This window comes from Pseudomonas sp. F01002 (genome assembly GCF_004402115.1).
GTDB lineage: Bacteria > Pseudomonadota > Gammaproteobacteria > Pseudomonadales > Pseudomonadaceae > Aquipseudomonas > Aquipseudomonas frigoris.
Genome location: NZ_SOPU01000027.1, coordinates 146239 through 203909 on the forward strand (window position 1 = coordinate 146239; position 57671 = coordinate 203909).

A 57671-nucleotide genomic window follows, 5' to 3' on the forward strand; every position below is an offset into this window, starting at 1 on the left:
AGTTCCCAGCATGTCGATCAACGTCGAAGACTATTTCGCGCGCGATACCTTCAACAAGATGAAGGCCTTCGCCGACAAACAAGAAACCCCGTTCGTGGTGATCGACACCGCGATGATCAGCCAGGCCTATGACGACCTGCGCGCCGGTTTCGAATTCGCCAAGGTCTACTACGCGGTCAAGGCCAACCCGGCCGTCGAAATCATCGACCTGCTCAAAGAGAAAGGCTCGAACTTCGACATCGCTTCGATCTACGAGCTCGACAAAGTGATGAACCAGGGCGTCGGCCCGGATCGCATCAGCTACGGCAACACCATCAAGAAATCCAAAGACATTCGCTACTTCTACGAGAAGGGCGTGCGTCTGTATGCCACCGACTCCGAAGCCGACCTGCGCAACATCGCCAAGGCAGCACCGGGTTCGAAAGTCTACGTGCGCATCCTCACCGAAGGCTCGACCACCGCTGACTGGCCTTTGTCGCGTAAATTCGGCTGCCAGACCGACATGGCCATGGACCTGCTGATCCTCGCTCGCGACCTGGGCCTGGTGCCGTACGGCATCTCGTTCCACGTCGGCTCGCAACAGCGCGACATCAGCGTCTGGGACGCGGCGATCGCCAAGGTCAAAGTGATCTTCGAACGCCTGAAAGAAGAAGACGGCATTCACCTGAAGCTGATCAACATGGGCGGCGGCTTCCCGGCCAACTACATCACCCGCACCAACAGCCTGGAAACCTACGCTGAAGAAATCATCCGTTTCCTCAAGGAAGACTTCGGTGACGAACTGCCGGAAATCATCCTGGAACCGGGTCGTTCGCTAATCGCCAACGCCGGCATCCTGGTCAGTGAAGTGGTGCTGGTCGCCCGTAAATCCCGTACCGCTGTAGAGCGATGGGTGTACACGGATGTGGGCAAGTTCTCCGGCCTGATCGAAACCATGGACGAAGCCATCAAGTTCCCGATCTGGACCGAGAAGAAAGGCGAGATGGAAGAAGTGGTCATCGCCGGCCCGACCTGCGACAGCGCCGACATCATGTACGAAAACTACAAGTACGGTTTGCCGCTGAACCTGGCGATTGGTGATCGTTTGTACTGGTTGTCGACCGGTGCTTACACCACCAGCTATAGCGCGGTTGAGTTCAATGGCTTCCCGCCGCTGAAGTCGTTTTACGTGTAAGCGATATCACAAGATAGAAGGTCCATGAAAACATGGACCTTTTTTTATTTCCGCAGCCATGACTCAACGTGGTCCATCATCGCCATACATTCATTAGCGCCCTCAATAGTCGCGCCCAATTTGAAATTCAACTCCCCTAGTCTGGACACACTCTTTGCCCGCAACAGCTCGTTGATCGCGCCCTCTATACGTTGATACATTTCCTCGATGAACAGCCCCATCTGCGAGTTAACAGAAGCGAACCCATCAAATAACACTGCAATATCGGCCTTATATTCTGCTGCCCTGACCACAGCGTCCCTGGAAGAATAAGCGAAGTCCCAGACAGGTGCAGTGTTATTCTCGCGAAACAACTCTTCCGCAACAGTCGGTTGTGGATGGCAATTACAGGATCGATGGTCCATCGCCCGCGTGAATACTGATTTCAGTCCAAACGACTCACCATACAGCTCCGTAATCGTATATTTCAGTTGTCGTATCTCATTTTTTAGCTCATCAAATCGAAGAAACAACTCGTGAACCAAGTCTCGTACATCCTTTGGCGGAAATAACTTCCAGGTCGGGGACCTGGACAAACTGTACAACCTGAAATCCACTTGACCAACGGGTTCGTTCCTGGAAGTTTGCTTGGTAATTTCTAAAGATTCGCGGGCAAACGTTACGAGATCTTCAATATAAGTTCTGCATAAACGCTTGACTTCTTCAGTGCGCCCCCAAAGCGCTTGTAGAGATCGCGTATTAAACGGTGCATTGTTCAAGCGCGAATCCTTGGCCAGAACCGCCAGTTGATGGCCGCTGTTTCTACGGCGCTCAAATGCAACCGGTATACTGTTGAATGTCGGCTGCAGGGAACCAAGGAAATTGGTGTAACGATCTAATACACGCCGCTGCGCCGCGGTAAATTCATTGGCAAGTCTACTCATCTTTCATTTTAGAAGGGGTGGGCGTACGGCCCACCCCCTCGACTCCTTATGACTGCTGAATAGTCTTCATGTATTTAACAACGTCTGAGATCCAGGCAATTGCGGTATCCGCTCGCAACTCGACGGGCAGCGACTTATCTTGCTTGAATTCGCGAGAGAACTTTTCAACGTCGGCAACCAGATTCGAAAATTCATTCACGTATTCCCAGCGCCCATCGTCCAGCTTGTCCAGCGTCTGTACCAATTCAATCTTCCCATCAATCTGGGCGATATCTTTAGTGTGTTTTTGCGACTGCACTCTCAGATCGCCCGCTTTATCCTTGAGCCTGTTGTACGCCGCCAGCATGTTGAGATACGAAATGGCCTCGCCAATACCAGAGATCAATTTTTTGATCGTATCAACGGCCAACAATGCGACTTGAATCTGTGGCGGCGCCATACCCAGTGCTTTTAGATTTTCCAGTGATAGCTGCGCCTCTTTACCAATTTTTTCGACTCCTGCTTTCCCGATCAAGTCAATCGCCTCGGACACGGACTTCATCTGCGCTGTCAGCTCCGCCAATTTTTCTTCGGATTTGGTTTTTAGCTCTTCAGCGAATGCCCGATCCTGCTGCAGCGAAACAACCCATTTTTCCGAGGCAGTTCTGTCATAAGGAGAGCTGATACTTGCATGAAAACTTTTTAAATCTTCAGTTTGTGCGGACATTGCATTGAATACAATTTTGAGTTCCGCCTCCATATCCTCACGAACCTCGTCCACATCGTCCGGATACTCAAGCTCTGCCTGATAGGCTTTCAGTTTTTTCTCCGCACGTTCCAATTTGATACTGTTTGTCTGCGCCTGTCTGCGCAGATCAGACGTTGTCTTATTGATAGTCATCGCCAGACTATTCATTGTTCTGACAGTACCAGGCAAGTAATCGTATTGTTCGACGAGCATTTGTGCAGTGGTGTTCGTTCCTTGCACCGCGGCGTCATGGCCACGCAAGTTCGCCATATTGAAAACTGAATTATCCGAATTATTAAATAGCGAAAACATCTGCACCCTACTCCTGAAAGTCAAACGATTATTCTCATATTCCTTATCTGCCTCTGCGAACACAGCCAGCAATTGATCAGAACTTACTTTTATCTGCTCCCAAGGATCAATGATACTGAGTATCTGATTTTTAAATCGCCGCAAAGAAGTTGCCTCCTCCAGCTTATCGACCTCTTGGACAGATGCATTGATATAAGTAGCCAACGCATTCCATACCAGCATAAGATTTTGAGTCGCGACTTCAGCCTCGATCGCAACGTAGCTCAGATTCTGAAGGTCATCCCGCACCTTGTTCAAGGAGTTCAGTGTCTGGCTTTTACTGGCCATTTTTTGATTAGCGGCTTGTTGCCCTTCCTTCAGTTTATTTCGTTCACTGCGTATCTTTTCAGCCTTGACACCCTGATAGATGCCGAGAATCAACCCGCCAATATTGAGGGTCGCTGCCGACTTGATCGCTTCCTGTACCAGTTGGTCATATTGCTTATTGAGCTCATCAATCTCTTTCGAGCGTTGGTCAATTTCAGCTTGCAGGACCTGAATATCAGCCTGATACGTATTTTTGGAAACAAACTCTAATCGCAACTTTATTTCCGGCAACACTTCCGCGCGCATATCAGTGCCAAAGCTATCCAGTTCGGCTCTAACCCTCTCGGCCTTGTCATGACATAACTTGACCTTCGCCAGCATGTCATTGAGGTATGCCTTGATGTCTGGAACATCACCCTCAGGCAAGCCAAGATCGGGAAGATTCGGAATCTTGGCTTTAAGTTTCTGATACTCCTCCGGCGTGTTGATATTGTGCTCTTCCAGATATTTCGATGCTTTGAGATCCTCATAGACCTCTACAATTCCTTTGCCAATCCTGATAATGCTACCACCGAAAACTTTAAGGTCGGTGCCTGTCAGCATTATCTTCTCGCGCAATGGCGACCAGCGTTTAGCATGATCATATGTCATTGTGAATGTGCGTAGAAAATCCCTGGACTTAAGTCCCACACGCCCTTCATCACCTGCGCCATAATTTAAATACGCAATAACATCTTGCAGCCGAACAGGAAGAGACAACCCTAAAGTTTCATACTTCCTCAGACTGACAATCTGCTGTGCGGTCAGCTGCATTCCGGGCTCCCGGCTATATACCTCACCATCGCCAGTTGACGCTTCCACAAATACTTTGGGCGCTTTCGCCGCTGCTTGGACGATCTTATCGTCCACCTTGAATTCCATTAGAGACTCCTTGTCTTCTTCGGATGTATATAAAATTTATGTTTCCATCGATACTGACGAGTGTTTACTCCACTCAATTACAGATATCGCGCAAAAAGACTTTAATACAGCACCACAGTTACCCACCAGAGTTCAAATATATAAAATTAAGACAAACCACAAGAGAAACATCGCCTTCACCCGACTTGACGTCATGACTTAAAGATAAACCCCACAAACTTACTGGCCGAATCACTCACTTAAACAACAACGGCAAAATCCCGACGGATACTTTATCGCCAGACCTTTATGTCATAGGAACCAAGATAATAAGCCTTGTTGTGCGGTGCTCTTTATTGCGCAACCCTGCGTATCAAGGCAACTTCGCTATTAAGAAGATAGAAGTAACGATAAACCGTTACAGGCCGGCCAGCTGGGAAAATCGCTGCCGGTAAGCATCAGCCATCTCACGAATTTGCGGATGATGTGCGTCTAGTAATGACTCACTGCTCACCCGCAAGAAATTCACATTCCCCCCGACCAGCGCCTTGCGCAACCAGCCAAGTGCTTCATAGACTCGCCCCTCATCGGCCAGCACCGCCGCGTAACTGAACTGCCCCCGAAAATCCCCACCTTCGGCAGATCGCTGATACCACTGCCGTGCCGCGAGTGGATCAGCGAGGCAAACCTTGCCATCTTCCAGATAACGCCCCAGGAGGTTCATCGACTTCGCATGCCCCAGCTCAGCCGCCTGGCGATACAGGTTCAGCGCTTGCAACTGATCCTCGATCACCCCGCGCCCGGTGGCCAGCAGGTTGGCGTAGTTGTACATCGCCCAATCCAGTCCGGCGTCGGCGGCCTGGCGGTAATGAACAACGGCAACGGCGGCGTCGGCAACGCATCCCCAGCCATGCTCATGACAACGACCGAGCATGTTGCGCGCCATCAAGTGCCCGCCCTGGGCGGCGATCTCGAACCAACGCAAGGCCAGCGGCTGATCCTGCTCGATACCCTGCCCGTCCAGCAGAATCTGCCCGAGCAAGGCCTGAGCATCGAGCACGCCTTCGCGGGCAGCGATCAGAATCGCCTGTGCCGCGCGCGCCGGGCTTTCGTCGAGCATGGATTTGAGACGATCACCGTCGAGGACTTCCTCGCGGCGCAGTCGATAACTCATACCTCGACCCAGCGACGCAACAGGTTGTGATAAGTACCGGTGAGGCGAATCAGCGAAGGGTGATCGGGCATGTCCTGGGTCAGCTGCTGGATCGCCCCGTCCATCTCGAACAGCAAGGCGCGCTGACTGTCTTCGCGGACCAGGCTTTGGGTCCAGAAGAACGAGGCGTAGCGAGTGCCGTGCGTCACGGCGTTGACCTTGTGCAGGCTGGTGCCGGGGTACAGAACCATGTCGCCGGCCGGCAACTTCACCCGTTGGGTGCCGAAAGTGTCCTGGATTTCCAGTTCACCGCCGTCGTAGTCGTCCGGCTCGCTGAAAAACAGAGTGGCCGACAAATCGGTGCGCACTCGCTCGAGGCTGCCTTTGGGCTGGCGCACGGCGTTGTCGATGTGAAAGTCGAAACTGCCGCCGGCCGTGTAACAGTTCAGTAACGGAGGAAAGACCTTGTGCGGCAACGCGGCCGACATGAACAGCGGATTTTTCCACAGCCGTTCCAGCATCGCCGCGCCGACTTCCTTGGCCAGCGGATGACCTTCAGGCAGCTGCAGATTGTGCTTGGCCTTGGCCGACTGATAACCGGCGGTGATTTTGCCGTCGGCCCAATCTGCCTGCTCCAGAGCCTCACGGATGCGCTGCACTTCTTCTTTCGCGAACACGCCGGGAATGTGCAGCAGCATGGGATGACACCTGAAGACAAAGAGGCGGCAATGGTATTGATTCTTATTGACTCTGTAAAACCCCTGTGACGAACGAGACAGCAAAAACCGTAAGGGTAAATTGTAAAGAATGTAAATTCCTCGCGAATAGTAACGTTTCGCAATTGATACAAATACCTGTTTACCCTATATTCCGCGGCCTCAAATCCTTGGGGAGGGGAATTCTCATGTCACGCCAACAACCACAATTACCGGTCAGTTCACCGCGTTTGCTCGCGTCTGCAATTGGCGTGGCGATCACTGCCAGCTCTGCGGGCCACATGGCTTTCGCGGCTGAAAAGACCGACGAAAAAGCACCGAGCAACGTGATTTCCCTGGGCGCTACCGCTATCACCGGCGAGACCCAGGACGAGACTTCCTACAACGTCGAAAAAGCCTCCTCGCCCAAGTACACCGCACCGCTTGTGGACACGCCGCGTTCGATCACCGTCATCCCGCAACAAGTGCTCAAGGACACTGGCGCCCTCAACATGCAGGACGCCCTGCGCACTGTTCCAGGCATCACCTTCGGTGCCGGTGAAGGCGGCAACCCGCAAGGCGACCGCCCATTCATCCGCGGCTTCGATGCCCAGGGCGATACATATCTGGACGGCGTGCGCGATACCGGCTCCCAGAGTCGTGAGATCTTTGCCGTAGAATCGATCGAAGTCAGCAAGGGCCCGAACTCGGCAATCGGCGGCCGTGGCGCTGCTGGTGGCAGCATCAACCTGGTGAGCAAAAAGGCGCACCTTGGCAATTCGCTCGATGGCGGTTTTACCTGGGGTTCCGACCAGACCCAGCGTTACACCATGGATGGCAACTATCAGTTCACCGACACCGCCGCTGGCCGTCTGAACCTGATGAGTCACGAAAGCAACGTCGCCGGCCGTGACACTGTCGATTACGATCGCTGGGGTATCGCACCGTCGCTGGCCTTCGGCCTGGGCACCGACACTCGCGTCAACCTCGACTACTACCACCTGGAAAGCAACGACACGCCAGATTCCGGCATTCCATACAGCATTCCGGTCGCAAGCTCGACGGCTCGCACCAAGTCCAACCCGGACAAGCCTGACGATGGCGGCGACAGCAGCAACTTCTACGGCCTCGACGGCCGCGACTTCCGCAAGGGTCGCACCGACACCGCAACCATCGCCATCGAGCACGATCTGAGCGACGCGCTGACCGTCAAGAACACCCTGCGCCACGGCACCAGCATGCAGGACTACATCCTGACCCAGCCGGACGACAGCAAGGGCAACGTCAACAACGGCAGCGTCTGGCGTCGGGCCAACACCCGGGTCAGCAACACCGAAACCACCACCAACCAGACCGATCTGTTTGGCGACGTCTACATCGCCGGATTCAAAAACAGCTTCTCTACCGGTATCGAGTTGAGCCGCGAGGAAAGCGAAAAGTCCTCGTATAACGTCAACACCGACACCACCCCGAGAACAGCTGCCGCGACCACCAACTGCTCGCCGGCGTTGATTGGTGCGCCGAGCGGCTACAACTGCACCTCGCTGTCCAACCCGAACCCGAACGACCCATGGAACGGTGCAATCTCGCGTAACTACGCTGGCACCGACACCAAAGCCAACACCTATGCGCTGTATGTGTTCGACACGCTGGAGTTGTCCGAGCAATGGCTGGTGAACATGGGTCTGCGTTATGACCATTTCGACACCCAGTACCGCACCTTTGACAGCGCAGGGGCGACTGTCCTAAACAAAGGCGTACCTGCAAAAGGCAAAGACACCAGCGAATTAGTCACCGGTCAATTCGGTGTGGTCTACAAGCCGGCCGAAAACGGTAGCATTTATGCGTCCTACGCGACTTCTGCCACTCCACCTGGCGCCACCCTCGGCGAAGGCATGGACGGCAACCCGCTGGGTGGCACGGTTGATCGCAACAAAGATGTGCTCAAAAGCGACATGGAGCCGGAAACCACCAAGAACTACGAAATCGGTACCAAGTGGGACCTGCTGAACGATCGCCTGTCGTTGACCGCCGACATCTTCCGTACCGAGAAAGAAAACGCTCGCGTTCAAGTCGACACAACCGCCTATGAAAACGCCGGAAAAACCCGCGTTCAAGGTATCGAACTGTCGGCCAGCGGCAAGATCACCGACAAATGGCAAGTGTTCGCCGGTTACGCATACATGGACAGCGAGCAGGTCGATGGCGGCCCGCTGAACCGCGCCACCGAAGGCAACGAGCTGCCTAACACACCGAAAAACAGTGCCAGCTTGTGGACGACTTATCAGGTCACGCCGAAGCTGACCATCGGTGGCGGTGCGTTTTATGTCGATGATGTGTTCGGCAGCGTGGCCAACACCACCATGGTTGATTCCTACGTTCGTTACGACGCAATGGCCGCGTACAAGCTGAGCAAAAACGTCGACCTGCAACTGAACGTACAGAACCTGACCGATGAAACCTACTACGACAAAGCTTTCGCGACCCACTTCGCCAACCAGGCGGCGGGCCGTACGGCATTGCTGAGCACCAACTTTCACTTCTGATAGAAGCGTGAAGACCAGGGCCCCGTTCATCCAGGTGAACGGGGCTTTTGTGCGTAAAAAAGAATGTTTCTCGACAACCCACGGCATAATGCGCGCCGTGATCATTATTTTCGAACGAACAAGGCGAGCGACGTGTTGAAGAAAACCCTGTTCCAGTTGCACTGGTTTTTCGGCATCAGCGCCGGACTGGTCCTGGCCCTGATGGGCATCACCGGGGCGACGGTGTCGTTTCAGGATGAAATCCTGCGCGCGCTGAACCCTTCTGTGCTGCAGGTCGAGAAGCAGGTCGCCGGCGTCCTGCCGCCCGCCGAACTGGTGGAGAAAATCGAGGGTGCATCCGGCAAAAAAGTCGCGATGCTCTGGGTCGAGACCGACAGCGGCAACGCCGCGCGGGTGTCCTTTACCCCGCCACCGGGCGAGCGCCGTGGGCAGATGCGCTACTTCGACCCGTACACCGCCGAGTTCATGGGCGACGCCACTGGCCAGGATTTCTTCGGCCTGATGCTGCAACTGCACCGCTTCCTCTCCATGGGCGATAGCGGTCGGCAGATCACCGGTGCCTGTACGCTGATACTGGTGTTCTTCTGCCTGTCCGGCCTTTACCTTCGCTGGCCGCGTCAGTGGAAAAGCTGGCGTGCCTGGCTGACCCTCGACTGGAAGAAAAAGGGCCGCAGCTTCAACTGGGATTTGCACTCCGTGGCCGGTACCTGGTGCCTGGTGTTTTACCTCCTGGCAGCGCTCACCGGGTTGTCCTGGTCCTATGAGTGGTACAACAAGGGCCTGACCCGATTGCTTTCCGACTCACCGCAGAACGAGCGCGTTCGCGGCGGTCGCGGCCCGGCGCCAAGCGGCCCGGCCCCCACCGCCGACTACGCCGCGATGTGGAGCAGCATCTACAGCGCCGCCGGTCCGGCACTGAGTGCCTACAACATCCGCATGCCACCCGTGGCCGGACAATCGGCCACCGTGTTCTACCTGTTGAACACCTCACCCCACGACCGTGCGCTGAACCAGATCACGCTGGACCCGGCGACCGGCATCGTCGCGCGGCATGATCGCTACAGCGACAAGAGCCTCAAGGCGCAACTGCTGACAAGCATTTACGCGCTGCACGTCGGCAGCTATTTCGGAATCCTCGGGCGGATCATCCTGACGATTAGCGCACTGACGATGCCACTGTTTTTTGTTACTGGCTGGTTGTTGTACCTCGATCGTCGACGCAAGAAAAAACAGATCAAGGAGGCCCGCAAAGACCTCGCACAACCGGACAATGCCGCACCGGCGTGGCTGATCGGCTTCGCCAGCCAGAGCGGCTTTGCCGAGCAACTGGCGTGGCAGACCGCCGGGCAATTGCAGGCTGCGGGCCTGCCGGTGAAGGTTCAGCCGCTGGCGGATGTCAGCGAGCAGGATCTGCGTGATTCCGGCAATGCGCTGTTCGTGGTCAGCACCTTCGGCGACGGTGAAGCGCCGGACAGCGCCCGGGGGTTTGAGCGCAAAGTGCTGGCCCGGACGTTGAGCCTGGAAAGCCTGAACTACGCCGTGCTGGGCCTCGGTGATCGGCAGTATCAACATTTCTGCGGTTTCGCTCGACGCTTGCACACATGGCTGGGCGAGCACGGCGGCAAGACCCTGTTCGCCCCGGTGGAGGTCGACAGCGGCGACCCTTACGCCTTGCGTCACTGGCAGCAGCAACTGGGTCTGCTGACCGGACAGGCGCCCGTGGACACCTGGCAAGCACCAAGCTACGACAACTGGACCCTGACCCGCCGCGAACTGCTCAACCCTGACAGCACGGGTTCTGGTGTGTACTTGCTGGGCCTCACCGCCCCCACCACCAGCAGTTGGCTGGCCGGTGACCTGGTGGAAGTGTTGCCGCGCAATTGTCCGTGGACGATCGAACATTTCCTCGATGGCCTGGGCATTGACGGTCGCGCCACGGTTGCGCTCGGTGGCCTGTCACAACCGCTGGAGCAAGCCCTCGCCAGTCGACAACTGCCGGAAAACAGAGCTCACCTGGTCGGCCTGCATGCCCAGGCGCTGGTGGATGCGCTGGTGCCCTTGGCCATGCGCGAATACTCCATCGCCTCGATCGCCGCCGATGGCGTACTTGAACTGATCGTACGTCAGGAACTGCATCCCGACGGCAGCCTGGGCGTCGGCTCCGGCTGGCTGACCGAACACGCCCCGGTGGGCGGCACCATCAGCCTGCGCGTACGGCGCAACAGCGGTTTCCACCTGCCGGTCGAGCCAGTGCCGATGATCCTGCTGGGCAACGGCACCGGCCTGGCCGGGCTGCGCAGTTTGCTCAAGGCACGGATTGCCGATGGGCAGCAGCGTCATTGGCTGTTGTTCGGCGAACGCAATCGCGAGCATGACTATCTGTGTCGCGATGAGCTGGAAGAATGGTTGATTTCGGGCGATCTGGAGCGGCTGGACCTGGCGTTCTCGCGGGATCAGGCCGAGAAGATCTACGTACAGGATCGACTGCGCGAGTCGGCTGGGGAGTTGAAGAAGTGGCTGGCTGAGGGTGCGGTTATTTACATCTGCGGCAGCTTGCAAGGGATGGCTTCAGGCGTGGATCACGTGCTCAACGAAATACTCGGAATTGCAGAGGTTGACCGCCTGATCGAGCAAGGCCGCTACCGCCGCGACGTCTACTGACCCTCCTGTGTCTGATCGCTCCCACGCAGAGCGTGGGAACGATCAGCGCTGGCAAACCGTGCACCTACAAAACCGGCTGCAACTTCTGCTCAAACACCCCAACCCCATCCAAATCCCGCAACACCACACTCATCTCCCCCGTCTGCCCATCAATATTCACCTCACCAAAAAACTGAAACCCGGCAAACGGTGAGGTGTTCTGTGCCGGTGGTGCTTTCTCGAACACCACTTCCGGGCCAAAGGTCTTATCCAGCAAATCAGGCCCGAAACTCCCAGCATTCAAAGGCCCGGCGACAAACTCCCAGAACGGTTCGAAATCCTGAAACGCCGCACGGTCCGGATGGTAATGGTGCGCGGCGCAGTAATGTACATCCGCCGTCAACCAGACAAAATTGCGCACCTGCTGCGCCCGCAGAAAACCCAACAATTCGGCGATTTCCAGTTCACGCCCCTGGGCCGGACCCGGATCGCCATTGGCCACGGCTTCCCAGCGCGCCACACCGGGGCTGACCTCACCATCCGGTACGCCGAGGCCAATCGGCATATCAGCAGCGATGACTTTCCACTGGGCATTGGAGGCCTTCAACTCACGCTTGAGCCAGTCCAGCTGTTCACGTCCGAGGAACGCTTTAGCGGCCCCCAGGTTGGCGTCATTCGCCCCGCGATAGCTGCGCATATCGAGCACGAACACATCGAGCAACGGACCGTAACCGAGCTTGCGATAAATCCGCCCGCCGCCATCGGCGCTCTGCAACCGCATCGGTGCGTATTCGAGCCAGGCCTGACGCGCGCGATCGACCAGGCTGTGGATATCTTTGCTCTTGTAGCGATCATCCAACTGCTTGCCCGGCGACCAGTTGTTCACCACTTCATGGTCGTCCCATTGCCAGATCTGCGGGACCTCGGCGTTGAAGCGGCGGATGTTTTCGTCCATCAGGTTGTAGCGGTAATTGCCGCGATAGTCGTCGAGGGTTTCGGCGACTTTGCTCTTGGCTTCAGTGGTGATGTTGCGCCACACGCGGCCGCTCTCTGTGGTGAGCTGCGCAGGTATGGGACCGTCGGCGTAGATGGTGTCGCCGCTGTGGATAAAGAAGTCCGGCAGGCGCAAACGCATGGCTTCGTAGATGCGCATGCCGCCGATGTCCGGGTTGATGCCGAAGCCCTGGCCGGCAGTGTCGCCACTCCAGACGAAACGGATGTCGCGACGGGTTTGCGGCACGCTGCGCAGATGGCCGAACCAGGGTTCGCTGGCGACGCCGCTCTGGGCGTCTTCGAAGTGCACGCGGTAGAAAATCGCCTGGTCGGCGGGCAGGCCAGTGAGTTCGACGCGGGCAGTGAAATCGGTATTGGAGACGGCCAATGGCGAGACAAAACGACGGGGGTTGCTGAACAGGCTGCGGGTGTCCCACTCCACCACCATTCGCGCCGGACGATCACATCGGCTCCAGATCATCGCCCGATCGCCCAGCACGTCGCCAGACTGCACGCCATCGGTGAGTTGCGGACGATCCTTGACCGAGGCAATCACCGCCGGCGCCAGGCCTGGCAACAACAGCCCGGCACCGACGGCTTGTATGACACGACGGCGACCGAGGTCGAATTCGCTCATGGTGCTCTCCCTGAAAAAGGAAAACTAAAACACGGCTGGATGACTCAGACATGACACAGAAATCTGCCAATGCAGCAGATCCCTTGTGGGAGCGAGCCTGCTCGCGAAAGCGGTCTAACAGCCAACATATTTGTTGAATGTCAGTCCGTCTTCGCGAGCAAGCTCGCTCCCACAGTATCCGGCGGCTAGGCGGGCGGATCCAGATTATCCAGCACCCGATTCACCGCCAGTTCTCCCAACATGATCGACTGCTGAATCCCCAACATCGTGTTGCATTGCGATCCTTGCAGATACCTCGCGAAGTCACTTGCCATGACGTTCGCTGATGCCAGCGATTCACAGGCGTATTCCAGCAACGTCCGGTTGTCGGTTTCGGGGGCAATGAAGAAGATTTTGCTGGGTGTGCGCTGGGTCTGGTTGATGGTTGCAGTGTTGGGATCGGATGGAGCGGCCGGATCGGTATCCGGCGGGTTTGGCGTAGGTTTGAACATTATTTGGGGTCCTATACGTGAGAGCTACCACCGCCTCTCTACTAATAAGAAGAGGTGGGAGCTGTGCGCAGGTTAGTAGACCGGGGACCCAGGAAGCCGGCGCGCCCGAGGGCGCCCTACGCACAGCCACCATAAAGTACAGGGATGGGATACCTGACTGTCTGATGCGCTATACGCCATGGGAAACCACGGGCTACTAAACCCGATCACTGATGGGCAGTGACGAGAATCAAGTTACCGACGACCCTCAAGGCGCACAAGCCGGCGGATTCTGGCGCAGTTGTAGGCAACGACGCAACGTCGTGTAGCCCCAGGACGACGGCATTTTGATGCAAAACATCGCGGCTCCCGGCCCTATCAAGAAATAGGAAATTTCAGCGCCAAATTTGGGAAGCGTCCTAACGCCAGCCCTGAGCGAGTCAAGTAGGTTCAAGGCTTCCCAGCCACACTCAGAACAGGACGCCTATGGCTCGCAACAAGGACATCCCCCAAGTCTGGGAGCATGGCGGTGGTGGCGGCGGATCGGGCATCGGATACCGTTACCTGAGAGACATGACCCCAACCGAGCTCGCCGAGCGTGAGGCGAGGCGAGGCAAAAGGCCTACGACGACATGCTCGCCCGGCAACAGGCTTATGAAGATCGCATCTTCAAAGAAGTCGAACAGAGCAAACCGTTCGCCACACGAGGCTGCGTATTCGCCAAAAGCTGCAACCTCCCCGACGGCGTCATCAATCACGACAACCCCGCCGGTTTTGTCCCCGTCGAGAAACTGGCTGACTACGGGTTGTGGGCCGTGCTTGGCACCGGCGCAGCAATCACCGCCGAAGGGAGTCCCTTGAAACTGGTGGGGGCTCAGCAACAGGCGGTGCCATTGCCCAACGTCTCGGCGGTTCTCTTGCACTGCGTCTACTAACAGGATCAGCCGTTGTGGCGACTGGTGCAGCGGTCGGGACAGTTGCGCTATTAATGCCGGACACCAGCCTTTCACCCGACAGCGCCTTCTACAAAAACGAGCAATACGCGGCGCTGGAGGCGGGGCGAACCCGTGTGCGCATCAACGTGAAGACATTGCCGGATAGCTCAGTCAACGCTTACGGCTTTTACACAGGCGGGAAAAAAGACTGGGAGTTTGTCCCGGTTATCAAGGCCACTCAAGAAGGCGAGAAGTTTGTTGCTGACATCGGTAACGGGATTGGCCTGACTTGGACGCCAGCAGCGAATCCAGACGTTGTACTAGGAATTCCTGCATTGGAAGCGCCCAGCAACTACCGTCTGTATGGGTGTACCCGCCCACCGAGCAAGCCAATAAAGCACTAGTGAACCCCGAGCATCCGCCCGAGTATCAGGATGCGATCATCTGGTTCCCTGCAGATGCTGGACTTGAGCCGATCTATATTGTTCTGAGTGTGCCTGGAGACTACAAATACCGCCCTGCTCCTACGACACTCCCGGCTTTTCCAGATATAAAACCTGCTCCGTTAAAAACTTCAGTGCGTGGTGGTGGTAAAAAACGTCGGCGATGGAAAGATCCCTCAGGAAGGATTTATGAGTGGGACTCGCAACATGGCACCGTTGAGATGTACACCAAGCAAGGAAAACACCTTGGGGAGTACGACCCGCAAACAGGGGAGCAAACCAAGCCAGCTGACCCGTCTAGGAAAGTAGAAAAATGAAACACGTAATAGAGGTCTTCGACAGACACAGTGAGGAACTTCTCCTGAGTGTGGAAATACCCAAAAGCCGTCACGAAGAGCTAGCAAAACTAATGGATTGGCAAACACCAGAGGATGAGTTTGATGGCTACGACCTTTCTCCAGAACAAGTGCAAACACTTGAAACCTGGACTGGCAAGATCCTGGGAGACGCAAACCACATCGTGCAGTTGGTGTGCGTTGATTGATTTACTCCACCGCCATGAAATACGAACTGAAGTTTCAGATTTACGGAATACCTGAAAACGATGACTTGGCTGTATTCGAGATGGATTTGTCCCGGTCCATTACAACGGATGCCCTGAAGCCAATAATGGCTTGGCATGAAGAAGAGGATGCCATGGCAAGCCATCGACTATCCGCCAAGCAGGTTACAGCCATTGAGAATCTCGCAATGATTGAACTCCCCAAGGAACTAATGCTGTATCTCAGCAGCTGCGAGTGAGCCTTGAATGGCGCGCAACTCAGGGCCTGGATTTAAAAAAAAATGCAGCATGGCGACGTTACCGGGACATGACACAGAAATCTGCCAACACAGCAGACCCTTGTGGGAGCGGCGGTGCGGCGATCCGACTTGCTCGCGAAAGCGGTCTAACAGCCAACATAATTGCTGAATGTCAGTCCGTCATCGCGAGCAAGCCCGCTCCCACAGGGTTGGGTGTCAGGCCTTGGCTGGCTCCAGCGCCAGCTCAACGACTTCCGGCCGCTTGAGCACCGCATACGCCACCGCCGTCAGCAAACTCCCGGCCACAATCGCCAGCAAATACAACAGCGCATGGTTGATCGCATTCGGGATCGCCAGTACGAACAACCCGCCGTGCGGCGCCATCAGTTTGCAGCCGAAATACATCGACAACGCCCCCGTCAGCGCACCACCGGCAATGCTCGCCGGGATCACCCGCAGTGGGTCTTTCGCGGCAAACGGAATCGCGCCTTCGGAGATGAAGCACAACCCCAAAACCAACGCGGCCTTACCGGCCTCGCGTTCAGCCTGGGCGAACTTGCGTCGGGCAATAAACGTGGCGATGCCGAGCCCAATCGGCGGCACCATGCCGGCCGCCATGGTCGCGGCCATCGGTGCATAACTTTGCGACGCCAGCAGCCCCACCGAGAACGCATACGCGGCTTTGTTGATCGGCCCGCCAAGGTCGACGCACATCATCCCGCCCAGCAATACACCGAGCAGAATCGCGTTGGTGGTGCCCATGCTGTCGAGGAAGTGCGTGAGCCCTGCGAGCATCCCCGCCACCGGTTTACCGACCACGTAGATCATCACCAGACCGGTGAACAGACTCGCCAGCAACGGGATGATCAGAATCGGTTTCAGCGCCTCAAGACTTTGCGGCAAGCGCGCATAACGATTGATCGCCTGCGCCGCGTAACCGGCGATGAAACCGGCAATGATCCCGCCGATAAAACCGGCGCCCAGGGTGCTTGCCAGCAGACCGCCAATCATCCCCGGCGCCAGGCCCGGACGGTCGGCGATCGAGTAGGCGATGTAACCCGCCAGCAGCGGCACCATCAGCTTGAACGCGGTCTCGCCGCCAATCTGCATCAATGCCGCCGCGAGCGTGCCCGGCTCCTTGAACGCCGTAATGCCGAACACGAACGACAAGGCGATCATCAGACCGCCCGCCACCACCATCGGCAGCATGAACGACACGCCCGTCAGCAGGTGTTTGTAGACGCCACTTTTCTCTTGCTTGGCCGGGCCTTTGGCACCGCTCGAAGCGGTTTCCTGCGTGCCTTCGGCCAACGCTTTGTTCAGCGTCGCCTCGGCCTGTTTGAGGGCGATGCCAGTGCCGCAACGGTAAATCTTCTTACCGGCAAAACGCTCGGTGGCGACTTCGATATCGCAGGCCAGCAGCACTACGTCCGCATCGGCAATCGCCGCTGCACTCAGCGGATTGCGCGCACCGACCGAGCCCTGGGTTTCCACTTGCAGGTCGTAGCCCAAACGCTTGGCCGCTTGCTGCAAAGCCTCGGCAGCCATGAACGTGTGAGCGACGCCGGTCGGACACGCGGTAATCGCGACCAGGCGCGGGGCGTTTTTTACGGGGGCGGCAGGCTCGACCACAGCTTCGGGGGCAACGTAAACCTGAGCCTCTTCAGCACCGCGACGCAGCACCGCTTCAACCTCTTGCAGGGCTTGCGCCGGGGTACTTTGGAACACCCGCTTGCCGACGAATCGCGACATATCCACCGGCGCACTGGTCACCAGCAACACCCACTCGGCCGCCTCGATCGTGGCCGCCGACAATTGGCGTTCAGGGTGCGCGGCATCGTTGACTTCGACACTGGTGCTCCAGCCCTGACGCTGGGCCGCCGCATCAAGCAAACGGGCACACAGCACACTGGTGACCATACCGTTCGGGCAGGCCGTAACAATGGCTAACTTCATGACAAACCCTCTTATTGTTCTGTCAGGGTGCGTATGCGCACGCCCTGTTCGAGCCGCGCCAACTGCGTGGCGTCGCCAATACCGAAACCGATCTGGGTGACCGCCATCGCGGCAATCGCCGTGGCGGTGCGCAAGGTCTGTTCCGGCGTGTCGGCGCTGAGCAAACCGTGGAGCATGCCGGCCAGCAACGAATCGCCTGCGCCCACTGTGCTGACGACACTGACCTTGGGCGGCGTGGCATGCATCGCCGAGCCGACACTGAACCAGTTCACGCCATCGGCGCCGTCGGAGATCACCACGTGCTCGATGCCTTGAGCGTGCAAGCGGCTCGCGGCGTGCGCTTGCGCCGCCACCGAAACCACCTCGCAGCCGAGCGCGTCGGCCAGCTCTTCGGTATTGGGTTTGATCAGCCACGGACCAGCCTTGAGCGCCGCCCGCAAGGCTTCACCACTGGTGTCCAGCGCCACGTTCAAACCGAGATTTTTCAAACGCACAATCAACGCCTGCAACCACTGAGGACTGATGCCTTGGGGCAAGCTGCCGGCAACGACGACCGCGTCATGATCGGGTGCAATCTGATCAAGTCGATCAAGCAATGCCTGTTGCGCGGCTTCACTCACCAAGGGTCCGGGACCGTTGATGTCGGTGATGCGCCCATCGCTTTCCGCCAGTTTGATGTTGCTGCGCGTCTCACCGGGAACACGGATGAACGCGTCGACAAACCCGCGTTTGGCGAACAGGGTTTCGAACGCCTGGAGGTTGTCCTCCCCGAGGAAACCGCTGACCGTGAGCTGATGCCCGAGGTCCGCCAGCACTTGTGCCACGTTCACGCCCTTACCGGCGGCATGCGTGTGCATCTCGTCGCTACGGTTGACTTGGCCGGGGGCAAGTAGCGGCAACTGGACGGTGAGGTCCAGCGCCGGGTTGAGGGTCAGGGTCAGGATCTTGGCCATTACAGGGCCTCCACTAATGCGCGCACTTCATTGGCGCTGCCCACGGCCAAGGCCTGCTGGGCAAGGATTTGGGTCTGGGCCAGGCTGAGTTCGCGAACCCGCGCCTTGACCTCGGCAATGCTGCGACCCGACACACTGAGCTCGTCCACACCCAGTCCGACCAGCACCGGCACCGCCAGCGGATCAGCCGCCAACTCGCCGCACACGCCGACCCACTTGCCGTGGGCATGCGCCGCGCGCACGGTGATGTCGATCAGTTGCAGCACCGCCGGGTGCAAGCCGTCAGCCTGGGCCGACAAGGTCGGATGACCACGGTCGATGGCCAGGGTGTATTGGGTCAGGTCATTGGTGCCGACGCTGAAGAAGTCGACCTCTTTGGCCAGCACCGGCGCCAGCAATGCAGCCGACGGCACTTCAATCATGATCCCCAGTTGCAGGTCTGCAACCGGAATTTCCAGACGCAGCCGTTCGGTCATGTCCCGAGCCTGGCGCCATTCATCGACGCTGCCGACCATGGGAAACATAATCCGCAGCGGACGGTTGTCCGCCGCACGCAGCAACGCGTGCAATTGCGCTTCCATGATGTGCGGACGTTGCAGAGTCAGGCGAATGCCACGCACGCCGAGGAACGGGTTTTCTTCTTTGGCGATCGGCCAATACGGCAGCGGTTTATCGCCACCCACATCGAGAGTACGAACCACCAGCGGCCGACCGGCCAGGCCATCGAGTACACGACGGTATTCAACCTCTTGGGTCGCTTCGTCCGGCGCTTGCGAGTGGGCCATGAAAATCAGTTCGGTGCGCAGCAGGCCAATGCCTTCGGCGCCCTGCTCCACCGCGCTGGTCACGCCGGCGCTTTCGCCGATGTTGGCGAACACTTCGACTGCATGGCCGTCGGTGGTCAGTGCCGGCTGATGACGTTGTTCGGCAGCCGCTTTCAGACGCAGCTCGCGGGTGTCGCGCTCTTCGGTGGCGCGCTGCAAGGTCGCCGCGTCGGCGTCCACGTGCAGGCGGCCGCGTTGGCCATCAATCAGCAATGGCGTGCCCGGCGCCAGCAGCAACACGGCCGGGCCGGCGCCGACCAGCGCTGGAATACCAAGCGCTCGGGCGACAATCGCACTGTGCGCGGTAGCACCGCCACGGGCGGTGAGGATGCCGGCGACGCGGGCGGGGTCAAGACGGGCGACATCGGATGGACCGACTTCATCCATAACCAGAATGTACGGTTGCTCAGGCTCGCTCGGGGTTTCGACGCCACTCAGTTGCGCCAGCACTCGACGGCCGATGTCGCGTAAGTCGGCGGCGCGCTCGGCGAGCAAGGCGTCCTGCAGCGATTCCTGTTGTTTGGCCGCCGCTTCAATCACCGCCATCCACGCCGCTTCGGCGCTTTCGCCCTGCTTGAGACGGGTGTCGACGTCATCGGTCAATTCCGGGTCGTCGAGCATTTCCTGGTGGGTGATGAAGATCTCGCGAATGGCCTTGGACTTGCTGCGTTCAATCAGGCCTTCGATGTCGCGACGCACGTCCGCCAACGCCTGTTGGAGACGCGCGCGCTCGATGGCGGCAGACTCACCGCGCAGCGGGTACTCAATGGTTTGCAGCACTTGAATGTGCGCCGGGCCGATGGCGATGCCCGGTGCAGCGGCGATAGCCTGAACCAGGCTGCCGGAGGCTGGCGCGAGGACCACTTCGGCCACATCGGCAATCACTTCGCGCTGCTGGCTCACGGCTGGCAGCGGCTCGACTTCTTCACCGAGGCCTTCTTGGATGGCGGCCAGCAAGGCTGGCAAGGCATCGGCGGCGATGCTCGGTTCGGCGACAAATTCCAACACCTGACCGCGACGAGCACCGAGGCTGAGCAGTTTGCTCAAGCTCTTCACCGACACGGCGCTGTCCTGGCCATCGACGATGCGAACGCGGATTTCGCCTTCAAAACTTTTCGCCAGTTGCGCGAGGATCTTCGCCGGGCGCGCGTGCAAGCCGTGGGCGTTGGCCAAGGCGATGCGAGCGCTCGGCCAATCCGCCGGCAGCTCACCGCCCAGAACTTCGAGGACTTTACGGCTGCTGGTGGCGCGGCCCAATTCGTGGCCGCGACCTTCAATCAGCAACGCACAAAGACGCTCGAGCAAGGCCTGATGGGCTTCACCGAGGCTGGCCAGGCAAAACAGACCGCTGAGCGGCTGGCCGAGGTAACGCATGGGTTTGTCCGGCGTGACGAAGGCCAGGCCCGGACGCTTGACCGTTTGCTCGCTGTGCAACCACCACAGGCCATCGCCCAGTGGCAACGCATCGACCTGCTGCAACACGGCGGAGAAACCATTGCTCACACAATCGGCCTGACGCAGCAAACGTGCACCGCGCCAGACCAGCTCTTCGAAGTCATCGGCGGATACACCGAGGCCGATCATCTGTGCATCCAGCGCCAGTTCCTGCGGCGCGCCTTGCAACAGTTTCAACAAAGCTTCGGCGGAACTGGCGCGGCGCAGCGCCTGGCCCAGGTCGGTTTCGCCGAGGGCGCGGGTCAGCAGTTGCAATAGACGCAGGTGTTCGTCGGATTTGGCTGCAATACCAATCGCCAGGTAGACGATCTGACCGTCGCCCCAGTCCACGCCCTCAGGGAATTGCATCAGCCGCACGCCGGTGGAAAACACCTGATCGCGGGTTTCCGGCGTACCGTGGGGGATGGCAATACCTTGACCGAGAAAGGTCGAGCCCTGGGCTTCGCGCGCCTGCAACCCGGCGAGATAACCCTCGGCCACCAGGCCATCGGTGACCAGATGCTGCGCCAGCAGGTGCAACGCTGCGGACTTATCCACAGCCGATTGGCCCATGGATATCTGCTCTATGGTGAGCTCGAGCATGCTTTCTCCTTTTTGGCGCCTTGTGACGCCAGGTATTGTTTTGAATGATTCAGCTTAGGCGCTTAGGCACACCTTTTCAGGGGCAGTTTTGGCGGTTTCGCGGCAGAACCGGCAAAGGAGCCTATAACGTAGAAAATACGCTTGCTGAAACGTTTAATCTAGAATGATTGGCACGTTACTCGATAATGTCTCATCCTTGAAGCCCAATTGTCGGATGCGTCGCGACGATGGTCGTCTGCCTTTATCGGGTAGGATTGGCGAAAATGTCGAGGCTAGCTCGAAAAAACAAGGAAAACCCGGGTTGAAACTCAGTGATATCGCCCAGTTGGCCGGTGTGTCCGTTACCACCGCCAGCTATGTCATCAATGGCAAGGCAGAACAACAACGTATCAGCAGTGCCACCGTCGAGCGCGTGCGCGCGGTCGTCGAGCAACATGGCTTTACGCCCAACCCCCAGGCTGCCGGGCTGCGCAGTCGGCATACCCGAACCCTGGGTTTCATTCTGCCGGACCTGGAAAACCCCAGTTACGCGCGAATCGCCAAACTGCTGGAACAAGGCGCCCGGGCTCGTGGCTATCAGCTGCTGATCGCCAGTTCCGACGATGCACCGGACAGCGAACGGCAATTGCTCAAACTGTTCCGGGCCCGGCGCTGCGATGCATTGATCGTTGCCAGTTGCCTGCCGGCCGGCGATGACAGCTATCGCCAATTGCAGGCCAAGGGCATTCCGATCATCGCGATCGACCGGGTCATGGAGTCTGAGCATTTCTGTTCGGTGATCAGTGATGACCGCGAGGCCAGCCTGCAACTGACCCGCAGTCTACTGGACCCGCTGCCCAAGCAGATCGCACTGATCGGCGCACGCCCCGAATTGAGCATCAGCCAGGAGCGTGCGGGCGGTTTCAAAGAAGCGTTGGCCGGGTTCAAAGGCGAAGTGCTGATCGAACACGGCGAATCATTCAGCCGTGAGTGCGGCAAACAGTTGATGGAAGAACTGCTACAGCGTCTAGGTCATTTGCCGGATGCGCTGGTGACCACGTCCTACGTGCTGCTTCAGGGCGTATTCGATGCCTTGCACGACTTCCCGCTCAAAACCCGCCCGCTGCGGCTCGGCACCTTCGGCGACACGCAGCTGCTGGATTTCCTGCCGCTGCCGGTCAACGCCATGGCCCAGCAGCATCAACTCATCGTCGACAAGGCCCTCGAACTGGCCCTGGCCGCCATCGAGCAATCGGATTACCGACCCGGCGTGCAGGCCATCGCGCGGACCTTCAAGCAGCGTATTCGCCAGGACTGAACCGTGGAGCTGATCGACAGCCACACTCATCTGGATTTTCCGGACTTCGACGAGGATCGCACGGCGTTGTTGGCCGAGAGCCGCGCCCTCGGAGTGCGGCGGATGGTGGTGCTGGGGGTTTACAACGCCAACTGGCAGCGCGTCTGGGATCTGGTGCAAAGCGACCCCGATCTGTATGCGGCGTTCGGTTTGCATCCGGTGTATCTGGATGATCATCGTCCCGAAGACCTGACGGCACTCGGCGACTGGCTGAGCCGTCTAGCGGGCCATCGACAGTTGTGCGCGGTGGGCGAGATCGGTCTGGATTACTTTATCGAAACCCTGGACCGTGAACGTCAACAGGTACTGTTCGATGCGCAACTACAACTGGCGGCGGACTTCAATCTTCCCGCGCTGATTCATGTGCGACGCAGCCACGCGGCGGTGATTGCCACGCTTAAACGGTTTCGCTTGAAACGCGCGGGGATCATTCATGCCTTCGCCGGCAGCAAAGAAGAAGCCCGCGAATACATCAAGCTCGGTTTCAAACTGGGCCTGGGCGGAGCCGCGACCTGGCCTCAGGCGTTACGCATGCATCGTGTGCTTGCCGAATTGCCGCTTGAATCGGTGGTACTGGAAACCGATTCTCCGGACATGGCGCCCGCCATGTTCCCCGGACAACGCAACAGCCCGGCGCATCTGCCGGCGATCTGCTCGGCATTGGCCGGGATCATGGCGATCAGCCCTGAACAATTGGCCGATGCCAGCACTGCCAATGCCTGTGAGCTGTTCAACTGGTAATCAGTCGGCGTAGGCCTTGGCGGCTTCCAGCGTCAGCGTCATGTGTAGCCGGTGCCGGGCAAACCGCATGACGGCGAAATAGACGAGAATCGCCAACAGCGAAAAATTCAGCTGCTCCACGACGCTGAACATCCCGATCCACTCCAACACCAACGCCACCAGCAACGCGGTGCAAACCATGACCAACGTGCTCGCCCGCAGTAATGCCAGGGAGTCGAGGGACTTGAAGCGCTTGATCTGTTTCGGATCGTTCAGTTGCAAGGCTTTCTGGCAGTGGGAACATGCGAACGCTTCGTTGATCGCAATGGCGTTGAGTTGCCAGGGTTTGAGCAGGAGTGTGCTCGCGCAATGAGCGCAATGACCCTGGATTCCAATCGTTGCAGCAGACATAACCGAGCCTCCTCAGGGCGGGTCCAAGTGATTGATCTTCCTACATTGAAGACCAAAAACCAGACGGCGGAGGAAAACCGGACATTGCCTACCTGAGGAGGGAACAAATACTACAGACAGAGCACACATACCTGTGGGAGCGGGCTTGCTCGCGAAGGCTGATCAACATTCAACATAGATGTCGCCTGTCAGGCCGCTTTCGCGAGCAAGCCCGCTCCCACATTTTTTTTGCGCCGCAGAGTTCTTTAAACCCGGAACGCGCTGATCAGCTGCTTCAACTCCACCACCTGGGCCGACAACGCACGACTGGCGTCTTCGGTCTGGTGTGCACCTTCGGCGGTACGCTCACCGGCGCGGTTGATCTCGACAATATTCTGGTCGATGTCATGGGCCACGGCGGTCTGCTGCTCTACCGCAGCGGCAATTTGCTGATTCTGATCGACGATCATGCCGACGGCACCGAGGATGTTTTCCAGCGCTTGCTGAACCTTTTCCGACTGCCCCACCGTGCCGTTGGCCATCTGATGACTGGTACCCATCGCCTTCACCGCAGCGCCGACACCACTGTGCAGCTTGGCGATCATCTGCTCGATTTCCTCGGTCGATTGCTGGGTGCGCTTGGCTAGTGTCCGGACCTCGTCCGCCACCACCGCAAAACCACGGCCCTGCTCACCGGCCCGAGCGGCTTCGATGGCCGCGTTGAGGGCCAAGAGGTTCGTCTGTTCGGCGATGCTCTTGATCACCTCCAGCACACGGCTGATGGACTGGCTGTCGCTGGCCAGCTGATTGATCACCAGCACCGACTGATCGATCTCACTGGCCAGTGCAGCGATGCTGCCCTGCTGGGATTCCACCAGCCCGCGACCGCTGATGGTCTCGTCATTGACGCTATGAGCGCTGCTGACCGCTGCCGCGGCACTGCGTGCAACCTCAAGGGACGTGGCGGACATCTGGTTCATGGCCGTGGCGACCTGCTCGATCTGCGTGCGCTGCCCCGCCACCGCCTGGTTACTCTGGGCGGAAACGTTCTCCACCTGCCCGGCCTGGCGCTCGACCTCAGTGACGGTCTGGCCGACCCGCTCGATCAGGTCATGGATTTTCTTCACGGTGCCGTTGAACACCTCGCCCAACTCGCCCAGTTCATCGCGGCTGTTGGCGCTGAAGGTTACCGTCATGTCGCCGGCCGCGACCTTGTCCATCACCGCGCCAAGACGCTTGAGGGTGGTGCGGGTCGAGGCGTAGAAGCCGCCGTAGAGGTAAAAAATCAACACAAACACCACCGACAGCGCCACGGCCTGCAAGACCATGTGGGTGCGGTTCTGCTCCAGTCGCTGTTGTAACTGGGCGCCGAGAAACTTCAGGGTGGCTTCGTTGAGTTGGTAGGTCTGGTCCATCAGGCCCGTGACCTGATCGTAAAAGCCCTGCCACGGCGCATCGAGCGTGTCGGCCATTACCACCTGTTCTTCGAACAGTTCACTGGCCTTTTTCAACGATGCCTTGCTGTTATCGGCCTGAGTGGCCAGGGTTTCCCGTGCCGCTTTGCTGGAGCCCAGCGCGTCCTGCAACTTCAGGGCATATTCGGCGTGCAGTTTTTCGATCTGCGCCAGCAACTCATCAAAACGGGTACTTGATGCCGAATTGAGAAAGCCCTGCCCCAACGAAAAAGAGCCCATCGCCCGGCCTTCGCCCAGAAGCTGGGTCACGGGCGGGGTGACATTGGTAATGAGTTCGCTCAGCTGGCGCATGTCGCTCTGGGTGTCGCGGCTCAGGCCGGCCTGACTGGCGATGATCTGGCTGAAAATTTGTGCGTTGCCGAGCAACTTGCCGATCATCGCGCTTTTGCTTTGCAGGGAGTTTTCCGTTTGCTGGGCCTTGAACGCGGCGATCATTTCATCGCGTTTGCCATCGAAAACCATGATTTGCTCAGCGTCCGCGGTCATCGCCGTCAGCCCTTGCAAACGGGTCAGCACACTTTGCCCCAGGGTACTGATCTGTGACTCGACATTGCCGGCCTTGCCGGACTGACCAAGGGTGACGTTGATCTGCACAAGGTTGTTCAGGGTTTCCAGATCGCGCCGTAACGTCAGGCTGCTGCCCAGCAGGTCGAGGCTTTGCAGTTCGACCCGGGTGCCCTGGAATTCTCGATAAGAATCGCGCACCAGATAGAAGTTGGTCACCAGCATCGGCACAAGGAACAGCACGCTGATCAGGCTGAACTTCATGCCAAAGCTCAGGCGGTTCATCAGCGCGACGGCGGGATAGAGCAAGCTCTTCACTGGAAGTCTCCCTTTGATTTCTTATTTTTATTGGCAGGCGCGGGTCGAGAGCAGATAGCCACTATTCGGCGCTGTCTCTGTATAGCTCAAATCGGCGGGAGGTTTTGTAACTTAAGGTTAACGACGGGGGGACGCGGTCTTGTAGCAGCTGGCGAAGCCTGCGTTCGGCTGCGCAGCAGTCGTAAATCCTGATCACGCGGTGAGTCAGATAAAACGCAGTGACTGAGTTGGCGACTGCTGCGCAGCCGGACGCAGGCTGCGCCAGCTGCTACAGAGGCCAGTGTGCTTACGGAAGGACGGTCCATAGCGCGAAACCGGCGTACCAGAGCACCGCCGCGCGCAGCAGCAGTTCCCAGATCCGGTCGAGGCTGTTGATGCCGTCAGGCCCGACCACCGGGGCCGGGATTTCACCGGCCACCAGCCCGACCTTCTCGATCAATTGGGCGGCGCTGATGTTCCAGTTCAGCAGCTCGTGCAGCATCACCCGGCTGACCGCGACAAAGTTGCCGACCAACGCAAAGCTCGCCGCCAGCAGACGCACCGGCACCCAGTCGAACGCATGACGCAGTTTTGCCGCGCGCTCGACCACGGCCGGGCTCTGCCCGTGCTCTTCGGCCAGGGCCAGCAGTCGATAGCTCAGGGCCGCGACCGGCCCCAGCAGGAAGTACCAGAAAATCACCGCGAAAAAGCTCTGATAAGCCTCCCACAGCAGATGCCCTTCGACCCGTTCCAGCAGTTGTTCACCGCTATCGGCGCAGATACCCACATCGCGGTCCGCTACATGAGCGGCCGCTTGCAGGTCTTCCCGGCGCCAGGCATCGCGAAACGGCCCGAGACCGGCCAGCAGATCACCGCGGCCGAGACTGTAAATCACCACCAGCAGATGCACCGGCAACGCCAGCAGACCGTAAGCCACCGGGTCCAATACCAGTAGCAGCAAACCCAGCAGTGCCGCTGGCAACAACACCAGTATCAGCAAAATCAACCACGGACTTTTCGCCAGACGCGGACTGACCTCAAGCTTGTTCAGCTCGCGAACCCATCCACCATCGCGCTGAACCCGATGGCGCAGGGCCGAGAACTTCTCGATCCAGACCGCCAACAGCAACACCAGAAAACTCATTGTTGTTCCTCTTTTGCCAGGGCCGCCCGATAGCGTGCCCAGTCGAACGCAGCCCCCGGATCGGTTTTACGCCCGGGTGCAATGTCGCTATGCCCGCAAATGCGCTGTGCGGTGATGGCCGTGAACGCGCTTTGCAGCTGCCGGGTCAGGGTCGTCAACGCTTGATACTGAGCGTCGGTGAACGGCAGATCATCCGTGCCTTCAAGTTCGATGCCCAAGGAAAAATCGTTACAGGTTTCCCGCCCTTCGAAACTCGAGACGCCGGCATGCCAGGCACGCTCAAGACAAGAGACAAACTGAGTGACGGTGCCGTCACGTTCGATCAGAAAGTGCGCAGACACTCGCAGGTCGGCGATCCCTTCAAAGTAAGGGTGCTCCGTGACATCCAGACGATTCTGGAAAAATTCCAGCACCTTGCCGGTAGCGAACTGCGCTGGTGGCAGACTGATGTTGTGGATCACCAGCAGGGAAATTTCGCCCGAGGGGCGCGCATTGAAGTTGGGCGAGGGGCAAATATCTACGCCCTGACACCAACCGCTCGCGGGGTCCAACTGCATACAGGTTCCTTCAACGACGACTGTGTAGGCGCCCAGTATGCCGCGATAGACCCTCGGGGCGCGATCACTTGCCGCGATTGAGGCGACGCAGATTGCCGATCACCGACTCCAGCGCCCGGTCGAACAGCAAGGTGTCGTCCAGCGCGCGCACCGCGCCACGACGCAATTCCAGCGCCAGACCGGTGCGGCTGCGCTCCAGCACTTTCATCCCGGTGCGATTGACGAAAATGTACTTGCCGGTGGCTTCAATGATCGCCGCCAGCTTGCAGCGAAGGGTGTTGTCCTCGTCTTCCTGAAACTCGACCCAGCACCCCAACCGCAGTTGATCGACCTGAAGCAAACCGGCATCGTCCTCCGGTAAACGAACTGACGCCGTTTCGGCCGGCCCTTCGTCCGCGGTTCGCAGGACGATTTCCTGCAGCACTTGGACCATTACCGGAGTATCGAGAGACTGTTCAAGCTTTTGCCCTGGACGTTCGAACAGTTGAACGTGCAAGGCTTCCAGCTCACTGAAAAATTCGCTGGTGGCGAACGGATCGAAGGCCGAACTGTTCAGCCCGTCGCGCAACGACTTGAGCAATCCAGGCACCAGCGCCAACAAGCGCAGACTCGCATCAGCCTCATCATGACGCTGCACGCTCCAGATCAGTTGCTCCATGGACTGCACATTGGCGTGCAACTCGGCCGACTGATCGCCGTGCTTGAGACAGGTCAGCAGCAGCACCTGGCTCCAGGCTTCCTGGACAAACACCACCACCCGTTGCGGCAATACTTTGCCTAACAAGGCCTGATTCAGCACCTGCTCGACGCGCTGGCGGGCCAGTTCAGTCCTGGCGCGGCCTTCTTCGGCGTCACGGGTACGTTGCTCCAGCAGCTCACTGCGACGGCGCTCATCGCTGGTGAAGGCGAGAAAATCCGCCAACAATTCGGAAAAGACCGCCGGATCATCGACAAAATCGTTCAGCAACCGTTGCACCACTTGCTCGATGCGCAGATACAGACTGTCGCGCTCATGGTCATCGAACTCACCCCAGCCCATGGCTGCGGTGGCGATTTCATTGAGCAGGCGTCGGGCCGGGTGACTGCTGCGGCTGAAGAAGCTCTTGTCGAGCACCGCCACTTTCAGCATCGGGATCTGCAGGCGGCCGATCAACGCCTTGAGCGAGTCCGGCAGGTTGCGGTCATCGAGGATGCATTCGAAGAGCATGGCGATCAGGTTGATCACGTCTTCGTCAGCCACCCCGACCACGCGTGACTTGCCACTTTTGACGCTGACCCGGGTCAGCAGTTGTTCGAGCTGGTTTCGCAGATCGAAGTCGTCCTGGGCTGCCGGCGCCGGCACGTATTGCTGCAAGTGCGAGAGCAGCCGCATTAGGTCACGGGTGGAAATCGGCTGTGACTGGGCACTGGCTTCCAGGGTTGGCGCGACACTGCCACGCACGTGAAACAGCAACTCCTGCAACGCCGCGAAGACTTCCTGCACGCTGTCGTCGATCGGCGGGCCACCGACGCGAGTGTTGGCCTGTGCGGGTTCAGTACCAACGCTGGCAGTCGCACGATCCGTGACCCGACGCGCAGGGGCGGGCTTAAGGTCAGGCAGAACACCGGTGGCGATCAGCAACTGATTGGCTTCGGCGTAGAGCTGATTGGCATCCCTGAGCACATAGCGCTCGAACAGTTTGAGGATGATCAGCTTAACCTTGATCTCCACCCCCAGGTTGCGCCCGGCCTGCAAAAAGTACTCGCAGAGCATCGCCGGCCCCATGGGATTGTGCTGATCGAGCAGTTCCCTGCCCAGCAGTGCGCTGAGTCGGGCGGTCAGTTGGTCCAGGGCGAATCCGTCGCGGTTCAGCACTTTGCTGACCATCGCCTCCACCGCCACGCTACGTTCCATGTCGTCATCGGGCAGCGCCACCGAATCGTCGAAGACCAACACCATGGGCAAGGCAGACTGAGTGATGTCGTACTGGGTGAGGCTGACAAAAGCCGCGAAGAATTGTTCGAGAAAGCCGCGTTCGATGTTTTTGCGCTTGAGGCGCAAGTCGCGCATGGCTTCGAAGAAGAGGTTCTGTTCGACGTCAATGCGGGCCCGGTCGGCCATTTCGAACAGCGTGTCGTCGGCGTTATCGAACAGTTCCTGCAAACCATGCCTGAGCTGTTGAGCGGCCTTGTCGCGAACCTGAAGCAGAATCACAGGCAGGCGGGCGAGCGGCGAGTGAGTCGCCTGGTCGGTAGCAACCTTGTGCAAAGGCACTACATTCCCGTCGTTGTGCATTCAGGCCTCCTGAAACGGTGAGTCTTCGAAGTCGTCAATCCAAATCCACGTCAAAGCCATGACGTCAAAAGCAAGGCGGATTATCTTGCAAAAGATGCCCCCTCTACCAGCAGACTCTGCGTTTCCCATTGAAATAGACGCTTATGGCAGACGCTGACTTAGTGCCGATTGCTCAGGCGAATCGACCAAATGCAGGTTTCATAGCGATGGGAACGCCTCTGATGCCTTGGGTTGCCCAGCGCCATGGCCCTATAATCGGGCCACTTTGTTTGTGGAGTCCGTTATGCCGAATCTACGTCTCGCCGATTTGACCGCCGAAATCGAAGCCAACGTGCGCCGTGCGTTGCTCGAAGACATCGGCAGCGGCGACATCACCGCACAGTTGATCCCCGCCGAACGCCTGGCCAAAGCCACCATCATTACCCGCGACGCTGCCGTCATCTGCGGCACAGCCTGGGTTGATGCAGTGTTTCGGCAACTGGATCCACGTGTTGCGGTGCACTGGCAGGTGCGCGATGGCGAGCGTGTGAAACCCAATCAGGTGCTGTTCCACCTCGAAGGCCCGGCGCGCTCACTACTGACGGGCGAACGCAGTGCACTGAACTTCCTGCAGTTGCTTTCTGGCGTGGCCACGCGCGCGCAGTACCTGGCGGATTACGTTGCCGAGACTCAGGTGAAGTTGCTCGACACCCGTAAAACCTTGCCGGGACTGCGTCTGGCGCAGAAATACGCCGTGACCTGCGGCGGGTGCCATAACCACCGCATCGGCCTGTACGACGCCTTCCTGATCAAGGAAAACCATATTGCCGCCTGCGGTGGCATCCCGGAGGCCATCAAAGCCGCGCACAAGATTGCCCCGGGCAAACCGGTGGAGATCGAAGTGGAAAGCCTGGAGGAGCTGAAGGAAGCCCTGGCGGCCGGTGCCGACATCATTATGCTCGATGAGTTGAGCCTGGATGACATGCGCGAAGCCGTGCGCCTGAACGGCGGCAAGGCGAAACTGGAGGCCAGCGGCGGTATCAACGAAAGCACGCTGCTACCGATCGCCGAGACCGGGGTGGATTACATCTCGATTGGTGCGATGACCAAGGATGTGAAGGCTGTCGATCTGTCGATGCGACTGAGCCTTTGATCGAGAAAACGTCCGTACCAAATGTGGGAGCGAGCCTGCTCGCGAAAGGGGTGAGTCAGGCGCCAATTACGTCGACTGACACGCCCTCTTCGCGAGCAAGCTCGCTCCCACAGTTCAGACCACCAGATTATTCATCTCGCAGTACTCTTCCCACTCGACGCCCAACACCTCGGCAGCCTCCTTGTGCAGAACAAGGCGCGCAACCTCGAACTCTTCAGGGGTTGAGGTGTACTTGAGCGTCAGTTCCCACGGCTGCAAGCCCTGAGACTCTGCCTCATCCTCGAATGCCCACTGGATCTGGTCTTTCTGATCGTCGGCGGGCAAGTCCTTGATCTCTTCGGCTAGCTGGGGCGATTCCAGCAAGTACTTCTTCAGCGCTTCTGCGTGTCTGGCTTCTTGGGTCAATTCTTTAACGGTCATGGCGTTCTCTTTGATCTGGGGAATGGAAGATGGATCTGGATCATCAAGGATCTCTCTGACGCAAAAAACCGTTTGAAGCCCGGTTTATCTGGCCTTCAGAACCATTCGGGATCATCTGAAAACAACGTGTCGCTCGTGCCCGAGACAGGAATCGAACCTGCGACCTTCGCGTTACGAGTGCGCTGCTCTACCAACTGAGCTACACGGGCAGTGGGCTAAACCTAGCACTGACTTTGGGGTCAGGCAACTTCATGACTCGTCTCATTTTTTTGCAGACAAAAAAATGCCCCGCAGCTTTCACTGCGGGGCATTTTTTATAACGTTGAAGCGGTCAGGCGTGGGGAGTGATTAAACGCCCGAAGCCTTGGCTGCTGCTACGTCTTTGATGGACAGCTTGATACGGCCGCGGTTGTCCACGTCCAGTACCAGTACTTCCACTTCCTGGCCTTCTTTCAGGATGTCGGTCACTTTCTCTACGCGAGCGTCGCTCAACATCGAGATGTGGACCAGACCGTCCTTGCCCGGCAGGATGTTGACGAATGCGCCGAAGTCGACGATGCGCTCAACCTTACCAACGTAGATCTTGCCGATTTCGGCTTCAGCGGTGATACCCAGAACGCGCTGACGTGCTGCTTCAGCCGCTTCCTTGGTTTCGCCGAAGATCTTGATCGAGCCGTCGTCTTCGATGTCGATCGAAGCCTTGGTCTCTTCACAGATCGCACGAATGGTCGCGCCGCCTTTACCGATGACATCACGGATTTTGTCGGTGTCGATTTTCATCGCGATCATGGTCGGAGCGTTTTCCGACAATTCGGTACGCGACTGGCCAATGATCTGGTTCATCTGACCGAGGATGTTCAGGCGCGCTTCCAGGGCTTGGCCCAGAGCGATCTCCATGATTTCTTCGGTGATGCCTTTGATCTTGATGTCCATCTGCAGCGCGGTCACACCTTTGGCGGTACCCGCTACTTTGAAGTCCATGTCGCCCAAGTGATCTTCGTCACCCAGGATGTCGGTCAGGATGGCGAACTTCTCGCCTTCTTTAACCAGACCCATGGCGATACCGGCAACCGGTGCCTTCATCGGAACGCCGGCATCCATCAGAGCCAGGGAAGCGCCGCAGACCGAAGCCATGGAGCTCGAACCGTTGGACTCGGTGATTTCCGACACAACACGAATGGTGTACGGGAACACGTCGGCAGCAGGCAGCATGGCTGCAATCGAACGACGGGCCAGACGGCCGTGACCGATTTCGCGACGACCAGCGCCACCCATGCGGCCACACTCACCTACCGAGAACGGAGGGAAGTTGTAGTGCAGCATGAACGGGTCTTTTCTCTCGCCTTCCAGGGTGTCCAGCAGTTGTGCGTCACGGGCGGTGCCCAGTGTTGCAACGACCAGAGCCTGGGTTTCGCCACGGGTGAACAGTGCCGAACCGTGGGTCTTAGGCAGAACACCGACTTCGATGTTCAAAGGACGTACGGTCTTGGTGTCGCGGCCGTCGATACGTGGCTTGCCGTTAACGATGTTTTCGCGAACGGTGCGGTATTCGATTTCGCCGAAAGCAGCTTTGACTTCGCTGGAAGAAGGCTGGCCTTCTTCACCGGACAGTTTGGCAACAACCTGGTCCTTCAACTCACCCAGGCGAGCGTAACGGTCGGCCTTGATGGTGATGGTGTAAGCCTGGGAGATCGCGTCGCCGAACTCGGCACGGATAGCGCCCAGCAGAGCGGTCGCTTCTGGTTGTGGAGCCCAGGTCCAGGTTGGCTTGGCCGCTTCGGCAGCCAGTTCTTTAACAGCGTTGATCACAACCTGGAACTCGTCGTGAGCAAACAGTACCGCGCCCAGCATCTGGTCTTCGGTCAGCTCTTTGGCTTCCGATTCAACCATCAACACGGCTTCCGAAGTACCGGCAACGACCATGTCCAGGCTCGAAGCTTTCTGTTGTTCGTAAGTCGGGTTCAGCAGGTAGCCGGTGCTTTCGTGGAACGCAACGCGGGCAGCGCCGATCGGGCCATCGAAAGGAATGCCGGAGATAGCCAGGGCAGCCGAGGTACCGATCATCGCAGCGATGTCCGGATCGGTTTTCTTGCTGGTGGAAACGACGGTGCAGACAACCTGCACTTCGTTCATGAAGCCTTCTGGGAACAGCGGACGGATCGGACGGTCGATCAGTCGGGAAGTCAGGGTTTCTTTCTCGGAAGGACGGCCTTCGCGCTTGAAGAAACCGCCAGGGATCTTACCGGCAGCGTAAGTCTTTTCCTGGTAGTGAACGGACAGAGGGAAGAAGCCCTTGCCTGGATCGGCTTGTTTGGCACCGACTACGGTCACCAATACGCTGACGTCGTCGTCAACGGTGACCAATACTGCGCCGGAGGCCTGACGGGCGATACGGCCAGTCTCGAGGGTAACGGTCGACTGACCGAACTGGAATTTTTTGATTACCGGGTTCACGGTGTCCTACCTTCTTTTGTGGCTCTTGGGGAACTTGTCTTCTTGCGAAATTCTTGGGCAACGCCGGGAATCGGCCCGACTGTCATTGTCCAGGTAAAGCAGGTATCCAGATAAAACTTGAGGCTGGGAGCCTGCCATGCGCCAGCGGGAAACCCACTGACGTACGACAGACAACCAACCTCTAGCGCAATCGCTTATTAGCGACGCAGACCCAGGCGACCGATCAGAGCCTGGTAACGACCCAGATCCTTGCCTTTCAGGTAGTCCAGCAGCTTACGACGCTGGTTTACCATGCGGATCAGACCACGACGGGAGTGGTGATCTTTACCGTTGGCCTTGAAGTGACCTTGCAGCTTGTTGATGTTGTGGGTCAGCAGTGCAACTTGCACTTCTGGCGAACCAGTGTCACCAACAGCTTGCTGGTAGTCAGCTACGATTTGAGCTTTTTCTTGAACGTCGAGAGCCATGAGGCAATCCTTTTATCAGGAAACTGTTTCAAAGAAACAGCTTCAACAGGCCAGGGACAAATCCCTGTATCTAAAAATGAGTAGTGACCGTGCCTGTTAACAGCCACCCTCGTCCCAGTTTGTGCAAAAGCTACTGCGCTCGGTAATCCTGCGTCAAAAACAGGCTCGGAATGCTCATTGACAGCAGTCAACTCCGCTTCCTCGCCTGTTTTTTCCTTGTCTTCCCTTCGCTCGTTACGCTTTTACACCAAACTGGTTCCGGTCATTCTGACCGAATCAGTCGACGTGGCGCGATGCGCCCGTCTTCGCTCACTTCACCGATACCGATGAAGCGACCATTGTGATCCTGTACCCGTACCATGCCGAACTTCGGTGCATCCGGGGCTCGTACCGGTTGGCCGTTAAGCCAGTAGAACGAGCTGTGCTCCGAGAACTGCAACAGTGGCCAATCCAGCAGGCCGCTGTCCGATGGCATCAGGAAGCGGTCGACCGCTTCGTTGCCGCCTTCGGCATGTACCGCTTCCAACTCTTCAAGCGTGACCGTCTGGGCCAGCGTGAAAGGCCCGGCCTGGGTACGTCGCAGTTCAGCAACGTAAGCGCCACAACCGAGTTGCTCACCGATATCCTCCACCAGGGTGCGGATATAGGTACCTTTGGTGCAATCCACTGCAAGCCGCGCAGTATCACCTTCAAAGGCCAGTAATTCCAAGCGCGCAATAGTAACAGAACGCGGTTCGCGCTCCACTACTTCACCTGCCCGGGCCAGCTTGTACAACGGCTGGCCATCACGTTTGAGCGCCGAGTACATGGGCGGTATCTGACTGATTTGCCCACGAAATTTCGGCAGCACCGCTTCAACATCGGCGCGACCAACGGTCACCGGGCGCTCCAGCAAAACGTCACCCTCGGCATCCGCCGTGGTGGTGGTCTTGCCCAGTTGCGCCAGGGTTTCATAAGCCTTGTCGGAATCGAGCAGGTATTGCGAAAACTTGGTGGCCTCACCGAAGCACAACGGCAACACGCCGGTGGCCAGCGGATCGAGACTGCCGGTGTGCCCGGCCTTCTCGGCGTTCAGCAGCCAGCGGACCTTCTGCAACGCCGCATTGGAGGTGAACCCCAGTGGCTTGTCGAGCAGGATGATACCGCTGACGTTACGACGGATACGTTTGACCTGAGCCACCGATTACTCCTTGGTGTCTTCGGCTTCTGCCGCAACCGGATGCTGATTGTCTTCAGCTACTGCACGTTCGATCAATGCCGACAGATGAGCACCACGCACGACGCTTTCGTCGTAGTGGAAGTGCAACTGCGGAACGCTGCGCAACTTCATTTCGCGAGCCAACTGCATGCGCAGGAAACCGGCGGCGGAGTTGAGCACCTTGATGCTTTGCGCGATGTCTTCAGCGTTGTCCTGACCCATCACGGTGATGAAGATCTTGGCGTGACCGACGTCACGGCTGACTTCAACAGCGGTAATGGTGACCAGGCCGACGCGCGGGTCTTTGACTTCACGACGGATCAGCTGTGCCAGCTCACGCTGCATCTGATCGCCGATACGTTGGGTACGGCTGTATTCTTTTGCCATGTCTTGTTACCTGTTACTGCCCCACGGTGAAACCCGAAGGGTCTGAAAGCGGCAAACGCCCGGCCTGACAAAAGCCAGACCGGGCGTTGCATTTAGAGTCCTGACGCTGCGCCGCGCATCTGCATGCGACGGCTCATCGTGGCCCTTGAAGTGCGCGAGTTAGAGGCTGCGAGCAACCTGAACCTTCTCGTAGACTTCGATCTTGTCGCCTGCTTTGACGTCGTTGTAGCTCTTGACGCCAATACCGCATTCCATGCCGGCACGTACTTCGGAAGCGTCATCCTTGAAGCGGCGCAGGGATTCCAGCTCGCCTTCGAAGATAACGATGTCTTCACGCAGTACACGGATTGGACGGTTACGGTGAACAACACCTTCGATAACCATGCAACCGGCGATCGCGCCAAACTTCGGCGAACGGAACACGTCACGCACTTCAGCGGTACCCAGGATGTTCTCGCGAACATCGCTGCCCAGCATACCGGTGAGGGCTTTCTTGACGTCTTCGATGATGTCGTAGATCACGTTGTAGTAACGCATATCCAGACCTTCCTGCTCGACGATCTTGCGAGCGCCAGCATCGGCACGCACGTTGAAGCCAAACAGTACAGCGTTGGAGGCCAGTGCCAGGTTGGCGTCGGATTCGGTGATACCACCGACACCGCCACCGACAACACGCACTTGCACTTCGTCGTTACCCAGGCCGTTCAAGGCACCGTTCAACGCTTCCAGCGAACCACGGACGTCGGATTTGAGGACGATGTTGAGCGTCTTCTTCTCTGCCTGACCCATGTTTTCGAAGATGTTTTCCAGCTTGCCGGCGTGAGCGCGAGCCAGTTTGACTTCGCGGAACTTGCCTTGACGGAACAGAGCCACTTCACGGGCTTTCTTCTCGTCCGACAGCACGCTCATCTCGTCGCCAGCGTCCGGGGTACCGTCCAGGCCGAGGATCTCGACAGGGATGGAAGGACCGGCTTCCTTGATTGGCTTGCCGTTCTCGTCGAGCATGGCACGTACACGGCCATAGTTCGAACCGACCAGCACCATGTCGCCTTGGCGCAGGGTACCGTCTTGAACCAGAACGGTTGCAACCGGGCCACGACCTTTGTCGAGACGCGATTCAACCACGACGCCACGGCCAGGAGCCGAAGGAGTCGCTTTCAGCTCCAGAACTTCAGCTTGCAGCAGAACAGCTTCGAGCAACTCGTCCACGCCAGTACCGACTTTCGCCGAAACCGATACGAACGGGGTGTCGCCGCCCCACTCTTCCGAAGTCACGCCGTGAACCGACAGTTCGCTACGGATGCGATCGAGATCAGCGCCCGGCTTGTCGATTTTGTTCACAGCAACCACCAGTGGAACACCGGCAGCCTTGGCGTGCTGGACCGCTTCAATGGTCTGCGGCATAACGCCGTCGTCCGCTGCAACGACCAGGATCACGATGTCAGTCGCCTTGGCACCACGAGCACGCATTGCGGTAAACGCAGCGTGACCCGGGGTGTCGAGGAACGTGACCATGCCGCGATCAGTTTCAACGTGGTACGCACCGATGTGCTGGGTGATACCGCCGGCTTCGCCAGCAGCTACCTTGGCACGACGGATATAGTCGAGCAGCGACGTCTTACCGTGGTCAACGTGGCCCATTACGGTCACGACTGGCGCACGGGAGAACGTCTCACCTTCAAACTTCAGGGACTCGGCCAGGGAATCTTCCAGGGCGGTGTCGCTGACCAGGGTCACTTTGTGGCCCAGTTCTTCGGCTACCAGTTGAGCAGTTTCCTGATCAAGCACCTGGTTGATGGTCGCTGGAGTACCCAGTTTGAACATGAACTTGATGATTTCAGCAGCCTTGACCGACATCTGATTGGCGAGATCGCCAACAGTGATGGTCTCGCCGATCTGCACATCACGCACGACAGGGCCTGTTGGGCTCTGGAAACCGTGTGCGTTGCGTTTTTTCAGCTTGGCCTTGCCGCGACCACCACGACGGAAGCCATCGCTTTCTTCGTCGGTAGTACGTGGGGCAACGCGTGGTGCAGGCGCTTTCTCTTTGACCGAGGCACGATGCGGAGCGTTTTTACGCTCGCCGTCGCCACCACCGCTGCGACGATTGTTATCGTCGGCACGTGGTTTATCCGGACGGCGCTGTTCGTTCTGCTTGTTGCGAACGTCAGCAGACGGTGCTGGAGCAGCGGCTACAACCGGTGCGCTTTCGCGTACTGGCTCGGCAACTGCAGCAGGCGCTGCAACGGCGTCGTTAGTAGCGGTTTGCGCAGCAGCAGGCTGGCGACGCGCTTCTTCTTCGGCGCGACGCTTGGCTTCTTCTTCAGCCTTCTGACGTGCAGCATTGTCTACTGCGCGACGTTCTTCCAGTTCGCGTTTGCGCTCGGCTTCGATTTCTTCCGGGCTGCGCTGTACGAAGACTTTCTTCTTGCGTACTTCAACGCTGATGCTTTTGCTGCCAGCAACACGCAGTGTACTGGTGGTTTTGCGCTGCAATGTAATCTTGCGCGGTTCTTCCACTTTCGCCTTGTGGCTGCTCTTCAAGTGAGTCAGCAAAGACTGCTTCTCACTATCGCTCACACCTTCATCGGCGGCGGTGTGCGGCAGACCTGCCTCACGCATCTGCTGCAACAGGCGCTCTACCGGTGTTTTGACCTCATCGGCCAGTTGTTTCACCGTGACTTGCGTCATGCACTTCTCTCCTCAGGCCGCGCCTAATTACTCGAACCAGTGGGCTCGGGCGGCCATGATCAACTTGCCGGCACGATCATCGTCAATGCCGTCGATGTCGAGCAGATCGTCAATAGACTGCTCGGCCAGGTCTTCGCGGGTAATTACGCCGCGCACCGCCAGTTCCATCGCCAAATCCTTGTCCATACCCTCAAGCGAGAGCAGGTCTTCGGCCGGATGGGCGTCTGCCAGCTTTTCCTCAGTAGCGATGGCTTTGGTCAACAAACGATCCTTGGCGCGAGCGCGAAGCTCGTTGACGGTTTCTTCGTCAAAGCCGTCGATGTTGAGCATTTCTTCCAACGGTACGTAGGCAATCTCTTCCAGGCTGGTAAAGCCTTCATCTACCAGCACCTGTGCCAGGTCTTCGTCGACTTCCAGCTCGTCGATGAAGTTGCGCAGGATGTCGCCGGTTTCTGCTTGCTGCTTAGCCTGGATGTCCGATTCGGTCATCACGTTCAGGGTCCAGCCAGTCAACTGGCTAGCCAGACGCACGTTCTGACCACCGCGACCGATGGCCTGAGCGAGATTGTCTGCGCCAACGGCGATGTCCATTGCATGGGCATCTTCGTCAACGATAATTGCCGCCACTTCAGCCGGCGACATTGCATTGATCACGAACTGAGCCGGGTTGTCGTCCCACAGGACGATGTCCACACGCTCACCGCCCAACTCACCCGACACTGCCTGGACGCGCGAACCGCGCATACCGATGCAAGCGCCTTGCGGGTCGATGCGTTTGTCCTTGGAGCGGACCGCGATCTTGGCGCGCGAACCCGGGTCACGGGATGCTGCCATTACTTCGATCAGGCCTTCAGCGATTTCCGGCACTTCGATGCGGAACAACTCGATCAGCATTTCCGGCGCGGTACGCGACAGGATCAGCTGCGGGCCGCGGTTCTCGGTGCGGATTTCCTTGAGCAGCGCACGCAGACGCACGCCAACCCGGAAGGTTTCGCGAGAGATGATATCTTCACGAGCCAGCAACGCTTCGGCGTTGTTGCCCAGATCGACGATCACGTTGTCGCGGGTCACTTTCTTCACGGTGCCGGAGATGATTTCTCCCAGGCGCTCGCGATAGGCATCAACGACTTGAGCGCGCTCGGCTTCGCGAACTTTCTGCACGATGACTTGCTTGGCAGTCTGTGCAGCGATACGGCCGAACTCGATGGATTCGATCTTTTCTTCGACTACATCACCAACCTGAGCACCAGGATGCGTTTCTGCAACCTTGCTCGGCCAGGTTTCGATGGCCGGATCGTCCAGGTCTGCTTCTTCGACGACCGTCCAGCGACGGAATGTCTCGTAAGCACCGGTGTGGCGATTGATTTCCACACGCAGATCAACTTCGTCCTCGAAACGTTTTTTGGTAGCAGTGGCCAGAGCCAGCTCCAGCGCTTCAAAAATTACGTTTGCCGGTACGCCCTTTTCATTGGATACCGACTCAACAACCAGCAGTACTTCTTTGCTCATCGTACGCCTCGCCTTTCGCAAGCCATTGGATCCGCGGGATCCGCGTCTCAGTCAAAACTGGGAATAATGTTGGCCTTGTCGATCATATCGATCGGCAACAGGAACTCATGGTCTTCTACCTGCACCACGACGTCCTGCTCTTCTACACCGCGCAGAAGGCCCTGAAAGTTGCGTCGGCCGTCAAAAGGCGAGCGCAGCTTGATCTTCACTTGTTCACCGGCAAATTTTGCAAACTGCTCAATAGTGAACAGCGGGCGTTCCATGCCAGGCGAGGAAACTTCAAGGGTGTATTCAACGGCGATTGGATCTTCAACATCCAGAACACCGCTGATCTGACGGCTGACAATGGCACAATCGTCCACCAGCACACCGCCCTCTTTATCGATATAAACGCGCAACATTGAGTGGCGACCTTGAGCCGAAAACTCAATACCCCAGCATTCATAGCCTAGGGCCACGACCACCGGGGCCAGCAAGGCCTGCAACTCTTCTAGCTTGCTCGACACCTGAAACCCCCTCGTGCATGTATGTGCATGCTGTGCAAAATAAAAAAATGGGCGAAACGCCCATCCTTGAAACGCCGTCGAACAGCGGCGTTGAAAGTGTCCAGCTAACAAAAAGCCCCTTAAAAGGGGCTCCTTAAACTGGTTGCGGGGGCCGGATTTGAACCGACGACCTTCGGGTTATGAGCCCGACGAGCTACCAGACTGCTCCACCCCGCGACAAAGCTGGGGCGGAAGTATACGACCGATCCCTGACAGGGTCAATGTAACCTTCCACCTACAAGAAAGCCCGCAACAGCGGGCTCTCCTGATAATTGGTACCGAGAAGGGGACTCGAACCCCTACACCCTATGGGCACAACCACCTCAAGGTTGCGTGTCTACCAATTCCACCACCTCGGCAATACTACGTTTGAAACCCTTCTTACTTTTGCTCTTGAGCTGGAGGCACGTCAGTCGCTGGAGTAGCCGACTTTTGCTCTTGAAGCACCGGTACATCATCAGAAGCCGGTTGTTGCTTTGGAACTTCCAACACTGCTGGATTTGGCAAACCTACTTGAGTCAGCTGGTGAGCCTTCTCTTTAGCAAAGTAACCTAACCCTAAGCTGGTTATGAAGAAACCGGCGGCAAGTATAGCAGTAAACTTACTAAGAAAGGTAGAGGAACCTTGGCTTCCGAACACAGTATTTGAAGCACCTGCTCCGAAAGACGCGCCAGCATCCGCACCTTTACCCTGCTGCAGCAATACCAGAGCAACTACGCCCAATGCACCCAGCAGATGAAAAACGACTACGACTGTTTCCAGCATTTTTTCAGTTTCCCGCGGCGCGACAAATCGCACCGAACTCATCTGCATTCAGGGAAGCTCCACCAATGAGCCCCCCATCGATATCCGGCATGCCGAACAGTTCGACCGCATTGGCCGCCTTCACGCTGCCGCCGTATAGAAGCCGCACACCTTGTGCGACCTCAGAATTCTCTGCCGCCAACTGAGCGCGAATGGCTGCATGCACATCCTGCGCCTGTTGCGGCGAAGCAGTCAGCCCGGTACCAATGGCCCAGACCGGCTCGTAAGCGATTACTGCCTTTGCAAACGCACCAACACCCAGCTCCTCTATGATACTGCCTAGCTGACGCCCGACAACCTCAAGAGTTTTTCCAGCCTCGCGCTCTTCAAGGGTCTCCCCTACGCACAACACCGGAATCAAGCCACTTGCCTGTGCCGCTGCGAACTTGCGAATCAGCATTCCGTCCTGCTCGCCCATTATCTGGCGGCGCTCGGAGTGCCCGACAAGTACAAAAGAACAGCCTGCATCCACCAACTGACTCGGCGCAACTTCACCGGTCAACGCACCTTGCATGGATTCCACCGCAGAGTTCTGCGCGCCGACCGAAATCGACTTTTCCTTCAAGCCATCAATCACTTGATTGATATGCAAGCAAGGCGGGAATACCGCTACATCAACATCGCTCGGCAAGGCCAGATGACGAAGGCCATTGATCAGCTCAGCGACGCTGGCGCGGGTACCGTGCATCTTCCAGTTACCAGCTACCATAGGGCGACGCATGCTGTACCTCGTCGGTCAAAGTGGGCGCAGATGTTACCCAACACAATCATGGCTGGCAAGCCGAAATCAGGCAGAAACTTCAGTAACCAGTTTTGCCAGCTCTTCGGCGTAGCCGCGAACCTGTGTTTCGTCCTCGCCTTCGACCATGACCCGCACCAGCGGCTCCGTCCCGGACTTGCGCAACAGCACGCGCCCACGACCAGCCATAGCCTTGGTAACGCGCTCACTTGCCTCCTTGACGGATGGATGATCAAGAGGGCTCGCACCGCCGCCGAATCGTACATTGATCAGCACCTGAGGGCACTTGCGCAGCGCCTGACGCGATTGCGCCAGCCCCTCGGAGCGGGTCTTCAGCGCCATCAATACCTGCAATGCGGCAATGATCGCGTCACCGGTGGTGGTGTGGTTGAAGCAGACAATGTGCCCCGAATTTTCACCACCCACCAGCCAATCACGCTCCAGCAACTCGGAGATTACGTAACGGTCGCCAACATTGGCCCGCACAAAAGGAATTGCCAGATCCGCCAGGGCCAACTCCAACCCCAGATTACTCATCAACGTACCGACCACACCACCCTGCAACTTGCCCTGCTCATGCAGGTCACGAGCAATGATGAACAGCAACTCATCACCGTCGACAACAGTACCGGTATGATCAACCATCTGAACGCGGTCACCATCACCGTCAAAGGCGATACCCAAATCAGCATGCTCGGCCAATACAGCAGCTTGCAGCGGCCCCATATGGGTCGAACCGCAATTTTCATTGATGTTCAGGCCGTTAGGATGAGCAGAAAGTACAACGACATCGGCCCCCAGCTCACGGAATACACTAGGCGCCACCTTGTAGGTCGCGCCGTGGGCGCAGTCGATCACGATCTTCAGGCCCGCGAAGCTGGTGCCGGTCGGGACGCTGCTTTTGCAGAATTCGATATAGCGGCCCGAAGCATCGTTGATGCGCGATACCTTGCCGATCTTGCTCGATTCAACCACAGTCATCGGGGTGTCGAGCAACTCTTCGATCATATGCTCGACTTCATCAGGAAGCTTGGTGCCCTTCCCGGAGAAAAACTTGATGCCATTGTCATCGTGAGGGTTGTGCGAGGCACTGATCACGATGCCCGCTTCAGCTTGGAAGGTACGCGTCAGGTAGGCGATGGCCGGTGTCGGCATCGGACCCAGGAGCATGACATCGGCACCTGCCGAAGTAAGTCCGGCCTCGAGCGCAGATTCGAACATATAGCCAGAGATCCGAGTGTCCTTGCCCACCAACACCTTGCAGGCGCCCATTTTGCGGAACGCCATACCAGCAGCCCAGCCAAGCTTGAGCATGAAGTCAGGAGTAATCGGATATTCGCCAACCCGACCACGAATGCCGTCGGTGCCAAAGTATTTCTTAGTCATAAGTGCTCCATCATTCTTATTCGGCTGATTCCACTGCAGCGATCATCCGCACCACATCGACGGTTTCAGCCACATCATGGACGCGCAATATACGCGCTCCCTTGATCGAAGCCAGCGCTGCGAGCGCCAGACCACCATGCAGACGCCCTCCAACCGGACGATTCAAGGCCTGACCTATCATGCTCTTTCGCGAAACCCCGACCAGCAGGGGCCGCCCCAAGGCATGCAGGGCCTCCATATGCTTGAACAAGCTTAGATTGTGCTGCAAGGTTTTTGCGAAGCCAAAGCCCGGATCAAGGATGATCCGGTCCGCCGTAATTCCTACCGACGCACACTGAGCCATGCGCTCGGCGAGAAACTCGCCCACCTCTTTCGTGACGTCCTGATACTGCGGATTGTCCTGCATGTCGCCCGGCTCACCGAGCATATGCATCAGACAGACCGGCAGGCCAGTGGCCGCGGCCGCATCCAGAGCGCCATCGCGCCGTAGCGAGCGCACGTCATTGATCAACCCCGCACCAAGTCGTGCGGCTTCGCGCATGACAGCTGGCGTGGAAGTGTCGACCGAGATAATTACATCCAGCTCGCAGTGTATTCGCTCGACGACCGGAGCTACGCGCTCAAGCTCTTCCAGCGGTGAAACCACCCTGGCACCCGGCCGGGTCGATTCGCCACCGATATCAATCAACGTCGCGCCGGCCGCCACCATAGCCTCAGCGTGGCGCAAGGCCGCATCGAGCTGGCTATATTGGCCGCCATCAGAGAAGGAATCGGGAGTGACATTGAGAATACCCATGACGTGCGTCAGGGCTAAATCAAGAACCCGATTGCCGCAAGGCAACCGGGTCGAGGACTGAACAGAAGTCATTTCAAACCTTAAACGTCAGCAGCCGGACCGCCGATCGGTGTTTCCGGACGCGGATCCTGTGCCACCGGAGGAGTTCCGGAGGTCCCGGCGCCGCCTGACCAGTCGCGAGGCTCACGAGGCGTACGACCCGCCATGATGTCGTCGATCTGATCGGCGTCGATCGTTTCGTACTTCATCAAGGCATCAGCCATGGCGTCGAGCTTGTCCCGGTTATCGGTCAGAATCTGCTTGGCCGTGCCGTAGCACTGATCAATGATGCTGCGCACTTCGGAGTCGATCAACTTGGCTGTCTCACCGGAGAAGCTTGCACCCTGACCGCCACCGCCGCGACCGAGGAACACTTCGCCCTCTTCTTCTGCGTACATCAACGGGCCGAGTTTTTCCGACAAGCCCCACTTGGTTACCATGTTCCGCGCAATCTGGCTGGCACGCATGATGTCGTTTGACGCACCGGTGGTGACGCCGTCGAAGCCCAAGGTCATTTCTTCAGCAATACGACCGCCGTACAACGAGCAGATCTGACTGATCAACGCACGCTTGGACAGGCTGTAGCGATCTTCTTCCGGCAGAAACATGGTCACACCCAGCGCACGACCGCGCGGGATGATCGACACCTTGTAGACCGGGTCATGCTCAGGCACGACGCGCCCAACAATAGCGTGACCTGCCTCGTGGTAAGCGGTGTTCTGCTTCTCTTTCTCGGACATGACCATGGATTTGCGCTCGGCGCCCATCATGATCTTGTCTTTGGCCAATTCGAACTCTTTCATTTCGACGATGCGCTTGCCGGCACGGGCCGCGAACAACGACGCTTCGTTCACCAGGTTAGCCAGGTCGGCACCAGAGAAACCAGGGGTACCACGAGCGATCACGGCCGGAGCGACATCGTCACCCATTGGCACTTTTCGCATGTGAACCTTGAGAATCTGCTCGCGACCACGGATATCCGGCAGACCGACGACAACCTGACGGTCGAAACGGCCAGGACGCAGCAACGCAGGGTCCAGTACGTCCGGACGGTTGGTTGCAGCGATAACGATAATGCCGTCGTTCATTTCGAAGCCGTCCATCTCTACCAGCAACTGGTTGAGAGTCTGCTCCCGCTCATCGTGACCACCACCCATCCCGGCGCCACGATGACGACCGACGGCGTCGATTTCATCGATGAAGATGATGCATGGCGCGTGCTTCTTGGCCTGCTCGAACATGTCACGAACACGGCTGGCACCGACACCCACAAACATTTCGACAAAATCGGAACCAGAAATAGTGAAGAAAGGTACTTTTGCTTCGCCTGCAATCGCTTTGGCGATCAAGGTTTTACCGGTCCCCGGAGGACCCACCATCAGCACGCCGCGAGGAATGCGACCACCCAGACGCTGAAACTTGCCCGGATCACGCAAGAACTCGACCAACTCACCGACTTCTTCCTTGGCTTCGTCACAACCGGCAACGTCACCCAAGGTGGTTTTCACTTGATCCTCGGAGAGCAGGCGCGCCTTGCTCTTGCCGAAGCTCATTGGCCCGCCCTTTCCTCCGGCGCCGCCCTGCATCTGCCGCATGAAGAACATGAACACGGCGATGATCACCAGGATCGGGAAGCTTGCGACCAGGAGCTGAGTCCAGATGCTTTGCTGTTCAGGCTGCTTGCCTTCGACTACGACATGGTTGTCCACGAGGTCGCCGATCAGACCGTTGTCCTGGATTGCCGGACGAATGGTCTTGAAGCTGTCGCCATCGTTGCGTTTACCGGTAATCACGTAGCCGTCAACCGCTACGCGCTCGACCTTTCCATCCTTGACTTGCTGGATGAAGTCGGAATAGTTGAGGGTCTGCGGCTCGTTAGGGCTGGAGAAGTTGTTCATCACTGTCACCAGGACAGCCGCGATGATCAACCACAGGATCAGATTCTTTGCCATATCGTTCAATTAACTACCCTCTGAAGCAAGCTCCGCTAATGGCGCGCGCTTCGCATGATATTCACCGGCCTAACTTACTACATTACCTACGACTCTGGCAGGCGCCGTCTGTAACCCTTTGTGAAACACTTTCTACACAATATTCGCTAATGCTCACGGGGCGAAATACGAAAATCCTATCGACCCGCAAAAAAACCTCGATTTACTCACTACGGCCGCGGTAGCCCCAAGCCAGCATGTATTGCTCGCGGGAACTGCCACGGGAAGAGTCCGGCTTGATCATCTGGACCTTGTCGAATTTCTGACGAGCGTCCTTCACGTAAGCATCAAACCCTTCGCCCTGAAACACCTTGATCACGAAATTACCACCCGGCTTGAGTATCCGAGCCGCCAGATCAAGAGCCAGCTCACATAGAAACATGGCTTTTGGCATGTCCACCTCAGGCGTACCACTCATATTGGGGGCCATATCGGAAATCACAAGGTCCACCTGCGAATTACCCACGGCTTCAAGGATCTGAGCGAGCACTTCGTCCTGGGTGAAGTCACCCTGGATGAAAGTCACGTCCGGAATGCTGTCCATTTCCAGGATGTCCGAGGCGATCAGACGCCCCTGACCACCGATCAACCGACTAGTGACCTGCGACCAGCCGCCGGGCGCCGCACCCAGGTCGACAACGCTCATACCCGGACGGATCAGCTTGTATTTCTCCTGGACCTCCAGAAGCTTGTAACTCGCACGCGAGCGGTAACCATCCTTCTGCGCCTGCTTCACATAGGGATCATTGACATGTCTTTTCAGCCAACCAAGGCTTGTCTTGGAACGCGCCATTGGGCACCTCGATGATAAGGGTCGTGATTAATTGGGCGGATCCACGAACCCTCGGGTAAAATGGCCGCCATTTTACAGAATCCAGACTAAAGGGTCAGATTATGCCGCTCACTCAAGAGCAGAAGAAACAGTACAAATCCATTGGCCACCATCTGAAACCAGTTTTGACTGTGGCTGACAACGGTTTGACTGAAGGTGTGTTAGCCGAACTTGAACGCGCTTTGGCGGATCACGAGCTGATTAAAATCAAGCTCAACATCCTCGATCGCGAGTCGCGCCTGGCGAACATTGCAGAACTGTGCAAGGTCGGCAAAGCGGACCTGGTTCAGGTCATCGGCAAGATGGCACTGATTTACCGCAAGAACTTCAGCGTCAACAAGCAGCTGTCGAACGTCCATCGCTTCAAGTGATGACAAGGGTCAAGGGTGTGCTTCGCGCACCCTGCCACTCCATCCAGGCACCGGCTGCAACACCAGCGCCAGCCCGGAAAAGCCCAGAACAAGATAGCTGAACACCTGCCAACGCACGGCATCCGGCCAACTGATACGCACCGCGGCATACATCGCACACGCATACAGCGCCATCAGCAGCAGCTGCCCGCGAATATCGCGCCATAGACTGGCAAGGCCCTCGGCCTGAACCAGCACCAAAGCCTGAAAAATCACACACGCTGCGGCGAACCCCACCATCAGCGCATCAAGCATGCCTGCGATTTCGTCGATCAGCAGCGGTGCCAGGCCAATTTTGCCCAGCACCGGCAGCAGACCGATGTGCAACAGCCACAGACCACCAACCCACAACATCTGAGTCAGTTGCCAAAGCATGGCGCCCGCACGTAGCGGGCGCCTGCGCTTAGATGTGGCGAACTTCGACAATCTCGTACTCGATAACGCCGCCAGGCGTTTTCACGGCAACCACATCACCCTCTTCCTTGGCAATCAAGGCGCGGGCCAATGGCGAGCCGACCGAAATCTTGCCGAGCTTGAAGTCAGCTTCATCCTCACCAACGATGTGGTAGGTGACGCTTTCATCCGTCTCGACGTTGGCGATTTCAACGGTGGTGCCGAAGATCACTTTGCCGGTGTGAGGAATGGTCGTGACATCAATGATCACCGCGTTCTGCATGCGGCCTTCGATGTCGCGGATCCGCGCCTCGACCATACCTTGCTGCTCGCGAGCAGCGTGGTATTCGGCGTTTTCTTTCAAGTCACCCAACTCGCGGGCCGTACCGATGTCCTGGCTGAGCTTCGGACGGACGACCTTGGTCAGATGAGCGTGTTCTTCTTCCAGGGCTTTAGCGCCCTTGACGGTCATTGGGTATTTGATCATGCCTTCAATCCTGCGTGTAGATCCTGCAAGCGGCGCACGGTCTTCTCGGGACCGAACTTCAGCGCTTCGCAGATAGCTTCGCCAGCAGCAATGGTAGTGGTGCAGTAGATTTTGTGCTGCAAGGCATTACGACGAATGGAGTACGAATCAGCGATCGATTGACGACCTTCGGTGGTGTTGATGATCAGGGTGACTTCGTCATTCTTGATCATGTCGACCACGTGCGGACGACCTTCGGTCACCTTGTTCACACGACGCACTTTCAGGCCTGCGGCTTCGATCAGCTTGGCAGTACCGGCAGTGGCGACCACTTCGAAGCCCAAGTTGATCAGATCACGGGCCACGCCTGCAACCAGTGGCTTGTCGTCATCACGCACACTGATGAACGCGGTACCGCCGGTCGGCAACACTTCGCTGGCGCCCATTTGGGCCTTGGCAAACGCTTCACCGAAGGTGTCGCCCACGCCCATCACTTCACCAGTGGACTTCATCTCTGGGCCCAGGATCGGGTCCACGCCAGGGAATTTGGCGAATGGGAACACCGCCTCTTTCACACTGTAGAAGTTCGGAATGATTTCTTTGGTGAAACCGATTTCCTTCAGGGTTTTACCGGCCATCACGCGAGCCGCGATCATTGCCAGGGAAACACCGATGCACTTCGACACGAACGGTACGGTACGGGAAGCGCGCGGGTTGACTTCGATGACGTAGATGTCTTCGCCTTGCAGCGCCAACTGAACGTTCATCAGGCCGACAACGCCCAGTTCCAGGGCCATTTTCTTGACCTGTTCGCGCATCTCGTCCTGGATGTGAGCAGGCAGCGAGTACGGCGGCAAGGAGCACGCGGAGTCACCGGAGTGAACGCCGGCCTGCTCGATGTGCTGCATGATCGCGCCGATCACCACGTCGGTGCCGTCGCAGACCGCATCCACGTCCATTTCGATTGCGCAGTTGAGGAAGTGGTCGAGCAGCACCGGGCTGTCGTTGGACACTTTCACCGCATCGCGCAGGTAGCGCTTGAGCTCTTCTTCTTCGTAAACGATTTCCATCGCGCGGCCGCCCAGTACGTAGGACGGACGAACCACCAACGGGTAACCGATCTTGGCAGCGGCACGAATCGCTTCGTCTTCGCTGCGCACGGTGGCGTTTGGCGGCTGACGCAGGTTCAGGCGTTCGACCATTTGCTGGAAGCGCTCACGGTCTTCGGCACGGTCGATGGCGTCAGGGCTGGTGCCGATAATCGGCACGCCAGCTTCTTCCAGGGCGCGAGCCAGTTTCAGCGGGGTTTGGCCGCCGTACTGGACGATCACGCCTTTCGGCTTCTCGACGCGGACGATTTCCAGTACGTCTTCCAGGGTCACTGGTTCGAAGTACAGGCGATCGGAGGTGTCGTAGTCGGTGGAAACGGTTTCCGGGTTGCAGTTGACCATGATGGTCTCGTAACCGTCTTCGCGCAGGGCCAATGCCGCGTGCACACAGCAGTAGTCGAACTCGATGCCTTGGCCGATACGGTTAGGACCGCCACCGAGGATCATGATCTTGTCGCGGCCCGACGGCGCGGCTTCACACTCCTCCTCATACGTCGAGTAGAGGTAAGCGGTGTCGGTGGCGAACTCGGCCGCGCAGGTGTCAACGCGCTTGTAGACCGGAAAAATCTCCAGCTTGTGACGGTGGCGACGCAGAGCCTTCTCGGTTACGCCCAGCAGCTTGGCCAGACGCATGTCGGAGAAGCCTTTGCGCTTGAGGCGGAACATCAAGTCGCGGTCGATGCTGGCCAGCCCCAGGGTCTTGACCTTCTCTTCTTCCTTGATCAGATCTTCGATCTGCACCAGGAACCACGGGTCGATCATGTTCATGCCGAAGATGTCTTCGACCGACAGGCCGGCGCGGAAGGCGTCAGCCACGTACCAGATACGCTCGGCACCCGGCACGGTCAGTTCGCGCTTGAGCACGCTCATGCTTTCCGGGTTGCTCAGGTCGAGCTTCTCGTCCAGGCCGCAAACGCCCACTTCCAGACCGCGCAGGGCTTTCTGCAGGGATTCCTGGAAAGTCCGGCCGATGGCCATGACTTCACCGACCGACTTCATTTGAGTGGTCAGGCGTGCGTCGGCTTTCGGGAATTTTTCGAAGGCGAAACGTGGCAGCTTGGTGACGACGTAGTCGATCGACGGCTCGAAGGATGCAGGAGTAGCGCCGCCGGTGATCTCGTTCTGTAGCTCGTCCAGGGTGTAGCCGATCGCCAGCTTGGCAGCGATACGCGCAATCGGGAAACCAGTGGCTTTCGAGGCCAGTGCCGAAGAGCGGGATACACGCGGGTTCATCTCGATCACGACCATACGGCCAGTGTCAGGGCAGATGCCAAACTGAACGTTGGAGCCGCCGGTTTCCACGCCGATCTCACGCAGTACCGCCAACGAGGCGTTACGCATGATCTGGTATTCCTTGTCCGTCAGGGTTTGTGCCGGAGCAACAGTGATCGAGTCACCGGTGTGCACGCCCATCGGGTCAAAGTTTTCGATGGAGCAGACGATGATGCAGTTGTCCTTCTTATCGCGGACAACCTCCATCTCGTACTCTTTCCAGCCGATCAGGGATTCGTCGATCAGCAGCTCTTTGGTCGGCGACAGGTCGAGGCCGCGGGCGCAGATTTCTTCGAACTCTTCACGGTTGTAAGCGATACCGCCACCGGTGCCGCCCATGGTGAAGGACGGACGGATGATGCACGGGAAGCCAAGCTTCTCGAGGACCACGTTGGCCTCTTCCATGCTGTGGGCGATACCTGAACGCGGGCAGTCCAGGCCGATGGATTTCATCGCCTTGTCGAAGCGCGAACGGTCTTCAGCCTTGTCGATGGTGTCAGCGTTGGCGCCGATCATCTCTACGCCGAACTTCTCCAGAACGCCTTCGCGCTCCAGATCCAGTGCGCAGTTCAGAGCGGTCTGGCCACCCATGGTCGGCAGCAGCGCGTCCGGACGCTCTTTCTCGATGATCTTGGCAACGGTCTGCCACTTGATCGGTTCGATGTAGGTGGCGTCGGCCATGTCCGGGTCGGTCATGATGGTCGCTGGGTTGGAGTTCACCAGGATGACGCGGTAACCCTCCTCGCGCAGGGCTTTACAGGCCTGGGCGCCGGAGTAGTCGAATTCGCAGGCCTGGCCGATCACGATCGGGCCAGCGCCGAGAATCAGGATGCTTTTAATATCTGTACGTTTTGGCATGGGTTTGTCACTCAAATCCGCAGGTCAGTCGGCAAGCCGTCTTGTTCAATCTTTGAAGACTTGAGGGGGCCACCGTGTGTCGGGACCGCCCTCAAGCTTTGCTACATCACGGCGAGCGATTAGCGTCGCTTGGCCATTTCGTTGATGAAGCGATCAAACAGTGGTGCTACGTCGTTCGGGCCAGGACTGGCTTCCGGGTGACCCTGGAAGCTGAAGGCGCTCTTGTCGGTACGCTCGATACCTTGCAGGGTGCCGTCGAACAGCGATTTGTGGATCGCGCGGACGTTGGCTGGCAGGGTCGTTTCGTCTACCGCAAAACCGTGGTTCTGGCTGGTGATCATCACCACACCGGTATCCAGATCCTGGACCGGGTGGTTGGCACCATGGTGGCCGTGACCCATTTTCAGGGTCTTGGCACCGGAAGCCAGAGCCAGCAGCTGATGACCAAGGCAGATACCGAAGACCGGAATTTCGGTTTCCAGCACATCTTTGATCGCCTGGATCGCGTAATCGCAAGGCTCCGGATCACCTGGGCCGTTGGACAGGAACACGCCGTCCGGCTTCAATGCCAGCGCTTCAGCCGCCGGTGTCTGTGCCGGCACCACGGTCACGCGGCAACCGCGCTCGACCAGCATGCGCAGGATGTTCAGTTTGACGCCGTAGTCGTAGGCAACCACGTGGTACGGCAGCTCAGAGGCTTCGATGGTCGCATGGCTGTCGGTTTTCAAATCCCAGACAGTCGAGCGCCACTCGTATTTCTCTTTGGTGCTGACGACCTTCGCCAGGTCCATGCCTTTGAGGCCAGGGAAACCCTGAGCGGCGGCGATGGCGGCTTCTTCGGAAATGTTGTCACCGGCCATGATGCAGCCGTTCTGCGCGCCTTTTTCACGCAGGATGCGCGTCAGGCGGCGAGTGTCGATACCGGCGATTGCCACAACGTTGTTGGCTTTCAGGTAGTCGGACAGAGACATCGTGTTACGCCAGTTGCTCGCAACCAGTGGCAGGTCACGGATAACCAGGCCAGCGGACCAGACGCGGTCGGACTCGGCGTCTTCCGGCGTGGTGCCGGTGTTGCCGATGTGCGGGTAAGTCAGGGTAACAATCTGTTGGGCGTAGGAAGGATCGGTAAGGATTTCCTGATAGCCGGTCATTGCGGTGTTGAACACCACCTCACCAACGGTTTGACCGTCGGCTCCAATGGCTTCGCCGCGAAAAATGCTGCCATCAGCAAGGGCGAGTATGGCTGACTTAGTCAAGAAGACCTCCCGTAAATAAAGCCTGAAAGGGCGATCGCAGGTTGTAAAAAAGCGGAGTGACGTATGGACACGTCACCCCGCTTCTTCACCGAATAATTCTGCGCGCTTTTAGTGGACACACTAAAGCTGTAGCTTACAGAAAAAGGCATTTTTGGTCTACCGCCAATGAGCCTTAAAGGCCGGAGAATGCGACAGGACGTCGCTTGGCGGAGTAAAACCGGGCTCAAACACACTATTTGAACCCGATTTCGGGCGCATCTTAACGCAGATCGAGTACGTCTTGCATGTCGTAAAGACCCGGCTCACGACCGTCCAGCCACAATGCAGCACGTACCGCGCCCTTGGCGAAGGTCATGCGACTGGACGCTTTATGCGTGATCTCCAGTCGCTCACCCTCACAGGCGAACAGCACCGTATGATCGCCGACTACATCACCACCGCGAACAGTGGCAAAGCCGATCGTTTCACGCTCGCGAGCACCGGTATGGCCTTCACGACCATAAACCGCAACCTTCTGCAGATCACGATCCAGGGCGCTTGCGATGACTTCGCCCATGCGCAGAGCCGTACCTGAAGGCGCATCGATCTTGTGCCGATGATGGGCCTCGATGATCTCGATATCCGCGTCATCACCCAGCACACGAGCAGCCATGTCGAGCAGCTTCAGCGACAGGTTCACACCGACACTGAAATTGGCCGCGAACACGATCGCAATATCCTTGCCGGCCTCGGCCAGCAGCTGCTTCTGCGCGGCGTCCAACCCTGTCGTGCCGATCACCATGGCCTTGCCCGCCTTACGACAGAACGCCAGGTTTTTCAGCATGACTTCCGGGAGCGTGAAGTCGATCAGCACGTCGAACTCATCAGCCACCGCGTCCAGATTGCCGGACAGTGGAACGCCGATACGCCCCAGCGAGGCCAGCTCACCAGCATCCACGCCAATCAGCGTGCTGCCGGGGCGTACGATGGCTGCCGTCAGCCCGGTCAGCGGCGCGCGCTGCTGCACTGCCTCGACCAGAATCTTGCCCATGCGCCCGGCAGCGCCCATCACAGCTATACGTCGCATGCCGACTCCTTACAAATCGCCGAAGAAGCGCTTCACGCCTTCAAACCAACCAGTGGTTTTAGGTGAATGGCTGTTGTCATCCGCCAGCGAGCTACGGAACTCTTCCAGCAGTTCGCGCTGACGACGCCCCAGATTGACAGGGGTTTCGACCGCCACTCTGCACATCAAGTCACCAGCACCGCCGCCGCGCACTGGCGCAACGCCCTTGCCGCGAACACGGAACTGCTTGCCGGTCTGAGTCCCTTCAGGGATTTTCAGTTTGACTCGACCATCAAGGGTCGGAATCTCCAGCTCGCCACCCAGCGCAGCATCAACAAAACTGATTGGCACTTCGCAGAACAGGTGCTTGCCGTCGCGCTGGAAGATCGCGTGCTCACGCACGTTGATCACCACGTACAGGTCGCCAGTCGGACCACCCTGAGCCCCCGCCTCGCCTTCGCCGGACAGACGAATGCGGTCACCGGTATCAACACCGGCCGGCACTTTCACCGAGAGGGTTTTGTACTCTTCGACACGACCTTGACCGTCGCACGAGTCGCACGGATCGGAAATGATCTTGCCCTGGCCATGGCAGCGCGGGCACGTCTGCTGCACCGAGAAAAAGCCCTGCTGCATACGGACTTGACCGATACCGCCACACGTCGGGCATGTGATCGGCGAGGAGCCTTTCTTGGCACCCGAACCGTCGCACGGCTTGCAGTTGACCAGCGTCGGGACGCGGATATTCACAGTCGTACCGCGAACCGCCTCTTCCAGATTCAGTTCCAGAGTGTAACGCAGGTCGCTGCCGCGCTGAGCGCCGCCACGAGAACCGCCGCGACCGCCGCCGAAGAAGTCACTGAAGACATCACCAAAGATATCGGAGAAGTTCTGACCGCCAAACCCGGCACCGCCGCCACCCATGCTCGGGTCGACACCGGCATGACCGTACTGGTCGTAGGCCGCGCGCTTGCTGGAATCGGACAGTACTTCGTAGGCCTCGTTGGCCTCCTTGAACATATCTTCCGACGCTTTGTCATCGGGATTACGGTCCGGGTGGTGCTTCATCGCCAGGCGACGGTAGGCCTTTTTCAGGTCTGCTTCGCTTGAGCCGCGCTCAACACCTAATACTTCGTAATAGTCACGCTTTGCCATAAGTCTTTGCACTCTTAAGGACGTTCGGCAAACCTCTCCTGAGCCTTGCCAAACTCGTTGAGCCCCAATACAGGCCCGGACCCAACTCACGTCAATTCAACGATCCTGGTCTTTGATTCGATGCGGTACTTTCGGCTCGAAAAGCAGGAGCATTCCCGGCCATACCGCCAACACTGGGGCGGACTGAATGGTTTGTTCGTTAGGCAATTCCGGCGCCTGAACACCATATCCTGCGTTGCCGCTCCTCCCCATAGCGAGCTATGAGTCGTCGCAGCGCCTTGGCTATGGCGTTCAGGAATCCGAACTTGCTCTAACGAACAAGCCACTCACTCCGCCTTTGTCGCATGCTGTAAAAATTCGCTAACTCCAGACACGCCAACGCGGGAGCAAGCCCCCGCGCGGCGACATCCTACCAGTCACTGCCTAAAGGCAGTCAACCGGCCGACCAACAACTTACTTGTGGTCTTTGACTTCTTCGAACTCAGCGTCGACAACGTCGTCAGCCTTTTCAGCCTTTTCGTCGTGCGGTGCAGCGCCTTCAGCTGGCTGAGCCTGCTCGGCGTACATTTTCTGAGCCACTGGCGCGGAGACTTTCGACAGCTCTTCAACCTTGGCTTCGATCGCGGCCTTGTCGTCGCCTTTGACAGCGGCTTCCAGGGCAACAACAGCAGCTTCGATTGCAGTCTTCTCTTCAGCAGTCACTTTATCGCCAGCGTCTGCGACCATTTTGCGAGTCGAGTGAACCAGCGCATCGCCCTGGTTGCGAGCGGCTGCCAGCTCTTCGAACTGGCGATCTGCGTCGACGTTGGCTTCAGCATCGCGAATCATCTGCTGAATCTCTTCCTCGGACAGACCGGAGTTGGCCTTGATCACGATCGACTGAGTCTTGCCGGTAGCCTTGTCTTTGGCGCCTACGTGCAGAATGCCGTTGGCGTCGATGTCGAAGGTCACTTCAATTTGTGGCACGCCACGTGGTGCTGGTGGAATTTCGGCCAGGTCGAACTTGCCCAAAGACTTGTTCTGAGCGGCTTGCTTACGCTCACCTTGCAGCACGTGAATGGTCACTGCGCCCTGGTTGTCGTCGGCAGTCGAGAACACTTGCGATTTCTTGGTAGGAATCGTGGTGTTTTTCTCGATCAGCGCGGTCATCACGCCACCCATGGTTTCGATACCCAGGGTCAGCGGGCTAACGTCCAGCAGCAGAACGTCTTTCACGTCACCGGCCAATACTGCGCCCTGGATAGCAGCACCCATGGCAACGGCTTCGTCCGGGTTCACGTCTTTACGTGCTTCTTTACCGAAGAATTCGGTCACCAGCTTCTGAACCAGTGGCATACGGGTCTGACCGCCGACCAGGATCACGTCATTGATAGCGCCAATGTCGATACCGGAGTCTTTCAGAGCGATGCGGCAAGGTTCGATGGTGCGTTGAACCAGGTCTTCTACCAGCGCTTCGAGCTTGGCGCGGGAGATTTTCACGTTCAAGTGCTTAGGACCGGTGGCGTCTGCAGTGATGTACGGCAGGTTCACGTCGGTCGAATTGCTCGAAGACAGTTCGATCTTGGCTTTTTCAGCGGCTTCTTTCAGGCGCTGCATGGCCAGCGGGTCGCCCTTAAGGTTCATGCCGCTTTCTTTCTTGAATTCGTCAACGAGGTAGTCGATCAGACGAATGTCAAAGTCTTCACCGCCCAGGAACGTGTCACCGTTGGTGGCCAATACTTCGAACTGGTGCTCGCCATCGACTTCAGCGATTTCGATTACGGAAACGTCGAAAGTACCGCCGCCCAAGTCGTAAACGATCACGGTGTGATCGCCCTTCGCCTTGTCCATACCGTAAGCCAGAGCGGCTGCGGTTGGTTCGTTGATGATACGTTTTACGTCCAGACCCGCAATACGGCCGGCGTCTTTGGTGGCTTGACGCTGGCTGTCGTTGAAGTAGGCCGGAACGGTGATCACTGCTTCGGTCACAGGCTCGCCGAGATAGTCTTCGGCGGTCTTCTTCATTTTCTTCAGAATTTCAGCCGAGATTTGTGGCGGCGACATTTTCTGGCCGTTCACTTCAACCCACGCATCGCCGTTATCAGCCTTGGCGATTTTGTACGGAACCATCTTGATGTCTTTCTGTACGACTTCTTCGTCGAACTTACGACCGATCAGACGCTTCACCGCATACAGGGTGTTGTGCGGATTGGTC

The 57671-nt window shown here is 57.9% G+C and carries 44 protein-coding genes, 3 tRNA genes and 1 pseudogene (1 of these 48 running past the window's edge); 10 read left to right on the forward strand and 38 right to left on the reverse strand.

Annotated elements, in window-relative coordinates:
• Positions 1-10: 10 nt before the first annotated feature.
• Entirely contained in the window at positions 11-1174 is a 1164-nt protein-coding gene (locus E3W21_RS23585; RefSeq protein WP_033058084.1) for a type III PLP-dependent enzyme, read from the forward strand.
• Between the two features lie 44 nt (positions 1175-1218).
• On the opposite strand, the gene E3W21_RS23590 is transcribed toward E3W21_RS23585, so the two are convergent.
• The 4 genes from E3W21_RS23590 to E3W21_RS23605 form a co-directional block, all read right to left on the reverse strand.
• On the reverse strand, positions 1219-2097 hold the full coding sequence (locus E3W21_RS23590; RefSeq protein WP_134422030.1) for a hypothetical protein: 879 nt from the start codon (positions 2095-2097) through the stop codon (positions 1219-1221).
• Positions 2098-2143: 46 nt separating this feature from the next.
• Positions 2144-4363, reverse strand: a complete 2220-nt coding sequence (locus tag E3W21_RS23595) for an alpha-xenorhabdolysin family binary toxin subunit A (RefSeq protein WP_134422031.1) — start codon at positions 4361-4363, stop codon at positions 2144-2146.
• A 397-nt stretch (positions 4364-4760) separates the two neighbouring features.
• Positions 4761-5516, reverse strand: a complete 756-nt coding sequence (locus E3W21_RS23600; protein WP_134422032.1) for a tetratricopeptide repeat protein — start codon at positions 5514-5516, stop codon at positions 4761-4763.
• Entirely contained in the window at positions 5513-6193 is a 681-nt protein-coding gene (locus E3W21_RS23605) for a Fe2+-dependent dioxygenase (RefSeq protein ID WP_129438563.1), read from the reverse strand. Before E3W21_RS23605 ends, E3W21_RS23600 begins: the two co-directional genes overlap by 4 nt.
• Before the next feature lie 206 nt (positions 6194-6399).
• On the opposite strand from E3W21_RS23605, the gene E3W21_RS23610 reads away from it, so the two are divergent.
• Positions 6400-8736 (forward strand): TonB-dependent siderophore receptor, encoded by a 2337-nt coding sequence (locus E3W21_RS23610; protein WP_134422033.1) that lies wholly within the window; start codon positions 6400-6402, stop codon positions 8734-8736.
• Between the two features lie 132 nt (positions 8737-8868).
• Positions 8869-11397, forward strand: coding sequence for a sulfite reductase flavoprotein subunit alpha (locus E3W21_RS23615; RefSeq protein WP_134422034.1), 2529 nt, complete (start codon positions 8869-8871; stop codon positions 11395-11397).
• 64 nt (positions 11398-11461) lie between these two features.
• Here E3W21_RS23615 and E3W21_RS23620 read toward each other — a convergent pair whose 3' ends face one another.
• Both E3W21_RS23620 and E3W21_RS23625 read right to left on the reverse strand, forming a co-directional pair.
• A complete protein-coding gene (locus E3W21_RS23620; protein ID WP_134422035.1) occupies positions 11462-13006 on the reverse strand; it encodes an alkaline phosphatase in 1545 nt (514 codons plus the stop codon).
• A gap of 185 nt (positions 13007-13191) precedes the next feature.
• Positions 13192-13497: a DUF6124 family protein gene (locus E3W21_RS23625; protein ID WP_166793865.1), complete on the reverse strand. Its 306-nt coding sequence runs from the start codon at positions 13495-13497 to the stop codon at positions 13192-13194.
• A 465-nt stretch (positions 13498-13962) separates the two neighbouring features.
• Between E3W21_RS23625 and E3W21_RS23630 the strand changes: the two are divergent.
• The 3 genes and pseudogenes from E3W21_RS23630 to E3W21_RS23640 all read left to right on the forward strand — a co-directional run bounded on the left by E3W21_RS23630 (position 13963) and on the right by E3W21_RS23640 (position 15655).
• A pseudogene (locus E3W21_RS23630) lies at positions 13963-15171 on the forward strand (colicin E3/pyocin S6 family cytotoxin).
• On the forward strand, positions 15168-15398 hold the full coding sequence (locus E3W21_RS23635) for a hypothetical protein (protein ID WP_129438571.1): 231 nt from the start codon (positions 15168-15170) through the stop codon (positions 15396-15398). The pseudogene E3W21_RS23630 and the gene E3W21_RS23635 overlap by 4 nt, the downstream one beginning before the upstream one ends.
• The gene (locus E3W21_RS23640; protein WP_256661631.1) at positions 15395-15655 is read left to right on the forward strand and encodes a hypothetical protein; all 261 of its coding nucleotides are present in this window, start codon (positions 15395-15397) and stop codon (positions 15653-15655) included. Before E3W21_RS23635 ends, E3W21_RS23640 begins: the two co-directional genes overlap by 4 nt.
• A gap of 216 nt (positions 15656-15871) precedes the next feature.
• Here the strand turns inward: E3W21_RS23640 and E3W21_RS23645 are convergent, their stop codons facing one another.
• The 3 genes from E3W21_RS23645 to ptsP are packed head-to-tail and all read right to left on the reverse strand — an operon-like array spanning position 15872 to position 21425.
• Positions 15872-17611 carry a PTS fructose-like transporter subunit IIB gene (locus E3W21_RS23645; protein ID WP_134422036.1) on the reverse strand — a complete coding sequence of 580 codons (1740 nt, stop codon included), beginning with the start codon at positions 17609-17611 and terminating at the stop codon, positions 15872-15874.
• Between the two features lie 11 nt (positions 17612-17622).
• Positions 17623-18564 (reverse strand): 1-phosphofructokinase, encoded by a 942-nt coding sequence (gene pfkB / locus E3W21_RS23650; protein ID WP_134422037.1) that lies wholly within the window; start codon positions 18562-18564, stop codon positions 17623-17625.
• Positions 18564-21425, reverse strand: a complete 2862-nt coding sequence (gene ptsP / locus E3W21_RS23655; protein ID WP_134422038.1) for a phosphoenolpyruvate--protein phosphotransferase — start codon at positions 21423-21425, stop codon at positions 18564-18566. The genes pfkB and ptsP overlap by 1 nt, the downstream gene beginning before the upstream one ends.
• A gap of 301 nt (positions 21426-21726) precedes the next feature.
• On the opposite strand from ptsP, the gene cra reads away from it, so the two are divergent.
• Complete coding sequence (cra, locus tag E3W21_RS23660) at positions 21727-22722, forward strand: catabolite repressor/activator (protein ID WP_129438579.1); 996 nt, start codon at positions 21727-21729, stop codon at positions 22720-22722.
• A gap of 3 nt (positions 22723-22725) precedes the next feature.
• Positions 22726-23502, forward strand: a complete 777-nt coding sequence (locus tag E3W21_RS23665) for a TatD family hydrolase (RefSeq protein WP_129438581.1) — start codon at positions 22726-22728, stop codon at positions 23500-23502.
• Here the strand turns inward: E3W21_RS23665 and E3W21_RS23670 are convergent, their stop codons facing one another.
• The 5 genes from E3W21_RS23670 to E3W21_RS23690 all read right to left on the reverse strand — a co-directional run bounded on the left by E3W21_RS23670 (position 23503) and on the right by E3W21_RS23690 (position 30123).
• Entirely contained in the window at positions 23503-23892 is a 390-nt protein-coding gene (locus E3W21_RS23670; protein ID WP_129438583.1) for a hypothetical protein, read from the reverse strand.
• Positions 23893-24137: 245 nt separating this feature from the next.
• Positions 24138-26168, reverse strand: coding sequence for a methyl-accepting chemotaxis protein (locus E3W21_RS23675; RefSeq protein WP_134422039.1), 2031 nt, complete (start codon positions 26166-26168; stop codon positions 24138-24140).
• 286 nt (positions 26169-26454) lie between these two features.
• The gene (ampE, locus tag E3W21_RS23680; RefSeq protein ID WP_134422040.1) at positions 26455-27291 is read right to left on the reverse strand and encodes a regulatory signaling modulator protein AmpE; all 837 of its coding nucleotides are present in this window, start codon (positions 27289-27291) and stop codon (positions 26455-26457) included.
• Positions 27288-27848: a 1,6-anhydro-N-acetylmuramyl-L-alanine amidase AmpD gene (ampD, locus tag E3W21_RS23685; RefSeq protein ID WP_134422041.1), complete on the reverse strand. Its 561-nt coding sequence runs from the start codon at positions 27846-27848 to the stop codon at positions 27288-27290. The genes ampE and ampD overlap by 4 nt, the downstream gene beginning before the upstream one ends.
• A 64-nt stretch (positions 27849-27912) precedes the next feature.
• The gene (locus E3W21_RS23690; protein ID WP_134422042.1) at positions 27913-30123 is read right to left on the reverse strand and encodes a DUF1631 domain-containing protein; all 2211 of its coding nucleotides are present in this window, start codon (positions 30121-30123) and stop codon (positions 27913-27915) included.
• A 283-nt stretch (positions 30124-30406) separates the two neighbouring features.
• Here E3W21_RS23690 and nadC point away from each other — a divergent pair, with 283 nt between their 5' ends.
• On the forward strand, positions 30407-31255 hold the full coding sequence (gene nadC / locus E3W21_RS23695) for a carboxylating nicotinate-nucleotide diphosphorylase (RefSeq protein ID WP_129438593.1): 849 nt from the start codon (positions 30407-30409) through the stop codon (positions 31253-31255).
• Positions 31256-31369: 114 nt separating this feature from the next.
• On the opposite strand, the gene E3W21_RS23705 is transcribed toward nadC, so the two are convergent.
• From E3W21_RS23705 to rlmE, 17 genes are all read right to left on the reverse strand, one after another.
• Positions 31370-31675 (reverse strand): DUF6388 family protein, encoded by a 306-nt coding sequence (locus E3W21_RS23705; RefSeq protein WP_134422043.1) that lies wholly within the window; start codon positions 31673-31675, stop codon positions 31370-31372.
• Positions 31676-31811: 136 nt separating this feature from the next.
• Positions 31812-31884: transfer RNA gene (locus tag E3W21_RS23710), tRNA-Thr, on the reverse strand.
• Between the two features lie 139 nt (positions 31885-32023).
• Positions 32024-34129 carry a polyribonucleotide nucleotidyltransferase gene (pnp, locus tag E3W21_RS23715; protein WP_134422044.1) on the reverse strand — a complete coding sequence of 702 codons (2106 nt, stop codon included), beginning with the start codon at positions 34127-34129 and terminating at the stop codon, positions 32024-32026.
• 197 nt (positions 34130-34326) lie between these two features.
• A complete protein-coding gene (rpsO, locus tag E3W21_RS23720; RefSeq protein ID WP_003176135.1) occupies positions 34327-34596 on the reverse strand; it encodes a 30S ribosomal protein S15 in 270 nt (89 codons plus the stop codon).
• Positions 34597-34858: 262 nt separating this feature from the next.
• Complete coding sequence (truB, locus tag E3W21_RS23725) at positions 34859-35776, reverse strand: tRNA pseudouridine(55) synthase TruB (RefSeq protein WP_129438597.1); 918 nt, start codon at positions 35774-35776, stop codon at positions 34859-34861.
• A 3-nt stretch (positions 35777-35779) separates the two neighbouring features.
• Positions 35780-36181 carry a 30S ribosome-binding factor RbfA gene (gene rbfA, locus E3W21_RS23730; protein ID WP_008149016.1) on the reverse strand — a complete coding sequence of 134 codons (402 nt, stop codon included), beginning with the start codon at positions 36179-36181 and terminating at the stop codon, positions 35780-35782.
• 159 nt (positions 36182-36340) lie between these two features.
• Positions 36341-38872: a translation initiation factor IF-2 gene (gene infB, locus E3W21_RS23735; RefSeq protein WP_129438599.1), complete on the reverse strand. Its 2532-nt coding sequence runs from the start codon at positions 38870-38872 to the stop codon at positions 36341-36343.
• A gap of 27 nt (positions 38873-38899) precedes the next feature.
• Positions 38900-40381 (reverse strand): transcription termination factor NusA, encoded by a 1482-nt coding sequence (gene nusA / locus E3W21_RS23740; protein ID WP_008024459.1) that lies wholly within the window; start codon positions 40379-40381, stop codon positions 38900-38902.
• Between the two features lie 47 nt (positions 40382-40428).
• Positions 40429-40887: a ribosome maturation factor RimP gene (rimP, locus tag E3W21_RS23745; protein ID WP_134422045.1), complete on the reverse strand. Its 459-nt coding sequence runs from the start codon at positions 40885-40887 to the stop codon at positions 40429-40431.
• 139 nt (positions 40888-41026) lie between these two features.
• Positions 41027-41103, reverse strand: a tRNA-Met gene (locus tag E3W21_RS23750).
• 96 nt (positions 41104-41199) lie between these two features.
• Positions 41200-41285, reverse strand: a tRNA-Leu gene (locus tag E3W21_RS23755).
• 22 nt (positions 41286-41307) lie between these two features.
• Positions 41308-41691, reverse strand: a complete 384-nt coding sequence (secG, locus tag E3W21_RS23760; RefSeq protein WP_017336473.1) for a preprotein translocase subunit SecG — start codon at positions 41689-41691, stop codon at positions 41308-41310.
• Positions 41692-41695: 4 nt separating this feature from the next.
• Entirely contained in the window at positions 41696-42451 is a 756-nt protein-coding gene (gene tpiA, locus E3W21_RS23765; protein ID WP_129438601.1) for a triose-phosphate isomerase, read from the reverse strand.
• Between the two features lie 66 nt (positions 42452-42517).
• Positions 42518-43855, reverse strand: coding sequence for a phosphoglucosamine mutase (gene glmM, locus E3W21_RS23770; RefSeq protein WP_134422046.1), 1338 nt, complete (start codon positions 43853-43855; stop codon positions 42518-42520).
• Positions 43856-43871: 16 nt separating this feature from the next.
• Positions 43872-44723, reverse strand: coding sequence for a dihydropteroate synthase (folP, locus tag E3W21_RS23775; protein WP_134422047.1), 852 nt, complete (start codon positions 44721-44723; stop codon positions 43872-43874).
• An 8-nt stretch (positions 44724-44731) separates the two neighbouring features.
• Positions 44732-46642, reverse strand: coding sequence for an ATP-dependent zinc metalloprotease FtsH (gene ftsH / locus E3W21_RS23780; protein ID WP_134422048.1), 1911 nt, complete (start codon positions 46640-46642; stop codon positions 44732-44734).
• 202 nt (positions 46643-46844) lie between these two features.
• Positions 46845-47474, reverse strand: a complete 630-nt coding sequence (rlmE, locus tag E3W21_RS23785) for a 23S rRNA (uridine(2552)-2'-O)-methyltransferase RlmE (protein ID WP_007900501.1) — start codon at positions 47472-47474, stop codon at positions 46845-46847.
• A gap of 101 nt (positions 47475-47575) precedes the next feature.
• Here rlmE and E3W21_RS23790 point away from each other — a divergent pair, with 101 nt between their 5' ends.
• Positions 47576-47884 carry a YhbY family RNA-binding protein gene (locus tag E3W21_RS23790; RefSeq protein ID WP_008005472.1) on the forward strand — a complete coding sequence of 103 codons (309 nt, stop codon included), beginning with the start codon at positions 47576-47578 and terminating at the stop codon, positions 47882-47884.
• A gap of 9 nt (positions 47885-47893) precedes the next feature.
• Here the strand turns inward: E3W21_RS23790 and E3W21_RS23795 are convergent, their stop codons facing one another.
• The 7 genes from E3W21_RS23795 to dnaK form a co-directional block, all read right to left on the reverse strand.
• Complete coding sequence (locus tag E3W21_RS23795; RefSeq protein WP_134422049.1) at positions 47894-48298, reverse strand: MFS transporter; 405 nt, start codon at positions 48296-48298, stop codon at positions 47894-47896.
• Between the two features lie 28 nt (positions 48299-48326).
• Positions 48327-48803, reverse strand: a complete 477-nt coding sequence (greA, locus tag E3W21_RS23800; protein ID WP_046045786.1) for a transcription elongation factor GreA — start codon at positions 48801-48803, stop codon at positions 48327-48329.
• On the reverse strand, positions 48800-52021 hold the full coding sequence (gene carB, locus E3W21_RS23805) for a carbamoyl-phosphate synthase large subunit (RefSeq protein WP_129438612.1): 3222 nt from the start codon (positions 52019-52021) through the stop codon (positions 48800-48802). Before carB ends, greA begins: the two co-directional genes overlap by 4 nt.
• Before the next feature lie 119 nt (positions 52022-52140).
• The gene (carA, locus tag E3W21_RS23810) at positions 52141-53277 is read right to left on the reverse strand and encodes a glutamine-hydrolyzing carbamoyl-phosphate synthase small subunit (protein ID WP_134422050.1); all 1137 of its coding nucleotides are present in this window, start codon (positions 53275-53277) and stop codon (positions 52141-52143) included.
• 259 nt (positions 53278-53536) lie between these two features.
• Positions 53537-54343 (reverse strand): 4-hydroxy-tetrahydrodipicolinate reductase, encoded by an 807-nt coding sequence (dapB, locus tag E3W21_RS23815; RefSeq protein ID WP_134422051.1) that lies wholly within the window; start codon positions 54341-54343, stop codon positions 53537-53539.
• Between the two features lie 9 nt (positions 54344-54352).
• The gene (gene dnaJ / locus E3W21_RS23820) at positions 54353-55477 is read right to left on the reverse strand and encodes a molecular chaperone DnaJ (RefSeq protein ID WP_008149037.1); all 1125 of its coding nucleotides are present in this window, start codon (positions 55475-55477) and stop codon (positions 54353-54355) included.
• A gap of 453 nt (positions 55478-55930) precedes the next feature.
• Positions 55931-57671 carry the 3' portion of a molecular chaperone DnaK gene (gene dnaK / locus E3W21_RS23825; protein ID WP_134422052.1) on the reverse strand. Its footprint extends 176 nt past the window's final position, so only the last 1741 of its 1917 coding nucleotides appear in the window; its start codon lies beyond the right edge, outside the window; it ends in the stop codon at positions 55931-55933.

Bases quoted from the DNA above. Each gene is read 5' to 3' on its own strand.
- greA (WP_046045786.1), bottom strand. From the start codon at position 48,803: ATGATCAAATACCCAATGACCGTCAAGGGCGCTAAAGCCCTGGAAGAA.
- rlmE (WP_007900501.1), bottom strand. From the start codon at position 47,474: ATGGCGCGTTCCAAGACAAGCCTTGGTTGGCTGAAAAGACATGTCAAT.
- E3W21_RS23635 (WP_129438571.1), top strand. From the start codon at position 15,168: ATGAAACACGTAATAGAGGTCTTCGACAGACACAGTGAGGAACTTCTC.
- E3W21_RS23585 (WP_033058084.1), top strand. From the start codon at position 11: ATGTCGATCAACGTCGAAGACTATTTCGCGCGCGATACCTTCAACAAG.
- E3W21_RS23625 (WP_166793865.1), bottom strand. From the start codon at position 13,497: ATGTTCAAACCTACGCCAAACCCGCCGGATACCGATCCGGCCGCTCCA.
- ptsP (WP_134422038.1), bottom strand. From the start codon at position 21,425: ATGCTCGAGCTCACCATAGAGCAGATATCCATGGGCCAATCGGCTGTG.
- E3W21_RS23620 (WP_134422035.1), bottom strand. From the start codon at position 13,006: ATGAGCGAATTCGACCTCGGTCGCCGTCGTGTCATACAAGCCGTCGGT.
- E3W21_RS23670 (WP_129438583.1), bottom strand. From the start codon at position 23,892: ATGTCTGCTGCAACGATTGGAATCCAGGGTCATTGCGCTCATTGCGCG.
- glmM (WP_134422046.1), bottom strand. From the start codon at position 43,855: ATGACTAAGAAATACTTTGGCACCGACGGCATTCGTGGTCGGGTTGGC.
- folP (WP_134422047.1), bottom strand. From the start codon at position 44,723: ATGACTTCTGTTCAGTCCTCGACCCGGTTGCCTTGCGGCAATCGGGTT.
- secG (WP_017336473.1), bottom strand. From the start codon at position 41,691: ATGCTGGAAACAGTCGTAGTCGTTTTTCATCTGCTGGGTGCATTGGGC.
- rpsO (WP_003176135.1), bottom strand. From the start codon at position 34,596: ATGGCTCTCGACGTTCAAGAAAAAGCTCAAATCGTAGCTGACTACCAG.
- E3W21_RS23600 (WP_134422032.1), bottom strand. From the start codon at position 5,516: ATGAGTTATCGACTGCGCCGCGAGGAAGTCCTCGACGGTGATCGTCTC.
- E3W21_RS23705 (WP_134422043.1), bottom strand. From the start codon at position 31,675: ATGACCGTTAAAGAATTGACCCAAGAAGCCAGACACGCAGAAGCGCTG.
- E3W21_RS23605 (WP_129438563.1), bottom strand. From the start codon at position 6,193: ATGCTGCTGCACATTCCCGGCGTGTTCGCGAAAGAAGAAGTGCAGCGC.
- dapB (WP_134422051.1), bottom strand. From the start codon at position 54,343: ATGCGACGTATAGCTGTGATGGGCGCTGCCGGGCGCATGGGCAAGATT.
- E3W21_RS23795 (WP_134422049.1), bottom strand. From the start codon at position 48,298: ATGCTTTGGCAACTGACTCAGATGTTGTGGGTTGGTGGTCTGTGGCTG.
- E3W21_RS23610 (WP_134422033.1), top strand. From the start codon at position 6,400: ATGTCACGCCAACAACCACAATTACCGGTCAGTTCACCGCGTTTGCTC.
- E3W21_RS23590 (WP_134422030.1), bottom strand. From the start codon at position 2,097: ATGAGTAGACTTGCCAATGAATTTACCGCGGCGCAGCGGCGTGTATTA.
- pfkB (WP_134422037.1), bottom strand. From the start codon at position 18,564: ATGGCCAAGATCCTGACCCTGACCCTCAACCCGGCGCTGGACCTCACC.
- dnaJ (WP_008149037.1), bottom strand. From the start codon at position 55,477: ATGGCAAAGCGTGACTATTACGAAGTATTAGGTGTTGAGCGCGGCTCA.
- E3W21_RS23645 (WP_134422036.1), bottom strand. From the start codon at position 17,611: ATGAAGTTAGCCATTGTTACGGCCTGCCCGAACGGTATGGTCACCAGT.
- nadC (WP_129438593.1), top strand. From the start codon at position 30,407: ATGCCGAATCTACGTCTCGCCGATTTGACCGCCGAAATCGAAGCCAAC.
- ampD (WP_134422041.1), bottom strand. From the start codon at position 27,848: ATGCAGTTGGACCCCGCGAGCGGTTGGTGTCAGGGCGTAGATATTTGC.
- E3W21_RS23595 (WP_134422031.1), bottom strand. From the start codon at position 4,363: ATGGAATTCAAGGTGGACGATAAGATCGTCCAAGCAGCGGCGAAAGCG.
- ftsH (WP_134422048.1), bottom strand. From the start codon at position 46,642: ATGGCAAAGAATCTGATCCTGTGGTTGATCATCGCGGCTGTCCTGGTG.
- E3W21_RS23790 (WP_008005472.1), top strand. From the start codon at position 47,576: ATGCCGCTCACTCAAGAGCAGAAGAAACAGTACAAATCCATTGGCCAC.
- rbfA (WP_008149016.1), bottom strand. From the start codon at position 36,181: ATGGCAAAAGAATACAGCCGTACCCAACGTATCGGCGATCAGATGCAG.
- nusA (WP_008024459.1), bottom strand. From the start codon at position 40,381: ATGAGCAAAGAAGTACTGCTGGTTGTTGAGTCGGTATCCAATGAAAAG.
- infB (WP_129438599.1), bottom strand. From the start codon at position 38,872: ATGACGCAAGTCACGGTGAAACAACTGGCCGATGAGGTCAAAACACCG.
- ampE (WP_134422040.1), bottom strand. From the start codon at position 27,291: ATGAGTTTTCTGGTGTTGCTGTTGGCGGTCTGGATCGAGAAGTTCTCG.
- tpiA (WP_129438601.1), bottom strand. From the start codon at position 42,451: ATGCGTCGCCCTATGGTAGCTGGTAACTGGAAGATGCACGGTACCCGC.
- carB (WP_129438612.1), bottom strand. From the start codon at position 52,021: ATGCCAAAACGTACAGATATTAAAAGCATCCTGATTCTCGGCGCTGGC.
- E3W21_RS23690 (WP_134422042.1), bottom strand. From the start codon at position 30,123: ATGCACAACGACGGGAATGTAGTGCCTTTGCACAAGGTTGCTACCGAC.